The 56,680-nt window shown below is 70.7% G+C and carries 51 protein-coding genes and 1 pseudogene (2 of these 52 cut by a window edge); 19 read left to right on the top strand and 33 right to left on the bottom strand.

Annotation, left to right across the window (positions count from 1 at the left end; genetic code table 11):
- The 3 genes in view from ABZX61_RS02365 to ABZX61_RS02355 are tightly spaced (each overlapping or abutting the next) and all read right to left on the bottom strand, a layout consistent with a single transcriptional unit that may run on beyond the window.
- Nucleotides 1-543: the 5' portion of an ABC transporter permease gene (locus ABZX61_RS02365; RefSeq protein WP_355190838.1), read on the bottom strand. The gene continues 234 nt to the left of window position 1, outside the view; the window shows 543 of its 777 coding nt (coding positions 1-543); its start codon is at nt 541-543; its stop codon lies beyond the left edge, outside the window.
- Nucleotides 540-2,093 carry an ABC transporter permease subunit gene (locus ABZX61_RS02360; RefSeq protein WP_355190836.1) on the bottom strand — a complete coding sequence of 518 codons (1,554 nt, stop codon included), beginning with the start codon at nt 2,091-2,093 and terminating at the stop codon, nt 540-542. The genes ABZX61_RS02365 and ABZX61_RS02360 overlap by 4 nt, the downstream gene beginning before the upstream one ends.
- Nucleotides 2,090-3,007, bottom strand: coding sequence for an ATP-binding cassette domain-containing protein (locus ABZX61_RS02355; protein ID WP_355190834.1), 918 nt, complete (start codon nt 3,005-3,007; stop codon nt 2,090-2,092). Before ABZX61_RS02355 ends, ABZX61_RS02360 begins: the two co-directional genes overlap by 4 nt.
- A 134-nt stretch (nt 3,008-3,141) precedes the next feature.
- Here ABZX61_RS02355 and ABZX61_RS02350 point away from each other — a divergent pair, with 134 nt between their 5' ends.
- Both ABZX61_RS02350 and ABZX61_RS02345 read left to right on the top strand, forming a co-directional pair.
- Nucleotides 3,142-4,461: a sensor histidine kinase gene (locus ABZX61_RS02350; RefSeq protein ID WP_355190832.1), complete on the top strand. Its 1,320-nt coding sequence runs from the start codon at nt 3,142-3,144 to the stop codon at nt 4,459-4,461.
- Nucleotides 4,458-5,123 (top strand): response regulator transcription factor, encoded by a 666-nt coding sequence (locus tag ABZX61_RS02345; protein ID WP_350728439.1) that lies wholly within the window; start codon nt 4,458-4,460, stop codon nt 5,121-5,123. Before ABZX61_RS02350 ends, ABZX61_RS02345 begins: the two co-directional genes overlap by 4 nt.
- Nucleotides 5,124-5,126: 3 nt before the next feature.
- On the opposite strand, the gene rhaS is transcribed toward ABZX61_RS02345, so the two are convergent.
- The 5 genes from rhaS to ABZX61_RS02320 all read right to left on the bottom strand — a co-directional run bounded on the left by rhaS (nt 5,127) and on the right by ABZX61_RS02320 (nt 10,923).
- Nucleotides 5,127-6,212 (bottom strand): rhamnose ABC transporter substrate-binding protein, encoded by a 1,086-nt coding sequence (gene rhaS / locus ABZX61_RS02340; RefSeq protein ID WP_355190830.1) that lies wholly within the window; start codon nt 6,210-6,212, stop codon nt 5,127-5,129.
- The gene (locus ABZX61_RS02335; protein ID WP_355190828.1) at nt 6,209-7,192 is read right to left on the bottom strand and encodes an ABC transporter permease; all 984 of its coding nucleotides are present in this window, start codon (nt 7,190-7,192) and stop codon (nt 6,209-6,211) included. The genes rhaS and ABZX61_RS02335 overlap by 4 nt, the downstream gene beginning before the upstream one ends.
- Nucleotides 7,182-8,336, bottom strand: coding sequence for an ABC transporter permease (locus ABZX61_RS02330; protein ID WP_355190826.1), 1,155 nt, complete (start codon nt 8,334-8,336; stop codon nt 7,182-7,184). The genes ABZX61_RS02335 and ABZX61_RS02330 overlap by 11 nt, the downstream gene beginning before the upstream one ends.
- The gene (locus ABZX61_RS02325) at nt 8,333-9,829 is read right to left on the bottom strand and encodes a sugar ABC transporter ATP-binding protein (protein ID WP_355190824.1); all 1,497 of its coding nucleotides are present in this window, start codon (nt 9,827-9,829) and stop codon (nt 8,333-8,335) included. The genes ABZX61_RS02330 and ABZX61_RS02325 overlap by 4 nt, the downstream gene beginning before the upstream one ends.
- A 152-nt stretch (nt 9,830-9,981) precedes the next feature.
- Complete coding sequence (locus ABZX61_RS02320) at nt 9,982-10,923, bottom strand: AraC family transcriptional regulator (RefSeq protein WP_355190822.1); 942 nt, start codon at nt 10,921-10,923, stop codon at nt 9,982-9,984.
- An 88-nt stretch (nt 10,924-11,011) separates the two neighbouring features.
- Between ABZX61_RS02320 and ABZX61_RS02315 the strand changes: the two genes are divergently transcribed.
- Entirely contained in the window at nt 11,012-12,676 is a 1,665-nt protein-coding gene (locus tag ABZX61_RS02315) for a zinc-binding dehydrogenase (RefSeq protein WP_355190820.1), read from the top strand.
- Here ABZX61_RS02315 and ABZX61_RS02310 read toward each other — a convergent pair.
- The 3 genes from ABZX61_RS02310 to ABZX61_RS02300 are packed head-to-tail and all read right to left on the bottom strand — an operon-like array spanning nt 12,657 to nt 16,468.
- On the bottom strand, nt 12,657-14,624 hold the full coding sequence (locus tag ABZX61_RS02310; RefSeq protein ID WP_350728432.1) for an acetoacetate--CoA ligase: 1,968 nt from the start codon (nt 14,622-14,624) through the stop codon (nt 12,657-12,659). The two genes, ABZX61_RS02315 and ABZX61_RS02310, sit on opposite strands and share 20 nt — an antisense overlap.
- A gap of 57 nt (nt 14,625-14,681) precedes the next feature.
- A complete protein-coding gene (locus tag ABZX61_RS02305) occupies nt 14,682-15,539 on the bottom strand; it encodes a serine hydrolase (protein WP_350728431.1) in 858 nt (285 codons plus the stop codon).
- Nucleotides 15,536-16,468, bottom strand: coding sequence for a LysR family transcriptional regulator (locus ABZX61_RS02300; RefSeq protein ID WP_355190818.1), 933 nt, complete (start codon nt 16,466-16,468; stop codon nt 15,536-15,538). The genes ABZX61_RS02305 and ABZX61_RS02300 overlap by 4 nt, the downstream gene beginning before the upstream one ends.
- Before the next feature lie 108 nt (nt 16,469-16,576).
- Here ABZX61_RS02300 and ABZX61_RS02295 point away from each other — a divergent pair, with 108 nt between their 5' ends.
- Entirely contained in the window at nt 16,577-18,145 is a 1,569-nt protein-coding gene (locus ABZX61_RS02295) for a penicillin-binding transpeptidase domain-containing protein (RefSeq protein ID WP_355190817.1), read from the top strand.
- Between the two features lie 2 nt (nt 18,146-18,147).
- On the opposite strand, the gene ABZX61_RS02290 is transcribed toward ABZX61_RS02295, so the two are convergent.
- The 5 genes from ABZX61_RS02290 to ABZX61_RS02270 form a co-directional block, all read right to left on the bottom strand.
- Entirely contained in the window at nt 18,148-18,852 is a 705-nt protein-coding gene (locus tag ABZX61_RS02290; RefSeq protein WP_350728428.1) for a haloacid dehalogenase-like hydrolase, read from the bottom strand.
- Nucleotides 18,853-18,984: 132 nt separating this feature from the next.
- On the bottom strand, nt 18,985-19,611 hold the full coding sequence (locus ABZX61_RS02285; protein WP_355190815.1) for an HAD hydrolase-like protein: 627 nt from the start codon (nt 19,609-19,611) through the stop codon (nt 18,985-18,987).
- A gap of 91 nt (nt 19,612-19,702) precedes the next feature.
- On the bottom strand, nt 19,703-20,149 hold the full coding sequence (locus ABZX61_RS02280) for a DUF2690 domain-containing protein (protein WP_355190813.1): 447 nt from the start codon (nt 20,147-20,149) through the stop codon (nt 19,703-19,705).
- A 99-nt stretch (nt 20,150-20,248) separates the two neighbouring features.
- Nucleotides 20,249-20,758, bottom strand: a complete 510-nt coding sequence (locus ABZX61_RS02275) for a hypothetical protein (RefSeq protein ID WP_350728425.1) — start codon at nt 20,756-20,758, stop codon at nt 20,249-20,251.
- Between the two features lie 101 nt (nt 20,759-20,859).
- On the bottom strand, nt 20,860-21,534 hold the full coding sequence (locus tag ABZX61_RS02270) for an HAD family phosphatase (RefSeq protein ID WP_355190811.1): 675 nt from the start codon (nt 21,532-21,534) through the stop codon (nt 20,860-20,862).
- A gap of 91 nt (nt 21,535-21,625) precedes the next feature.
- On the opposite strand from ABZX61_RS02270, the gene ABZX61_RS02265 reads away from it, so the two are divergent.
- A complete protein-coding gene (locus ABZX61_RS02265) occupies nt 21,626-22,420 on the top strand; it encodes a FoF1 ATP synthase subunit a (RefSeq protein WP_350728423.1) in 795 nt (264 codons plus the stop codon).
- On the opposite strand, the gene nagZ is transcribed toward ABZX61_RS02265, so the two are convergent.
- The 6 genes and pseudogenes from nagZ to ABZX61_RS02235 all read right to left on the bottom strand — a co-directional run bounded on the left by nagZ (nt 22,421) and on the right by ABZX61_RS02235 (nt 27,586).
- Entirely contained in the window at nt 22,421-23,731 is a 1,311-nt protein-coding gene (gene nagZ, locus ABZX61_RS02260; protein ID WP_355190809.1) for a beta-N-acetylhexosaminidase, read from the bottom strand.
- A 72-nt stretch (nt 23,732-23,803) separates the two neighbouring features.
- Entirely contained in the window at nt 23,804-25,471 is a 1,668-nt protein-coding gene (ptsP, locus tag ABZX61_RS02255; protein WP_355190807.1) for a phosphoenolpyruvate--protein phosphotransferase, read from the bottom strand.
- On the bottom strand, nt 25,468-25,728 hold the full coding sequence (locus ABZX61_RS02250) for an HPr family phosphocarrier protein (protein WP_355190806.1): 261 nt from the start codon (nt 25,726-25,728) through the stop codon (nt 25,468-25,470). The genes ptsP and ABZX61_RS02250 overlap by 4 nt, the downstream gene beginning before the upstream one ends.
- A gap of 94 nt (nt 25,729-25,822) precedes the next feature.
- Nucleotides 25,823-26,269, bottom strand: coding sequence for a PTS glucose transporter subunit IIA (locus ABZX61_RS02245; RefSeq protein WP_355190804.1), 447 nt, complete (start codon nt 26,267-26,269; stop codon nt 25,823-25,825).
- A 10-nt stretch (nt 26,270-26,279) separates the two neighbouring features.
- A pseudogene (locus ABZX61_RS02240) lies at nt 26,280-26,519 on the bottom strand (PTS glucose/sucrose transporter subunit IIB); the annotation flags it as partial.
- Nucleotides 26,520-26,551: 32 nt separating this feature from the next.
- A complete protein-coding gene (locus ABZX61_RS02235; protein ID WP_355190802.1) occupies nt 26,552-27,586 on the bottom strand; it encodes an SIS domain-containing protein in 1,035 nt (344 codons plus the stop codon).
- A 125-nt stretch (nt 27,587-27,711) separates the two neighbouring features.
- Here ABZX61_RS02235 and ABZX61_RS02230 point away from each other — a divergent pair, with 125 nt between their 5' ends.
- The 3 genes from ABZX61_RS02230 (at nt 27,712) to ABZX61_RS02220 (ending at nt 30,860) form a co-directional block, all read left to right on the top strand.
- Nucleotides 27,712-28,452, top strand: a complete 741-nt coding sequence (locus ABZX61_RS02230; protein ID WP_350728418.1) for a GntR family transcriptional regulator — start codon at nt 27,712-27,714, stop codon at nt 28,450-28,452.
- Nucleotides 28,453-28,480: 28 nt separating this feature from the next.
- Nucleotides 28,481-29,794 carry a PTS transporter subunit EIIC gene (locus tag ABZX61_RS02225; RefSeq protein WP_355190800.1) on the top strand — a complete coding sequence of 438 codons (1,314 nt, stop codon included), beginning with the start codon at nt 28,481-28,483 and terminating at the stop codon, nt 29,792-29,794.
- Between the two features lie 613 nt (nt 29,795-30,407).
- Complete coding sequence (locus ABZX61_RS02220; RefSeq protein ID WP_350728416.1) at nt 30,408-30,860, top strand: Rv3235 family protein; 453 nt, start codon at nt 30,408-30,410, stop codon at nt 30,858-30,860.
- A gap of 67 nt (nt 30,861-30,927) precedes the next feature.
- On the opposite strand, the gene secA is transcribed toward ABZX61_RS02220, so the two are convergent.
- Nucleotides 30,928-33,717 (bottom strand): preprotein translocase subunit SecA, encoded by a 2,790-nt coding sequence (secA, locus tag ABZX61_RS02215; protein WP_355190798.1) that lies wholly within the window; start codon nt 33,715-33,717, stop codon nt 30,928-30,930.
- Between the two features lie 223 nt (nt 33,718-33,940).
- Between secA and ABZX61_RS02210 the strand changes: the two genes are divergently transcribed.
- Nucleotides 33,941-34,201, top strand: coding sequence for an HGxxPAAW family protein (locus ABZX61_RS02210; protein WP_350728414.1), 261 nt, complete (start codon nt 33,941-33,943; stop codon nt 34,199-34,201).
- A 940-nt stretch (nt 34,202-35,141) separates the two neighbouring features.
- Nucleotides 35,142-36,341 carry a crosslink repair DNA glycosylase YcaQ family protein gene (locus ABZX61_RS02205; protein ID WP_350728413.1) on the top strand — a complete coding sequence of 400 codons (1,200 nt, stop codon included), beginning with the start codon at nt 35,142-35,144 and terminating at the stop codon, nt 36,339-36,341.
- A 359-nt stretch (nt 36,342-36,700) separates the two neighbouring features.
- Here the strand turns inward: ABZX61_RS02205 and ABZX61_RS02200 are convergent, their stop codons facing one another.
- The 6 genes from ABZX61_RS02200 to mtrA all read right to left on the bottom strand — a co-directional run bounded on the left by ABZX61_RS02200 (nt 36,701) and on the right by mtrA (nt 43,763).
- Complete coding sequence (locus tag ABZX61_RS02200) at nt 36,701-37,399, bottom strand: response regulator transcription factor (RefSeq protein WP_350728412.1); 699 nt, start codon at nt 37,397-37,399, stop codon at nt 36,701-36,703.
- Between the two features lie 172 nt (nt 37,400-37,571).
- Nucleotides 37,572-38,228 carry a ribosome-associated translation inhibitor RaiA gene (raiA, locus tag ABZX61_RS02195; RefSeq protein ID WP_350728411.1) on the bottom strand — a complete coding sequence of 219 codons (657 nt, stop codon included), beginning with the start codon at nt 38,226-38,228 and terminating at the stop codon, nt 37,572-37,574.
- A gap of 628 nt (nt 38,229-38,856) precedes the next feature.
- The gene (locus ABZX61_RS02190) at nt 38,857-39,540 is read right to left on the bottom strand and encodes a ComF family protein (protein WP_355190795.1); all 684 of its coding nucleotides are present in this window, start codon (nt 39,538-39,540) and stop codon (nt 38,857-38,859) included.
- 76 nt (nt 39,541-39,616) lie between these two features.
- Nucleotides 39,617-41,356: an LpqB family beta-propeller domain-containing protein gene (locus ABZX61_RS02185; RefSeq protein ID WP_355190793.1), complete on the bottom strand. Its 1,740-nt coding sequence runs from the start codon at nt 41,354-41,356 to the stop codon at nt 39,617-39,619.
- Nucleotides 41,346-42,965: an MtrAB system histidine kinase MtrB gene (gene mtrB, locus ABZX61_RS02180; RefSeq protein ID WP_355190791.1), complete on the bottom strand. Its 1,620-nt coding sequence runs from the start codon at nt 42,963-42,965 to the stop codon at nt 41,346-41,348. The genes ABZX61_RS02185 and mtrB overlap by 11 nt, the downstream gene beginning before the upstream one ends.
- A 120-nt stretch (nt 42,966-43,085) precedes the next feature.
- Nucleotides 43,086-43,763 carry an MtrAB system response regulator MtrA gene (gene mtrA, locus ABZX61_RS02175; protein WP_043620615.1) on the bottom strand — a complete coding sequence of 226 codons (678 nt, stop codon included), beginning with the start codon at nt 43,761-43,763 and terminating at the stop codon, nt 43,086-43,088.
- Nucleotides 43,764-44,035: 272 nt separating this feature from the next.
- Between mtrA and ABZX61_RS02170 the strand changes: the two genes are divergently transcribed.
- Genes ABZX61_RS02170 through ABZX61_RS02150 form a run of 5 tightly spaced genes read left to right on the top strand, consistent with a single transcriptional unit; the run spans nt 44,036 to nt 49,496 of the window.
- Nucleotides 44,036-45,298 carry a glycerophosphoryl diester phosphodiesterase membrane domain-containing protein gene (locus ABZX61_RS02170; protein ID WP_355190789.1) on the top strand — a complete coding sequence of 421 codons (1,263 nt, stop codon included), beginning with the start codon at nt 44,036-44,038 and terminating at the stop codon, nt 45,296-45,298.
- A complete protein-coding gene (locus tag ABZX61_RS02165; RefSeq protein WP_350728406.1) occupies nt 45,295-45,978 on the top strand; it encodes a DUF4129 domain-containing protein in 684 nt (227 codons plus the stop codon). Before ABZX61_RS02170 ends, ABZX61_RS02165 begins: the two co-directional genes overlap by 4 nt.
- Nucleotides 45,975-47,153, top strand: a complete 1,179-nt coding sequence (locus ABZX61_RS02160; protein ID WP_355190787.1) for a DUF4350 domain-containing protein — start codon at nt 45,975-45,977, stop codon at nt 47,151-47,153. Before ABZX61_RS02165 ends, ABZX61_RS02160 begins: the two co-directional genes overlap by 4 nt.
- Nucleotides 47,143-48,123 carry a MoxR family ATPase gene (locus ABZX61_RS02155; protein WP_350728404.1) on the top strand — a complete coding sequence of 327 codons (981 nt, stop codon included), beginning with the start codon at nt 47,143-47,145 and terminating at the stop codon, nt 48,121-48,123. Before ABZX61_RS02160 ends, ABZX61_RS02155 begins: the two co-directional genes overlap by 11 nt.
- The gene (locus tag ABZX61_RS02150; RefSeq protein ID WP_350728403.1) at nt 48,123-49,496 is read left to right on the top strand and encodes a DUF58 domain-containing protein; all 1,374 of its coding nucleotides are present in this window, start codon (nt 48,123-48,125) and stop codon (nt 49,494-49,496) included. The genes ABZX61_RS02155 and ABZX61_RS02150 overlap by 1 nt, the downstream gene beginning before the upstream one ends.
- Nucleotides 49,497-49,512: 16 nt before the next feature.
- Here the strand turns inward: ABZX61_RS02150 and ABZX61_RS02145 are convergent, their stop codons facing one another.
- Nucleotides 49,513-50,505 carry a stage II sporulation protein M gene (locus tag ABZX61_RS02145; protein ID WP_350728402.1) on the bottom strand — a complete coding sequence of 331 codons (993 nt, stop codon included), beginning with the start codon at nt 50,503-50,505 and terminating at the stop codon, nt 49,513-49,515.
- Between the two features lie 51 nt (nt 50,506-50,556).
- On the opposite strand from ABZX61_RS02145, the gene ABZX61_RS02140 reads away from it, so the two are divergent.
- Complete coding sequence (locus tag ABZX61_RS02140) at nt 50,557-51,489, top strand: RDD family protein (RefSeq protein WP_355190785.1); 933 nt, start codon at nt 50,557-50,559, stop codon at nt 51,487-51,489.
- 25 nt (nt 51,490-51,514) lie between these two features.
- Here ABZX61_RS02140 and ABZX61_RS02135 read toward each other — a convergent pair whose 3' ends face one another.
- Nucleotides 51,515-52,888 carry a hypothetical protein gene (locus tag ABZX61_RS02135; protein WP_355190783.1) on the bottom strand — a complete coding sequence of 458 codons (1,374 nt, stop codon included), beginning with the start codon at nt 52,886-52,888 and terminating at the stop codon, nt 51,515-51,517.
- Between the two features lie 76 nt (nt 52,889-52,964).
- Entirely contained in the window at nt 52,965-54,245 is a 1,281-nt protein-coding gene (locus ABZX61_RS02130) for a hypothetical protein (protein WP_355190781.1), read from the bottom strand.
- Nucleotides 54,246-54,522: 277 nt separating this feature from the next.
- Between ABZX61_RS02130 and ABZX61_RS02125 the strand changes: the two genes are divergently transcribed.
- The 3 genes from ABZX61_RS02125 (at nt 54,523) to ABZX61_RS02115 (ending at nt 56,313) form a co-directional block, all read left to right on the top strand.
- The gene (locus ABZX61_RS02125; RefSeq protein WP_355190779.1) at nt 54,523-55,158 is read left to right on the top strand and encodes a DUF305 domain-containing protein; all 636 of its coding nucleotides are present in this window, start codon (nt 54,523-54,525) and stop codon (nt 55,156-55,158) included.
- Nucleotides 55,159-55,588: 430 nt separating this feature from the next.
- Nucleotides 55,589-55,942 (top strand): hypothetical protein, encoded by a 354-nt coding sequence (locus tag ABZX61_RS02120; RefSeq protein WP_355190777.1) that lies wholly within the window; start codon nt 55,589-55,591, stop codon nt 55,940-55,942.
- A 17-nt stretch (nt 55,943-55,959) separates the two neighbouring features.
- Nucleotides 55,960-56,313, top strand: coding sequence for a YbaB/EbfC family nucleoid-associated protein (locus ABZX61_RS02115; RefSeq protein WP_355190775.1), 354 nt, complete (start codon nt 55,960-55,962; stop codon nt 56,311-56,313).
- Between the two features lie 18 nt (nt 56,314-56,331).
- On the opposite strand, the gene ABZX61_RS02110 is transcribed toward ABZX61_RS02115, so the two are convergent.
- A protein-coding gene (locus ABZX61_RS02110) for a hypothetical protein (protein ID WP_355190773.1) crosses the window boundary here: on the bottom strand, nt 56,332-56,680 show its 3' end. It continues 560 nt past the right edge of the window; the window shows 349 of its 909 coding nt (coding positions 561-909); the start codon falls outside the window, past its right edge — the gene reads right to left on this strand; it ends in the stop codon at nt 56,332-56,334.

Below are 56,680 nucleotides of genomic sequence, written 5' to 3'. Positions count from 1 at the left end.
CCCGGCGGCCGCGGCCGAGTCGCGTACGGCGGTGGCCAGGCCGAGGCTGAGCAGCGCGATCAGCACCAGGTAGAGGACCGAGCCCACGGCGGCGCGCAGGGTCGGCCCGTCGGCCAGGGACAGCGGCGGGTAGCCGTGCGCGGCCGTGAAGCCGCTGCCCGGCAACAGGAGCCGCCCCGCCAGCACGGACCCGAGCACCGCGAGGGTCCCCGCGCCCAGCGTGAGCCCGCCGACCACCACCGCCTTGGCGGCCAGGGCGGTGGCCCGGCGCGGCATCGCGGTGAGGCTGGTGCGGATCATGCCGGTGCTGTACTCGCCGCAGACCGCCACCACGGCCAGCAGCGCCACCATCGCCTGGCCCAGCTGGACCCCGACGAGGCTGATCCTGGCCGCGTCCTGCCCGCACCCCGCCGTCGCGCAGGACACGACGGCCGCCGCGAGGGCGCTCAGGGCCACGGTCAGCACGACGGCCCCGGCCAGCAGCCACCCGGGCCCCGCCACCGTCCGCAGCTTGGTCCACTCGGCGTGTATCTCGCGCCTCATACGTCCCTCCGGCGCAACCGGTGGGCGGCCAGGGCCAGGGCGAGCGCGGCGTACGCGCACAGGACCGCGAACCCCGCCCAGGGCGGCAGCGGGAAGAAGCCCTCCGCCGGGGCGAACCGGGCGGTCATCTGCTCGTACGTGACCGTGCTCTGCTGGATCGCGAAGCCCGCCGCCGGAGTGAGCCGCAGCAGCCACCGCGCCACCTCGTCGGGCAGCAGCGACGCGGTCGCCAGCAGGTACGGGACGACGATCGCCACGATGGCCGCGATGACGGCCACCGCGCTGCGCCGGAACAGCGACCCGAGAGCGAGCGCGAAGACCGCCACCACGGCGAGCAGCGCGGCGGTCCCGGCGATCACTCGCAGCCCGGTGAGCGGCGTCAGCGGCGCGAGGACGTTGCCGTTGCCCGCCAGGAGAGCCCGTCCGACCGGCACCATGACGGCGGCGGCGACCAGCCCGAAGACGAAGACGGCCACGGAGATCACGACGGCCTTGGCCGCCAGCGCCCGGCCGCGCCGCGGGGCGGCCAGCAGGGTGGTGCGGATGAGCCCGCGCCGGTACTCCGCGGTGACGAACGACACCGCGACCACGATGACGACGACCAGCCCCGCCAGCACCCCGGTCAGGACGCGCTCGGCGGGCATGCCCTCCAGAGCCGGCGCGATGTCGCCGACCCCCGTGATCCTGAACGTGTCACCGGAGCGCACGAGCCCGCCCGGATGGTGCGGGGTGCCGTCGACCTCGAGCGTGACGCCGATGTCGTCGCGGGTCCACGAACCCCCGGAGGCCACGCCCCGCACGCTGACCTGGTCCATGTCGGCGGTGACCTCGGCGAAGCGGGAGGCCGTCGCGGCCCCGCCGATCACGTTGGAGGTCACGGTCAGGTCGCCGGGAGAGGCCGCGAACAGCCCGACGCGGACCCTCCCGGTCGCCATCCGGGCGGTGCCCACCCTGGTCCACCGCGAGCCGTCGACCGACTCCTCACCGACGATCGTCTCGCCGGTCCGGGTCAGCCGCAGCCACCGCGGAGCCCCGCCGGGCCGCCCCGCCACGTCCTCGGTGAAGTCGTGCTGCATCCGCACCCCGTGGCTGCCGGTGACCATCACCGCCGCGTACGCGGCTCCCTGGCGGACGCTCTGCTTGATCATGACCCCGGCCTTGGCCCACGGCGTGACGCCGGGGACGACGTTCCGGACGCCGGGGGTCACGTCGGGCTTGCGGAGCTGCCCGGTCAGGTTGTTCACGCGTACGGTGATGCTGCCGTCGCCGTCGAGCTGCTGGTGCACGAAGTAGAACCGGTCCTCCACGGCCTCGCCGCCGGGCCCGGTCGGCGGCGCGGGACAGGGCACCTCGATCGGGCCGTTCATGCAGGAGGAGCGGCTGCCGGTCGCGAAGAGCACCCCGAGCAGGACGATGAGCAGCGTCGTCAGCGTCAGGCCCGCCATCCAGCCGCGTAGCGTGCGGAGCTTGGTCCACTCGGCCCGCAGCAGCTGCACGAAGCCGTCGCGCCCGGCCCGCAGGCCCGAGCGGTAGGGGGTCACGGTGGTCATCGCGCCGCCCCCTTGAACTCGACCGCGTCCCTGGTCAGATCCAGGTACGCCTCCTCCAGCGACGCCCGGTGGGCCGCCACCTCGGAGAACGGCACCGCCCGCGAGGCGAGCAGCCGCACGATGTGCTCGGACGCCAGCCCGGAGACGACCAGCGTGTCGCGATCGGTGACGGTCACGGTGCCCCCGGCCGCGGCCAGCACCGACATCGCCTCCGGACGCGCCTGCGTACGCAGCGTGACCCGGTCCCGTGAGGCGGTCGCGATCAGGTCGGCCACGCTGGTGTCCGCGACGACCCGGCCCCTGCCCACCACCACGAGATGGCCGGCGGTGTCCTGGAGCTCGCTCATCAGGTGACTGGACACCAGCACGGCACGCCCCTCCGCGGCCAGCGACCGCAGGAAGCCCCGGATCCACACGATGCCCTCGGGGTCGAGGCCGTTGAACGGCTCGTCCAGCATGAGCACCGGCGGGTCGCCGAGCAGCGCCGCGGCGATGCCGAGGCGCTGGCGCATGCCCAGCGAGTAGCCGCCCGCCCGGCGCCGGGCCGCGGGCGTCAGCCCGACCTGCTCGATCACCTCGTCCACCCGCCTGGCGCCCAGCCCCTGGGAGTGGGCCAGCCACAGGAGGTGGTTGCGCGCGGTGCGGCCCGGCTGCAGCGCGGCCGCGTCGAGCAACGCGCCGACGTGGCTCAGCGGGCTGCGCAGGCTCGCGTACGGGCGCCCGCCGACCAGGGCGTGGCCCTCGTCGGCCGCGTCCAGCCCGAGCACCACCCGCATGGTGGTGGACTTGCCCGCGCCGTTCGGCCCGACGAACCCGGTGACCTGGCCGGGCAGCACGGTGAACGTCATCCCGTCCAGCGCCCGGGTCTGGCCGAACCGCTTGCGCAGGCCGCTGACTTCGATGGTTGCTTCCACGGCAGGCAGACTAGGCAGCGGGCCCGGCCCGGGTCGTCACGCGGCGGAGCGATCTGCGGCATCGCTGGCGCCAGCTACGCCTCGTCCCTCTTACGAGGGATGCCACAATTGCCCGCGCCCGGGACAATGACCTGGTGGAACGAGTGCAGGACCGGAGGTGGAGCCGTATCGTCGCGGTGCCGCTCGCGTGGGCGCGCCGGATCGGGGCGGCCGTGCCGTACGGTCCCGCCGCGGCCCGGCACCTGCCGGTCGTGCTCGGGGTGGCCCTGGCGGTGCTCGCGGTGGCCGAGTCGGTCGTGCAGTCCGGGAGCGCGCCCGCGCTCTCGGAGACCGTGAGCGCGCCGGTGGGCGGTCAGCCCGTGAGCCACGACGCGCTGTCGCCGGCCGGTGACGACACGGCCCCGCTGCTCCTCATGGTGTTCCCCCTGCTCGCGCTGGCCACCACGCTGCCGCTCCCCCTCCTGTGGGCCCAGCCGTCCGTGGCGGCGCTCCTGGCGACCGGGGCGGGCGCGCTGTCGGTCCTGGCCTTCCACACGCTGACCGTGGCGGGCGCGGCGGCGCAGCTGATCGCCGGCTACCGGGCCGGCCGCCACGGTGCGCCGGCGGCGGCCGTGCTCCTCGCGGTGCCGTACCCGGTGCTGGCGGTGGCGATCGGGCCGGGCGAGCGCGTGCGGGCGCTCACGCTGCTGCTCGCCTGCCTGGCCCCGGCGCTGGCGCTGGCCGGGATCGTCGTACGGGCCCGCCGCAGGGCCCGGGCCGACACCGCCGCCCGGCAGGTCATGGCCGACAGCCTGATCGAGCACACCGCCCGAGGCGAGCGCGCCCGCATCGCCCGCGAGCTGCACGACGTGGTCGCCCACCACATCTCCATGGTCGCCGTCCAGGCCGAGACCGCCCGGCTGGCCGTCCCCGGCATGCCGGAGGCGGGCGCGGAGCGGCTGCTGGCCATCGGCGACACCGCGCGGGCGGCGCTGACCGAGATGCGGCGGCTGCTCGGCGTGCTGCGCGAGGACGCCGAGGCCGATTCGGCCCGGCATCCCCAGCCCGGGCTGCGCCTGCACGAGCTCAACGAGCTGCTCGACGAGTCGCGCGAGGCGTCAGGCACGACCACCCGGCTCGTCCTGCGGGGCTCGCCGGTGGAGCTCGATCCCGGCGTGGAGCTGGCCGCGTACCGGATCATCCAGGAGGCGCTCACCAACGCGCGCCGCCACGCGCCCGGGGCCGCCGTGGACGTGGAGCTCGACTACACCGGCCCCGGCCTGCGCCTGCTCGTCCGCGACAACGGCCCGGGGCCGGTGGACACGGAAAAGGGAGGACCCAATGGTGGGCACGGCCTGTCCGGGATGCGCGAGCGGGCCGCGGCCGTCGGCGGCGAGCTCCGCACGGGCCCCGCCCAGGGCGGCGGGTTCCTCGTGGAGGCCCGCCTGCCCGGACGGGACGAGGAGGGCGGATGAGCGGGCCCGCCAGGCTCAGGATCGTGATCGCCGACGACCACCTGGTGGTGCGGACGGGGTTCGCCGAGTTGCTCGACACCCAGCCGGACTTCGAGGTCGCGGGCACCGCCGCCGACGGGGCCGAGGCGGTGCGGGTCTGCCGCGAGCTGTCCCCCGACGTGGTGCTCATGGACGTGCGCATGCCGGTCATGGACGGCATCGAGGCCACCAGGCGCCTCAACGGCGGGCCGAGGGTGCTCATCCTGACCACGTTCGACCTGGACGAGTACGTCTACGACGCCCTGCGCGCCGGAGCCAGCGGCTTCCTGCTCAAGGACGTCACCGCCGAGCGCCTCTTCGACGCCGTACGCGTGATCGCCGCCGGCGAGGCGCTGCTGGCCCCGGCCGTCACCCGCCGCCTCATCAGCGAGTTCGCCCGCATGGGCGGCCCGAGACCGGCGGCGGAGACGCTGTCCGCGCTGACCCCGCGCGAGACGCAGGTCCTGCGGCTGGTCGCCGAGGGCCTGTCCAACCCCGAGATCGCGGCCAGGCTGGTGGTCACCGAGGAGACGGTCAAGACGCACGTGAGCCGGGTGCTGAACAAGCTCGGCCTGCGCGACAGGACCCAGGCCGTCGTCATGGCGTACGAGACGGGCCTGGTCGTGCCGCGCGGCCGGGCGTGAGCGTCAGAAGTCGAACTTGTCGATGTTGTCCTTGTTGAACACGGTCGGCTTGCCCAGCAGCACCTCGCCCTTGGCCCCGATCGTGTACTCGCCGAGCTTGCCGGCCTTGAACTTCTCCCCTTCGGCCCCGGTGATCTGCCCGGACGCCAGCGCCGCCGCCGCGTACGAGGCCAGGTAGCCCAGGTCGGCCGGGTTCCACAGCTCGAACGCCTCGATGGTGCCGTCCTTGACGAACTTCCTGAGCTGGTTGGGGGTGCCGAGCCCGGTCAGCTTGACCTTGCCCTTGGACGGCGAGTCCGACAGGTAGCGGGCCGCCGCGGCGATGCCCACGGTCGTGGGCGAGATGATGCCCGCCAGGTCCGGGTACGAGCGCAGCAGCCCCTGCGTCTCGGTGAACGACTTCTGGTCGTCGTCGTTGCCGTAGGCGACCTTGACCAGCTCCATGTCCTTGTACTCGGGCTTCTTGAGCTCGTCCTTCATGAAGTCGATCCAGGTGTTCTGGTTCGTCGCGTTGGGGGTGGCGGAGAGCACGGCGATCTTGCCCTTGTGCCCGATCTGCTCGGCCAGCAACTGCACCTCGGTCCGGCCCAGGTCCTCGGGGCTGGCCTGGTTGACGAACACGTCGCGGCCCTCGGGGGCGGTGTCGGAGTCGTAGCTGACGACCTTCACCCCGGCGGCCCTGGCCTGCTTGAGCGCGGGCACGACGGCGTTCGGGTCGTTCGCGGAGATGACGATGGCGTCCTGCTTCTGCTGCATCAGCGTGTTGATGTAGGAGACCTGCGAGGACGCGCTGGCGTCGGACGGCCCGACCTCCTTGCCCTCGCCGCCGAACTCCTTGGCGGCCGCGATCCCGCCGCCGTCGGCGATCGTGAAGTACGGGTTGTTGACCTGCTTGGGCAGGAACGCGATCTTCAGTCCCTGCTTGAGCGGGGCGTTCGGATCGACGGCCGGGGCCGAGGACGCGGCGGCCGTGGCGGAGGCGGAGGACTGTTGTGCCACGTCGCTCTTGGTGGTGCCGCCGCAGGCGGCCGTCAGCAGGACGAGTCCGGCGAGGAGCGCCGTCGGCCGCCAAGGGGTGCGCGTTGTCATGAAACGGACTTCCCTTCCACTTGTGGTGAGGTGCGCCGCCGCCATACCGCCCCCAGGTTCGGCGCCAGCACGGATGCGACGAGCAGCAGGCCCGTCACGAAGTTCAGGACCTCGTTGGCCACGTCGGCGAGGATGAGCGCGTTGCGCACGACGCCGAGCAGCAGCACCGCCATGAGGACTCCGGGCAGCGTGCCGCGCCCGCCGAAGATCGACACGCCGCCGAGCAGCACGGCGGCCACCACGGCCAGTTCGAGCCCGACTCCGTTGTCCGCCCTGGCGCTGGCGTAGCGGAACGTGTAGACGAGGGAGGCCAGCGACGCCATCACCCCGGAGGCCACGAACAGCCAGAACTTGATCCGCTTGACCCGGACGCCCGCGAAGTAGGCGGCCTCCACGTTCGAGCCGAGCGCGACGATCGAGCGGCCCAGCCCGGTCGCGTGCAGCAGCGTGGCCGCCACCACCGCCAGCACCCCGACCAGCACGGACGCCAGCGGGATCGGGCCGACGGACGCGGTGGCCAGGCTCGTGTACGCGGGCGGCAGGTCGGCCACCGCCTGGTCGCCCAGCATGACGTACGCCAGGCCGCGGAACAGCGCGAACGTCCCGATGGTGACCGCCAGCGAGGGCAGGCCGAGGCGGGTGACGAGCAGCCCGTTGAACGCGCCGCACAGGGCGCCCACCAGCAGGCAGATGGGCATGATCGCCTCGATCGGCAGCCCCGCGTTCCACAACTGGCCGAGCACCGCGCACGACAGGCCCAGCGTGGAGGCCACCGACAGGTCGATCTCGGCCGCCACGATGACCAGCGTCATGGTCAGGGCCATGAGGGCGATCTCGGTGGTGTCGAGGAGCAGGAAGGAGACGTTGGACCCGTTCGCGAACCCGTCCACGCCGAGCGAGGCCCAGACGGTCACGCCGACGAGCAGCACGAGGATGAGCCCCTCCCAGCGGCGCGCCATCCGAGCGAGATCAGCTGCCATCGGCGGTCCTCCCGGGAGCGGGCTCGGCACGGTAAGCGGGGTCTGCGGGGTCGTCCGGGTCTGGGCGGTCGGCGGGGTCTGGGCGGTCGGCGGGATCCACGGGATCCGCGGGGTCGTGGAATCTGCGGCGGCGCAGGGCCGCGGCGACGCGGAGCGCGAGCACGCGGTCGAGGACGATGGCGGCCAGCAGCAGGGCGCCGTTGATGGCGGTCTGGGCGAGCGCGTCCACCCGGAGCACGGCCAGCGCGCTGGTGATGCCGGTCAGCAGGAGTGCCCCGAGCGCCGCCCCGTACACCGTGCCGCTGCCGCCGACGATGGCCACCCCGCCCACCACGACGGCGGCGATCACGTCGAGCTCCTTGCCGGTCGCCACGGTGGCGTCCACGGTGCCGAAGCGGGCCGCCCACATGACCCCGGCCAGCCCCGCCAGCGCCCCGTTGGCCACGAACGCCGCGACGATCCTGCGCCGCACCCGGATCCCGGCCAGCACGGCCGCCTCGGGGTTGGAGCCGATGGCGTACAGCTCGCGGCCGGCGCGCAGGTTGCCCAGCATCCACCCGACCGCCAGCAGCACGACCAGGGCGACCAGCGCGAGCAGCGGCACGCCGAGCACCGAGCGCGTCCCCAGGGACAGGAAGCCGTCGGGCATGTCGGCCGCGTTCACCTGGCGTCCGCCGGCCCAGGCGAAGTCGATGCCGCGGAAGGCGTACAGGGTGCCGAGGGTGGCCACCAGCGCGGGCACCTTGGCCGCCCCGACGAGCAGCCCGTTGACCGCCCCGCACAGGGCGCCGAGCACCACGCAGCCCGCGATCACGACCGGGATCGGCACGCCCGGGTGGTCGGCCAGGATCAGCGCGCCTCCGAACGCCGACAGCCCCACCACGGAGCTGACGGACAGGTCCACGTTCCTGGTGATGACCACGAGCGTCTGGCCGACGGCGAGCATGGCGACGATGGCGGAGTTCAGCAGGATGTCGCGCAGGCTGGCATAGGTGAGGAAGGACGGGTTGACGGCGCCGGTGACGCCGAAGAGGAGGCCCAGCGCGACCACGATGCCGAGCTCGCGCACCCGCGCGACGCGGTCCACGAGCCGCCGCCCGCCGTTGCGCCGCACGGCCTCGGTCCTGGTGGCGGTGGCGGTCACGCGCGGCTCCTTCCGGTGGCGGCGGCCATCACGCTCTCCTCGGTGGCGTCCGCGCGCGGGATCTCCGCGGCCAGCCGCCCCTCGTGCATGACCAGCACCCTGTCGGCCATCCCCAGCACCTCGGGCAGCTCGGACGAGATCATCAGCACCGCCACCCCGCTCCCGGCCAGCTCCGACAGCAGCCGGTGCACCTCGGCCTTGGTGGCCACGTCGATCCCCCGGGTCGGCTCGTCCACGATGAGCACCGACGGCCGGCGTGCCAGCCACTTGGCCAGCACGACCTTCTGCTGGTTGCCGCCGGACAGCACGTTCACGGCGTCCGTCAGCCGCGCGAACTTCAGCCGCAGCCGCACCGCCCAGTCCCTGGCCCGCTCCCGCTCGGCCGCCCGGGAGACCAACGGCCCCCGCCGCACGTCGGCCAGGCCGGCGAGCCCGATGTTGCGCTCGATGGACAGGTCCATGACGAGCCCCTGCTGCCGCCGGTCCTCGGGCACCAGGGCCAGCCCCGCCGCCATGGCCGCCGTGGGGCTGGCGGGCCGCAGCCGCCTGCCGTCCACCTCGACGCTCCCCGCGTCCCAGCGGTCGATGCCGAACACGGCCCTGGCCACCTCGCTGCGCCCGGCCCCGACGAGCCCCGCCAGCGCGACGATCTCGCCCCGCCGCACCTCGAAGGAGACGTCGGTGAAGACGCCCTCGCGGGTGAGCCGGCGCACCTTGAGCGCGACCTCGCCGGCCTCCGTCTCCTGCTTGGGGAACAGGGCCTCCAGCTCCCTGCCGACCATGCGGCGTACCAGGTCGTCGGGGGTGATGTCGGCGACCAGGTCCTCGGCCACGTACGCGCCGTCACGCAGGGTGGTGACCCGCCGGCACAACTCGAAGATCTCCTCCAGCCGGTGCGAGATGAACAGCAGCGCGCAGCCCTGCGCGCGCAGCGTCCGGGCCACGCCGAACAGCCGGGCGACCTCCGTGCCGGACAGGGCTGCGGTGGGCTCGTCCATGACGAGCACCCGCGCCTGCCGCGACAGCGCCTTGGCGATCTCCACGAGCTGCTGGTCGGCGATCGACAGGCCGCGGGCCGGCTGGTCGGGGTCGAGGGGCACGCCGAGCCGCTCGAACAGCTCGGCGGCCCCGGCGCGCATGGCCCGCCGGTCGATGCCGAGGCGGCCGCGGGGCTGGCGGCCCATGAAGATGTTCTCCATGACCGACAGGTCGGGAAAGAGGGTCGGCTCCTGGTAGATGACGGCGACCCCGGCCCGCTGCGCGTCCGCGGGCCCGCCGAACTCCACCGGCTCGCCGTCCAGCAGGATCCGGCCCGAGTCCGGCCGGTGCACGCCGGACAGGATTTTCACGATCGTCGACTTGCCCGCGCCGTTCTCCCCCGCGAGCGCGTGCACCTCGCCGGGGAAGAGCTCAAGAGAGACCTCGCGTACGGCGCGCACCGCACCGAACGCCTTGCTGACCTGGGAAAGGGATAGAACGGGAGTCTCATTCATTGCCGCACTCCCGGAAAAATCGTTTTAAGCGGTGGGAGGACGGTAAATCAGCGAGTGGCGAAGCGTCAATGCCTGGCTATTACCAGATTTCCAAGCACCCGAAGTCGTTCGGAAATTGTTACGTTTTAACCTATTTGCGCAAGGGCAAGAAGTCAGGCCGGACAGATCTCGCGGCGATATCTGCCGGGCGCCACGCCGTACTCCCGTTTGAAGGCGTTGGCGAAGGCGAACTCCGAGGTGTAGCCGACCTTGGCGGCGATCTGGCCCAGCGGGGCGTCCGACGCGCGCATGAGGTGGGCCGCCGTGGCCAGCCGCCACCAGGTGAGGTACGCCAGCGGCGGCCGGCCGATCAGCTCGCCGAAGCGGCGCGAGAAGGCCGACCTCGACAGCCCCGCCCGCGCGCCCAGCTCCTGGACCGTCCACGGATGGGCGGGATCCCGGTGGACGGCGTCCAGCGCGGCGCTGATGCCGGGATCCGCGAGCGCCTGCGCCCACCCGCCGACCGAGCACTGGCCGTGCTCCCCCTCGAACCAGGCCCGCAGGATGTAGAGCAGCAGGAGGTCCAGGAGGGACGACACCACCGTGTCGGCGCCCAGCCGCGGGCGCTGGATCTCGGCGCCCAGGGCCTCGACGGCGGCGCGCAGCTCGGTGTGGAGGCCGACGCCGGCCGGGAGGTGGATCAGGTCGGGAAGATCGCGCAGGATCGGGTGAGCCCGGCCCGGATCGAGCCGGTAGCCGCCGCACAGCAGCACCGTCGCCACGGGCCCGTCAACGAGCCCGTCGACGGTGGCGGAGGCGAACAGGCCGGGACCGTCGTCCAGCGGGTCGCAGTCGGGCTCGGCGAGCGGGGTGGACGGCGAGTCCGCCATGGCGTAGCCGTGGCCGTGAGGGAAGAAGACCACGTCACCCACCGACAGCGCGATCGGGTCACCATCCGGCCGGATCAACCAGCCCGACCCCCGCAGGACGACCTGGAACCCGGCGGAGCCGGGAACCGTCGGGAACCGCTGGCCCCAGGGGGCACGCCATTCGACGCGAGCCGATCGGGGGCTGCCGGTGCGCATGAGGGCGATCACATCGCTGAGCACGTCCACAGAGTGAGCTTACGGGAGGACGATCGCGTATGAAATCCGGCTCGATGACGCATTGGTTGTCTCGCGGACGGCCCATACGGTGGCCTGCATGAGAACAGTGCTGGTGACGGGCGCGACCGGGACGGTCGGCAGGCTGGTGGCGGCGCGGTTGACGGAGGCGGGGGCCGAGGTCAGGCCCTTCGGCCGGGCCCAGGGCGACCTGGCGAACCCCGGGTCGCTGCCGCTCGACGGGGTGGAGTCGGTGTTCCTGGTGTGGCCGTTCGCCACGGCGGAAGGGGCGCGGGCGGTGATCGACGCGATCGCGCGCCGGGCGCGGCGGGTGGTCTACCTCTCCTCCGCCGCGGTACGCGACCACGAACGCGAGGTCGAGCGGCTGATCGAGAAGTCGGGCCTGGAGTGGACGGTGCTGCGCCCGCACGCCTTCGCGGCCAACGCGCTGCGGTGGGCGGCGCGGGTGCGGGCGGGGGTGGTGCGCGGCTCGTACGGCCAGGCCGCCATGCCCATGCTGGACGAGCGGGACCTCGCGGCGGTGGCGGCACGGGCGCTGCTGGAGGAGGGACACCATGGCGCCGTCCACGACCTGACCGGCCCGGAGTCGATCAACCAGGCCGACCAGGTCCGCATCATCTCCCAGATCACGAAATTTCCGGCGCGCTGGGAGGAGGTCCCGCCCGACCGGACCCGTACGGAGCTCCTGGCCATGGGCTGGCCCCCGCAGGCGGTGGACGGCGTGCTCCAGGCCCAGGCGGACCTGGTCCGCCACCCGGCCCCCGTCACGCCGGCGGTCGAGGAGGTCACGAAGACCGCACCCCGCACGTTCGGCGCCTGGGTGGCCGACCACGCCGAGGAGTTCCGCGTTCCCGGCGAACCACCCGAGACCATGCGTGCCGCCCGCATCCACGAATACGGGGACGAGATCCGCTTCGACCGGATCCCCACGCCGCGCCCGGGCCCGGGACAGGTCCTCCTCGAAGTGGCCGCCACCTCCTTCAACCCGTCGGAGGTCGGCCTGCGCGCGGGCCTGCTGCGCGAGGTGCTCCCGGTGAGCCTGCCGTTCACGCTCGGCGCGGACGTCTCGGGCACGGTCGTCGCGCTCGGCGAGGGCGTTACGGGCCTGGCCCCGGGTGACCGCGTGTTCGGCCTGGTGGACGGCGCCGCCGCCGGATACGCGGCCGTGCCCGCGAGCGTCCTGGCCAGAGCGCCGCGGAGCATCCCGCTCGCCCACGCGGCCGCCGTCCCGGTGGCCGGGCTCACGGCCTGGCAGGCGATCCACGAGCACGCCCGCGTCGCCCGTGGCGAGCGGGTGCTGATCAACGGGGCGGGCGGCGGGGTCGGCATGTTCGCCGTCCAGCTCGCCAAGCTCGCGGGCGCGACCGTGTTCGCCACGGCGAGCCCGCGCCGCGCGGCGGCGGTCGAGCGGTACGGCGCCGACGAGGTGATCGACTACACGGCCACGCCGCTCCCCGGCGGCATGGACGTCGTGCTGAACCTGGCCGCGCTCCCCCAGGAGGACGCCGCCGCCCTGGCCGGACTCGGGCGCAGGACGATCACGATCGCCACCCCGATCGAGGGCGGCACCCACTTCGTGGCCCGCAACGACCCGGCTCAGCTGGCCGAGCTGGCCGAGCTCGTCGACCGGGGCGAGCTCACGGTCGAGGCCGCCGAGTATCGTCCTCTGACCGAGCTGGAGGAGGTCCACCGCGCGGCCGGGCAGGGCCGGACGCGCGGCAAGATCATTCTGCTGCCGGACTGAAGTGGCGCAGCACCTCGGGGTTGGCCATGGCGTCGGGATTGGCCGCCTGCTCGACGGGCGTGCCCAGCAGGATCTTGCGTACGGGCACCTCCAGCTTCTTGCCGGAGAGCGTACGGGGGATGCCGGGGACGGCGTGGATCTCGTTGGGCACGTGGCGGGGTGACAGCTCCTTGCGCAGGGCGTCGCAGAGGGTCCGCTGGAGCGACTCGGTCAGCGTCGCACCCTCGGCGAGCGTCACGTACAGCAGCAGCCGCCCCTCCTGCCCGAGCTGCCCGGTGTCGATCACGAGGCTGTCGGCGATCTCGTCGAACCGCTCGACGACCCGGTAGAACTCGCTGGTGCCCATCCGGACGCCGCCCCGGTTGAGGGTCGAGTCGGAGCGGCCGTAGATCACGCAGCTCCCGTCCTCGTTGATCTTGATCCAGTCGCCGTGCCGCCACACCCCGGGGTAGACGTCGAAGTAGCTCTCGAAGTAGCGCCGGCCGTCGGGGTCGTTCCAGAACATCACCGGCATCGACGGCATGGGCGCGGTCAGCACGAGTTCGCCCACCTCGCCGACGACCGGCTTGCCCGCGGGGTCGTACGACTCGACCTTCGCCCCCAGCGACCGGCACGGGATGATCCCCGCCCTGATCGGGTGGAGCATGGTCGCCCCGACGAACCCCGTGCACACGTCCGTGCCTCCGGAGAACGACCCCACAGGAACCCCGGGCAGCTCCGAGGCCACCCACGAGAACCCCTCCGGCGGCAGCGGCGACCCGGTCGAGCCGACGCCGCGCAGCCGCTCCAGCCCCTGGGGGTGGATCCCGGCCTTCAGCGAGGCCATGATGTACGGCGCCCCGACCCCGAAGTAGGTCACCTTCTCGGAGTCGGCGATCCGCCACAGCGCGGCCGGCGACGGATAGGTGGCCGCGCCGTCGTACAGCACCGGCGTGGCCCCCACCAGCAGGGCGCCGATGAGGTAGTTCCACATCATCCAGCCCGTGGTGGTGTACCAGAAGAACACATCGCCTTCGCCGATGTCCTGCTGGAAGGTGAGGGACTTGAGGTGCTCCAGCACCACGCCGCCGTGCCCGTGCACGATCGGCTTGGGCAGCCCGGTCGTGCCGCTGGAGTAGAGGATCCACAGCGGGTGGCCGAACGGCACCCGCTCGAACTCCAACGGCCCCTCCTCGGCCCGCAGCCCCTCCCAGCCGATCACCTCGCCGTGCGGCACCTCCCGGGTGTGCGCCTCGGCGGGCCCGGCCTGCTGGGGCGCGCTGCCCTCGTCGAGTGCCGCCAGGTAGGGGATCCACACGGTCGCGCGCAGCGTGGGGAGCTGGGCGGCGATCTCGTTGACGGCGTCGGAGCGGTCGTAGGTCTTGCCGTTGTAGTGGTAGCCGTCGACCGCGATGAGCACCTTGGGCTCGATCTGCTTGAACCTGTCGACGATGCTCGGCACCCCGAAGTCGGGCGAGCCGGCCGACCAGATCGCGCCCAGGGAGGCGGTCGCCAGGAAGGCGATCAGGGCCTGCGGGATGCTCGGCAGGTAGGCGGCCACCCGGTCGCCGCGCCGCACGCCGAGGCGGGCCAGCCCCGCCCGGACGCGGGCGACCTCCTCGCGCAGCTCGTCCCAGGTCAGCTCCTGGCGGGCGCCGTCCTCGGACACGAACACCACGGCGGTGCCCTCGGTGCGGCGCAGCGCGTTCTCGGCGTAGTTGAGCGTGCTCCCCTCGAACCACGTGACGTCCGGCATCGTCCCGGAGAGCACCGGCCCGTCGCCCCGGTCGCCGACCACGTCGAAGTAGTCCCAGATCGACGTCCAGAACTCGCCCGGGTGCTCGACGGACCACCGCCACGCGTCCTCATAGGGTCCCGGCCGTCCCAGCCACTCCAGGTAGCGGGTCAGCCCGGCCTTCGCGACGACCTCTTCGCTCGGCTCCCAGAGAAGCTCGCCCTCAGCAACCATGTGCCCATCCTGTCGCCCGTCGGGGGGAAAGTCATACCCAGACCCCCACATAACTTGCTATCTCCGTAGGTGGTCCACCGCCATACGCGCCGCCGTGCCGATCACCGCGTCGGCGCGCGGCTGGTTGAGCGCGGTGCTGAACGAACGCGTGCACACGGCCACGGCGTAGCGCCGGCCGTCCGGATACTCGACGACCCCCGACTCGCTGCGCAGCGTGGGCAGCGTGCCGGTCTTGCCGCTGACCGCGACGTCGTCGTACGGGAAGCCGGAGGCCAGCCGGTGCGGCCACACCTGCATGTTGAGCACGCCGCGCATCCAGGCGCACGACTCCTGCGAGGCCGCCTCGTCCCGCCAGATCATCCCGAACAGCGCGGCCAGCTCGCGTGGGGTGGACCGGTTCGCCCGCGCGGGGTCGAGCACGCTCAGCCGCGCGATGTCCTCCGGATCCACGAACGGCCACGCGTGCCCGGCGTCGACGGCCATGCTGCCGAGGAGCTCCCGGGCGCTCTGCGTCACCCGCGTCCCGTCGAGCCCGAACCCGGCCAGCATGGTGTTGATCGCCTCGCACCCGACCCGGCCCAGCAGCACGTCGGCCGAGGTGTTGTCGCTCACCGCGATCATCAGGTACGCCAGGTCGCGCAGCGAGATCGTCACGTCGTCGAGCATCGCCGAGAGCCCCGTCGGCCCCGAGACCCTGTCCTCGGCCGTGACGGTCACGCGTTCGGAGAGGTCCAGCAGCCCGGCGTCGGCCTGCCCGCAGAGCGCCACCAGCAGCGGCACCTTGAACATCGACGCCGTGGGCACCGGCTCGTCCGGCCCGTGCCCCACCTCGCGCCCCGAGTCGATGTCGGCCGCGTACAGCCAGCCCCGCACCCCCGCCGCACGGAACAGCGCCTCGAAGTCGGGCGTGCTCATGCGAGCATCCCCGGCCTGCGGCTGATCCGCCGCACGGACACCGCGCCCTCGTCCGTCATCCCGGCGCTCTCCTTCAGCGTGCGTACGGCGACGGCCGAGAAGTCGTCGACCAGTTCGTCGATCGGGGCGGCCACCGCCTGGCGCCAGGCGGTGGAGACCCGGCACGTGATCGGCGAGCCTAGCAGCGGCCGCCAGACCAGCCCCGGGAGCTCCACCTTCGGCCCGAACGCCACCGCCGCGCCCGCCAGCACCAGCCCGAGCCCGGCGCCCTCGTGCACCTGTACGGGGACGTAGCCGTGGCGGCGGCACTCCGAGAGCATCTCCGCGTACAGCCCCGGCTCGCCCTCCTGGGGCGGCATCAGCAGCTCCCGGCCCGCCAGGTCGGCCAGGTGCACCTCGCCGACTCCGGTGAGCGGGTCGCCCTCGGCCAGCAGCACACCTTGCGGCTGCGCCAGCACCTGGCCGAACCGCAGTCCGGGCGCGGCGACCGGATGGCGGACGAGGCCGACGTCGATCGTCCCCTCGGCCAGCGCCGTCACCTGGTCGGCGGTCCAGATCTCGGCGGGCGCGAGGCGTACCGCGGGATTGGTCTCGCGGAAGCCCGCGACCAGGGCGGCGATGGCGGCGGCGGCCAGGTCGGGCGGGAGGCCGACCTTGAGCACCGTGCCCTCGCCCTGCCTGGCCAGCTCGTGCAGCCGGTCCACCCGGGCCACGATCTCGCGGGCCTCGCCCAGGAGCAGCCGGCCCGCCTCGGTGAGCCGCACCTGGCGGGCCGAGCGGTCGAACAGCCGCACGCCGAGCTCCTCCTCCAGGCGCTTGATGCGCTGGCTGAGCGGCGGCTGCGCCATGCCGAGCCGGATGGCGGCGTTGCCGAAGTGGAGTTCCTCCGCGACGACGGTGAAGTAGCGAAGGTGCCGGACGAGGTCCACGACCAGCCACTATATCCAGATTTATATCTGTAAGGCGCTCATATCAGTATTGGACACCATTGCCGTCCCTCTGGTGTCCTCTGCTCCATGGCACCACAAACGGGGACAATGTACGCACGGCGCCGCCGGTGGCCGTGGATCGTTCCGGGGCTCCTGATCCCGGTCGTGGCGGCGGGAGGCGTCATCTGGGCGCTGCGCACGGAGGGCTCGCCGGAGGAGACGGCCGACAAGTATCTTTCGGCCTGGTCCGCCCAGGACTATGCGGGGATGCGCGCTCTGGTGGCCGACCCGCCCGCCGACTTCGAGACCTGGCACCGACGCTTCCGCACCGACCTCAAGCTCACCGAGGCGTCCTTCAACCGCCCCAGGCCGACCGGCGTCTTCGCCTCCTCCCCGGGGGACGAGGTCGGCTTCCAGGCCAAGCTGCTCGGACAGCAGGACTGGACCTACGACGGCGAGCTCAAGCTCGTGGAGCGCGACCGCGGGTGGAAGGTCGCCTGGACGCCGGCCACCATCCACCCGCTGCTCAAGAAGGGTCGCTCGCTGCGGGTGATCTCCCAGCAGGGCGACCCGCTGCGGGTCCTGGCCGCCGACGGCACCGCGATCAACACGCCGTCCGCGCCCGGCTCGGTGCAGCAGCTCGTGGAGGGGATCAGGCAGACGTTCCCCGACCGCTTCAAGAAGCCCGCCCGCTCCCGGATCGATCTGTACGAGGGGGACAAACCCACCCAGACGGTCGTCCGCGCCAGTGGATATCGCCCGCTCCAGACCACCATCGACCTGAAGGTCCACCGCGCCGGGGCCAAGGCCCTGGAGGACGTGTCGGAACCGGCGTCCCTGGTGGCGCTGCGCGCCTCGACCGGCGAGATCCTCGCGGTGGTGAACAAGCCGGGGGGCTTCAACCGGGCCCTGCTCGGCAAGTATCCGCCCGGCTCGACGTTCAAGGTGGTGACGGCCTCCGCGCTGGTCGCGGACGGGGTCGAGCCGTCCCGCCAGGTCACCTGCCCCGCCGAGAAGAACATCGGCGGCTTCCCGTTCCACAATGCCGACTTCGAGGACTTCGGCACGCTGTCGTTCCAGGACGCGTTCGCGCATTCGTGCAACACGACGTTCGGGGAGATGAGCGTGGGCCGGCTGAACGGCGGCCGGCTGGCGCAGGTCGCCCGCAGCTTCGGCTTCGGGACCCCGATCACCCCCGGCGTGCCCGCGGTCCGCGCCGAGTTCCCGGACACGAAGGACGACACGGACCTCGCCTCCGCCGCCATCGGCCAGGGCCGCGTCCTGGCCAGCCCGCTCAACATGGCCTCGGTCGCGGCCGCCATCGCCTCCGGCGCCTGGATCTCCCCCACCCTCGTCAAGGAGGAGCTGATCCCGGACGCCCAGCCCACCAACCCCCGGCCGCTGGAGGACGGCGTGGTGGCGGCCCTGCGCAAGCTGATGCCGGCCGTGGTGACGGACGGCACCGCCCACGCCGTCCAGTTCCCCAAGGGCACGGCCGGTAAGACGGGCACCGCGGAGTTCGGGTCCGGCAAGGAGCCGCCGACCCACTCGTGGTTCATCGGCTACCGCGGCGACCTGGCCTTCGCGGTCATCGCCGAGGGCGCGGGCACCGGCGCCGACGTGGCCGCCCCGGCCGCCGCCCGCTTCCTCGACAACCTCGGCAGCAACGGCACGTGATGCTACGCGGTGCGGCCGACCGGCGAGGTGAGGCCCGCCACGGCGGCGACGACCTCGGAGGCGTTGGAGAGGTCGGGCAGCACCACGTCGGCCCCCGCCTCGCGCAGCTCGGCCGCCATGGACCGGCCCGAGGCGACCCCGATCATCGCCGCGCCGCCGATCTTGGCGGCCTGGACGTCCCGCGTGGAGTCCCCGATCACCACGGTGTTCGCCGCGGTGAACGGCGTGCCCAGGCGCTCCTTGGCCCGGGACTGCGCCACCTGCAGCAGCGTCGCCTTGGGGTAGACCTCCTCGCCGTACCCGCCCAGCGTGAAGTCGATGTGCTTGTCCAGCCCGAACGCCTTGAGCTTGTGCACGGCGTTGCTCCTGATGGTCCCGGTCAGCACCGTCTGGATCACGCCGTCGAGCCTGGACACCGACTTCAGCGCGTCCTTGGCCCCCGGCAGCGCCCGTCCCTCCTTGGCCAGCCGCCCGCGCCGGTCGGCGAAGGCCACGGCCAGCGCCGACAGGAACTTGGGCAGATGGTCGTCCTCGGCCAGGATGCCGTTGACGGCGAGCGTCTCGAAGACGATCTCGGAGTCCGGGCGCCCCAGCGGGGGCACGAGTTTGACCAGCGGTCGCCCGGTGACGACGCGGAACGCCTCCGCGTAGGCGTCTCTGGTCACGATGGCGACGTCGACCAGCGTGAGGTCGATGTTCCACAGCACAAGGCGGTTGATGGCAGCCTCCTGGGGGGTGACCCTGCATAGGGTACGGCGGGCGCCGCCGTTCGTGTTCACATACGGTACGGCCGGCGCGATACGCGGGGCCGACGCCTTGGCGATTCGGGCATGAAGGTTTTACGCGAAATTCAGCGCGTCCGACAGCGTGTCGACCACGGGAAAGCCGATGCTCGCCAGCTCGGCGCGGGTCGTCATCCCGCCCGTGTACAGCACCGCCCTGGCCCCCACGTGGCGCGCGGCGAGCCCGTCGTCCACGCTGTCGCCGATCACCAGGACCCCGGCGGGATCGATCCCGAGGGCCGTGATGTGTGCCGTCATGTGCGCGGCCTTCTCGCCGCCTGTGGTGCCCAGCAGCCCGTCGACGCGGGTGAAGTGCCGGGTGATGCCGAACGAGTCGACCTTGGGCACGAGGTGCGCGTGCGGCGCCATCGAGCAGAGCGACTGGGTGCCCGTCCAGTTCGCGAGGACCAGCTCTGCGTCGGCGGCCAGCGCGCAGGCGTCGCTCAGCCGGAAGTAGTGCTCGTGGAACCCGTCGTCGAGCAGCTCCCACTCCCCCTCGGTCAGGGGGCGGCCGAGCATGCGCTCGTAGGCGACCCAGATGGGCCGGGTGTAGACCGCGCGGAAACCGTCGGCGGTCATCTCAGGAAGCTCGTACGGCTTGAAGACCTCGTTGGTGGCCCCCACCACGGCGTCGATGTCGTGGAAGAGCGTGCCGTTCCAATCCCAGATGATGTGCTTTGTCATGTTGCGACAAGCTTAGACGGCACGTGTGACGTTTCGATGAACGCCCAGAACAGGGGCCGCGACCATCCGGCCACGGCCCCTGGAGGGAGAGCTAGCCGCAGGCCTTCGCGGTGGTGCCGGCGCCGTTCTGACCCCCACGGCCGCCGTTCCACTGGATCGAGGCGCCGCCCCAGGCGCACATGTTGTTGGCCCAGACCATGTTGCCCCAGTGCCGGCCCTTGTTGCCCGCCTTGAAGCGGAACTGGTCATAGCGGCCGTCCGCCGCGTAGACGCTGATGGTGCCGGTCGCCGAGGAGGCCGTGCGGATCTCGACCCAGTTGGTCTTGCACTTGCCGGACCACCAGAGCTTGATCGTTCCGACGTTGCCGTCGAGGCGGCTCTTGATGGGGGCGGTCTTGACCACCTTGGCCGAGTTCCAGCAGCCCGACTTGGACGGGTCCTTGTGGTCGCCCGGCTTGGCCTGGGCGTGCGCGGGCGCGCCCGCCAGGAGGACCGCCGTGACGGCTCCCAGGACAGTAGCGGCAACTCGAAGCTTCACTTGGACCGACTCCTTGCGTAAACAACACTTGCTAGATCGCGACACTAGCGAGGCCCGGCTCCAAACGGTCAAGGAAGTGTGATCGATGTAACGTCGTTGTTATGATCGCAGAAGGTCGGAAATCTCCTGCGTGGCGTACCACATGAGCTCGTGCGCCTCGGCCCCGTCCACGGTGAATCTCGCGTCGTCGTCGCCCCCGTCCGCGGCCGGCAGCGCGGCGACGGCGGCCTCGATGTCGGTGATCGCCTCGTGGTCGTCGATGTGCACCGCGGCCACCTTGGCCAGCGGGATCGGGTCGGCGAGGCGTACTCTCGCCCGTTCCTCCAGATCGACTCCTGCGGCGACCGAGCGCTCCGGCACCTCGGCGGCGACCACCACGCGCCGGAACGCGGTCTCGGCGCCGTCGGCGCGGTCGGCGGCCAGCATCCGCAGCGACGCGCGGGCCGCCTCGGTGAGTGCCACGTATTCGAGCTCCTCGGTGTCGCCCGAGGCGTACCACTCGGTCAGCGCGGGGGTCACCGCGTAGCCGGTCAGCGGGGCCGGACCCAGCTCTCCCGCCTCGACCGCCTGGGCCAGTGCCGGGAGAGTGCACGGCAGATAGACGCGCATGACGAACCTTTCGTGCTTTCTTTCTGGCCGAGCTCAGCTCGGCGTGCCGAGATGGAGGTCCGCACTCGGCGGCGGCCACATCTCAGCGTGCAAGGGCTCTATCATGCCCGTCGCAGCGTGAGACGGAGGAGAGACTCGAGTTCCTCGATGGTCGAGTTGGCATCTTTGTGATGGATGCCGGCGATGCCGAGCGCGCGGGCGGCCAGGATGTTGGCCTCGATGTCGTCGATGAACACGCACTCCTCGCAGGCCAGGCCGATCAGCTCGACCGCGTGGTGGTAGATGCGCGGCTCGGGCTTGCGCATGCCGACCTCGCCGGAGATCACGACCGCGTCGAAGAGCTCGTCCCAGTCGGCGCGGGGATACTCGTTTGACCAAGAGTTAGATACCAAACACGTTTTGACACCATTTTTCCGTACGTCGCGGAGCATGTCGTACATTGCGTCAACGCGTTCGAATCCCGCGAACATCCGCTCCAGCAGCCCTTCGGCCACGGGCGGCACCCCGTCGACGGTCAGCAGCCGGGCGGCGAGGTCGCGCTCGAAGGCGGAGCCGTCGATCTCGCCCCTTTCCAGCGCGTGGACGACGCTTTCGCCGACACCGTCGCCGTAAGCGTGGTCGACCATCTTCCGCATCACGTGGCGGTAGTGGTCGCCGTCGATCCTGTCCGCCGCGATCCAGCGCGCGATGGAGTCGGTAAGGCTGGTCGTCAGCACCCCGCCCCAGTCGATGAGCACACCCGTAAGCACCGTTCCAGAATAGAACGTCACCGGCACTTATAAACCGTTAAAACCCTATAAAAAGGTCGCCCGATATATCCGGTTAAGGTGTGCTTCCAGCGATAGTCGCTACCCAGAAAGGACCGCCGTGCGGACGACGATCCTGATCACCTCCCCCGACCGATGGACCGCCCCGGGACTGGAACTCTTCGAGTTCGCGCCGATCTTTCCCGGCGGCCCGGAATGGTTCACCAAACCGGTCCTCATCGCCCTGCTCAGCTCGGTCATCGCCATCGCCCTGTGCTGGGCCGCGTTCGCCAAGCCGAAGATCATCCCACGCGGCTGGCAGAGCATCGGCGAGTACGCGTACCTGTTCGTACGCGACCAGATCGCCCGGCCCAGCCTCGGCGCCGACTCCGACCGATGGATGGGCTTCCTCCTCACGACCTTCCTGACCGTGCTCATCTGGAACCTGATGGGCATCGTCCCGCTCATCCAGTTCCCCGTCGCCGCGCACATCGCCTTCCCCCTGGTGCTGGCGCTCATCGTGTACGGCATCAAGGTCTACCTCGGCGTCCGGCACCACGGCGTGCGCGGCTACCTGCGGGGCATCGTGCACCTCCCGGGCCTGCCCGGCTGGGCGTACGGCCTCTATGCCCCGCTGATCCTGGCCGAGGTGTTCATCACGTCGCTGTTCACCCACTTCGTGCGGTTGTTCGCGAACATGTTCGCCGGCCACATCCTCGTGGCCTTCTTCAGCTCGGTGGGCTTCTGGTTCCTGTTCGAGCGGCTCACCCCGCTGGGCGCGGGGCTCGGCGTCCTCGGCGTGCTGATGACGATCGTGATGACCGCGTTCGAGATGTTCATCCAGTTCCTACAGGCGTTCCTGTTCGCCATGCTGGCCGGGATGTTCATCGCCAGCGGCCTGCGCGGCGCGCACTAGCTAGCGCGTGACCTGGGCGGCCAGCTTGCGGTGCGCCGTGGAGCGCAGCACGCCGGCCGCCCTCTCCGCGTCGGCGGCGGGGGCCTCGGTCAGGTAGCCCTTGGCCTGCTTGAGCGTGAGCAGCCTGGTGACGGACTGGTCGAGCCGGTCCTTGGAGATCCGGCCCGACCGCACCGCCGCCACCACCGCCTGGTAGGCCTTCGGCAGGTCGTTCGGCATGAGCAGCAGGTCGGCCCCGGCCAGCACGGCCCGCACCGCGATCTCCCCGTCGTTGTACTTCTTGCGCACGCCCTCCATGTTGAGCGCGTCGGTGGAGATCACGCCCTTGAAGCCGAGCTTCTGCCGCAGCAGGCCGGTCAGGATGGGCTTGGACAGCGTGGCCGGGTCGCCCGACGGGTCGAGCTTGGGGAAGACGAGGTGGGCGCTCATCACGGCGTCCACGCCCGCCTCGATCGCCGCCCTGAACGGCGGCGCGTCGATCTTCTCCCACTGAGCCTTCGTGTGCTTGATCACCGGCAGCCCCGTGTGGCTGTCGACGTCGGTGTCGCCGTGGCCGGGGAAGTGCTTGGCGGTGGCGGCCACCTTCGCCTCGCCGAACCCCTTGACCGCCGCCGCGACCATCTTCGCCACCCGCGCCGGGTCGTTGCCGTAGGCCCGGGGGCCGATGACCGGGTTCTTGGGGTTCACGTTCACGTCGGCGACGGGGGCGAAGTCGAGGTTGACGCCGAGCGCGCGCAGCTCCTCACCGGTGGCCCTGGCCACGGCCCGCGCCCGGTCGGGGTCCTTGGTGGCGCCGATCCGGGCGGCTCCGGGGAAGTCGGTCATGAGCGCGGACATCCTGGCCACCAGGCCGTTCTCCTGGTCGGTGCCGATCAGGAGCGGGACGTCCGCGGACGCGCGCTGCAGGCCGTTGGTGAGGCCGACGACCTGGCCGACGCCCTTGATGTTGTGCGGGAAGAGGATCACGCCGCCGAGATGGTACTTCGCGATCACCTTGGCCGGGGTCTGGGCGCCGTACCTGGCCTGGTTCTCACCCGACACCGTGTCGGCCGCGGTGCCGTACAGGACGGGCATGAAGAGCTGGCCGACCTTCTCCTCGACGCTCATCTTCGCCAGGACGCGCTCGACGGCGCCCTGCCGCGCCTGCGGCGGGCTCTGCGGCGTCGTCTGCGGAGGCGTCGTTTGCGGGGTCTGCGCGGGCGGTGCGGCCTTGCCTCCTCCGGTCGGGGTCGCACCCGCCGGGCTGCCGCCTGCGCCGCAGGCTGTCAGAGCGATCGCGAGGAGGCCTGCCGTACCGATCCGTCGAAGCATGCCTCCAAAGGTATCCATGAGACAACCCACACCAGACCGTCCCTTTACCAAGACGGCCGGATGTGGACCCGGTTACAGCCCCAGCCGGGTGAGCCCGGACAGGTGCACACGGGCCGCCGCACGCGCCTGCGCCGCCGTCGTCTGCGCCCGCGCGGCCTCGGCGGCCCGCTCGCACTGCTCGAGCGTGTGCGCGGCCAGCACGGCGCGTACGGCGGGCAGCGCCGCGGCGCCCATCGACAGCGAGGAGACCCCGAGCCCGACGAGCACGCAGGCCAGCGCCGGGTCGGCGGCCGACTCGCCGCAGACGCCGCACGGCTTGCCCGCTCTCGCGGCGGCGGCCGCGGTCATGGCCACCAGGTCCAGCAGCGCGGGCAGCCACGGGTCGTGCAGCGCGCTCACGGCGCCGACCTGGCGGTCCGCGGCGTAGGCGTACTGGGCGAGGTCGTTGGTGCCGATCGAGACGAAGTCCACCCGGGTGAGCAGCTCGCGGGCGCGCAGCGCGGCCGACGGGACCTCGACCATCGCGCCCACGTTCGTCAGGCCCCTGGCCCGGCACTCCTGCGCGAACCATGCGGCCTCCTCGGCCGTGGCCACCATCGGCGCCATCACCTGGAGCCGTTCGGAGGCGACGGCCGCGAGCGCGCCGAGCTGCGCCGCCATGACGTCGGGGAATCTCCTGAACCTGCGCAGCCCCCGCTCACCGAGCGCCGGGTTCGGCTCGGCGGGCCCGGGCAGGAACGCCAGCGGCTTGTCCGCGCCCACGTCCAGGGTTCGCACGACCACCTTGCCGCCGGGGAACGCCTCAAGCGCCGCGCGGTAGGCCCGCCGCTGCTCCCCCGTGGACGGCGGCTCGGTCCTGTCGAGGAAGAGGAACTCGGTGCGGTAGAGCCCGATCCCCTCGGCCCCGGCGTTGACGGCGTCGTCGAGGTCCGCGGGGCCGCCGATGTTGGCGAGCAGCGGAACCGGGTGCCCGTCGGCGGTCCTGCCCGGTCCCTTCGCCGCGGCGATCGCCGCCTGCCGCGCGGCGTCCGCGCCGACCGCCTCGGCCACGTCGGACTCGGCCGGCTCGACGCGTACGTCTCCCGACGTGCCGTCGGCCATCACCCGGACGCCTGGCGGGATCTCCAGCGCGCCCGGGCAGGCCACGACGGCGGGCACGCCCATCGCCCTGGCCATGATCGCGGTGTGGCTGGTGGGGCCGCCCTCCTGGGTGACGAACGCGGCGACGTCCTCCTTGCGCAGCATCGCCGTGTCGGCGGGCGCGAGGTCCCTGGCGACCAGCACGTACGGCTCCTCGGGCGCGACCGGGAGCCCCTGCATGGCGTGCCCGTAGAGCAGCGCGATCACGCGGTCCCTGATGTCGTCGAGGTCGGCGGCCCGCTCGCCCAGGTAGCCCCCGGACCCGGCCAGTACGTCCCGATATTTCGTGAAAGCTTCAAAAACCGCCCTCGGGGCGGCCAGGCCGCGGTCGATCAACGTTCGCATCTTGACGACCAGCCCGGGATCCTCGGCCATCAGCGCCTGGGCCTTGAGGATCTCCTCGGCCTCGCCGCCCGCCTGGTTCCCCCGGGCCTCCAACTCTCCCGCGACCTGTGTGAGCGCGGCCATCGCGCGCTCCTTCTCCTGATCCGCCTCACCGGTGTAGGTGGCGCCCTCGGGGGGTTCGGGCACGGAGACGGTCAGCACGTACGCGGGGCCGTGCCCGATGCCCGGGCTGACCCCGACCCCCCGCAGGTTCATGGCGCCGCGGCGATCGCGGCCAGCTCGTCGAGGACCTCTTCCGACCCCTCGCCCTCCGCGCTGATCACGACGGTCTCGCCCTGCCTGACGTCCAGGGCCATGATCGCGAGAATGCTCTTGCCGTTGACCTGCTGGCTGCCGTGGGACTTCGTCACCGTGATGTCCATGGGGGCCTTCTTCGCCCGCTGGACGAACGTCGCGGCGGGCCGGGCGTGCAGCCCCACTTCCGCCCCCACGGTGACCTTGCGCTCACCCATTACTCCTCCTTCTGGTGCCGGTCCAGACCAGCCGGACCCTCGTGCGATAGCGCGTGTACATTCTGCCGTCTCGGCGAACACGCTCGTTCCGGAGCTATTCCCATCGGAAGAGCTCGTCCCCCGCGTGAACCGCCCCCTCCGCGACCTCGGTCACGGATCCGGAGAGGGCGTCGAGCGCGACGACCGGGCAGACCGGCGAGCGGCCGCCCGCCTCGACGACCGCCGGATCCCAGGCCACGACGGGCTGACCGGCGCTCACGCGGTCGCCCTCGGCGGCCAGGAGCTCGAACCCCTGGCCTTTGAGCTGGACCGTGTCGATGCCCAGGTGCACCAGGACGCCTCTGCCGTCGTCTCCGACGATGACGTACGCGTGCGGATGCAGTTTCATGATTTTTCCAGCTATGGGGGCTATGGCCTTGCCCGGCCCGCGCAGCGGGTCGATCGCGGCCCCCGGCCCGACCAGCCCGGCGGAGAACACCGGGTCGGGCACGGCGGCCAACCCCACAGCTGCCCCCTCAACCGGGGCGAGAACAGTCGTCATGGTCTCGCCCTTAGCCGATGATGTCCTCGATGTCGCTGGCGATGGTGTCCGCCTCCGGCCCGACGACGACCTGGACCACGTTCCCCGCGGCCATCACGCCGTGCGCGCCCGCCGCCCTGAGGGCGGCCTGATCGACCTTGGACGCGTCGTGCACCTCCGTGCGCAACCGGGTGATGCAGGGCTCGATCTCGATGATGTTGTCGGCCCCGCCCAAACCGGCGATGATCGCGTTCGCGTCAGCCGCCATCCGGCCCTCCCTAGAGCTCTTGTGACCAGGCTATTTCAGTCGGTCTGGGTGACCTTGTTCAGCCCGCGCGGCGCGTCGGGGTCGATACCGAGCCTGCGGGCCAGCGCCTCGGTGAGCAGCTGACCGGGCACGATCAACCCCATCGGAGCCACCCATTCGGGCAGGTGGGGGCCGTTCAGCGCGGCGGTGCCCGCCCGTGCGAGCGCGTCGCCGCCACCGATCGTGTACGCCGCCGCGCCCGCGGCCACCACCCGCTCGGCCAGCGCGACCGTACCGGACAGGGTCGGGCTGTTCTCGGCGGCGACCAGCAGCGCGGGCGTGTCGGCGTCGACCACGGCGATGGGGCCGTGCAGCAGGTCGGCGTAGGACAGGCCCATGGCGTGCAGGTAGCAGGCCTCCTTGAGCTTCAGCGCCGTCTCCAGGGCCGTCGAGAACGCCAGCCCGCGCCCGGACACGACCACGCCCGGCTTGTCCAGCAGGCCCTCGACCACGGCCTCCAGGTCGCCCGGCTCGGTGATCAGCTTCTCCACCGCCTCGGGCACCCGCCGCAGGTCCTCCGCGTCCACGTCGGCGCCCAGGCCCAGCGCGAGCACCGCCAGGGCCGCGAGCTGCGTCGTGTACGTCTTGGTCGCGGGAACGGCCTTCTCCTCGCCGGCGACCGTGCACAGGGCCACGTCGGCGGCCTGCGCGAGGGGGCTCTGCTCGCCGCCGTTCGTGATGCCGACAGTCCTGGCCCCGCAGTCCTTGGCCCAGGCCAGCGTCTCGACGATCTCCTCGGTGCGCCCCGACTGCGAGATCGCGACGGCCAGCACCCCGTCCAGGTCCAGCTTGCGCTTGTACGTCGTGGCGATCGAGGGCGCGGCCAGCGCGGCCAGGCGGCCCGCGTGTGATTCGACCAGGTATCGCCCATAAACTGCAGCATTGTCAGAGGTACCGCGCGCGATGAACAGCAGCTGGCGAGTCTGCTCGCCCACTGCTCTCACCTCGTCGACCCTCGGCAGCAGGGAGTCCAGGGTGGCCCGCAGCGCGGCCGGCTGCTCGGCGATCTCGCTGCGCATCTTCGTGGTCATCTCGGGCTCTTTCCTTGATCGACTGCGACGCGGACTTGACCGTCTTTCGCGACATGTGGTCTAGTCCGGACTAGACCAGTACGAACCATAACCCATTGCCAAGGTCGCGATCGAGGGGAGGATCCGTGGCGCACATCGATCCGGACAGCCCGGTGCCCAAGTATTTCCAGCTCCGCGAGATCCTGTTGGACCTCATCGACAGCGACGAGCTGAGCATCGGGGCGGCCATCCCGTCCGAGCGCGAGCTCTGCCAGCGCTTCGGCCTGTCCAGGATGACCGTACGGCAGGCCGTCGACCACCTCGTGTCCGAGGGTCGCCTGCACCGGGTGCCGGGCAAGGGGACGTTCGTCGCCCGGCCCAAGATCGAGCTGGCGCTGCAGCTGACGTCGTTCACCGACGACATGAGGGCGCGGGGCATGATCCCGGGCTCGCGCGACCTCGATCGCCGGATCGTGCGGGCCAGCGCGCACCTCGCCAAGGAGCTGGGGATCCAGCCGGGCGAGGAGGTGCACTTCATCGAGCGGCTGCGGATGGCCGACGGGGAGCCGCTGTCCATCGAACGGGCGCACATCCCGGTCAAGCTCGCCCCCGACCTGGGTTCCCACGACCTGTCGGATAAATCACTTTATGAGCTGCTGGAGAGCCGCTACGGCCTGGTCATGGACGCCGGCGAGCTCACCATCGACGGCGGCATCGCCGATCCGAGCGACGCGGACCTGCTGAAGCTCCCGCGCGGCGGCGCCGTACTGCTGCTGCAGCGCAGGTCGTTCGCCGGCGGCGTCTGTGCGGAGCTGGGCGTGTCCACGTATCGTGCGGATCGCTACCAGTTGCGCACCATCCTGGAAATGCCCGTAAGACGGGGCTGAGGCCTCACCCGGCTCGGAGGAACGCCCGGTGAACGAGACCACCGCCGCCCGGCCTTCGCCGTTCGCTCGCGTGATGACCGTGCTCCAGCGGCTGGGCCGCTCCCTCATGCTGCCCATCGCCGCCCTGCCCGCCGCCGCCCTGCTGCTGCGCTTCGGCCAGCCCGACATGCTCGGCTCCAACGGCGCCGAGCCGGGCGGCCTGGCGGACGTGGCCGGGTTCGCCTGGATGAACCAGGTCGCCGAGGTGCTGGCCGCGGCCGGCGCGGCGCTGTTCGAGAACCTGCCGTTGCTGTTCGCCGTGGGAGTGGCGATCGGCTTCGCCCGCAAGGCCGACGGCTCCACCGCCCTGGCCGCCGTGGTCGGCTACCTGGTCTTCGACCGGGTGACCAAGGTGATGTTCTTCGGCTCCGACATCCGCGACACCGTCCTCATCAAGGAGGCCCAGGCCCAGGGCATCAAGGAGATCATCAACTACGGCATGCAGAACCCGACCAAGGTCCTCGGCGGCATCGTCATGGGCCTGGTCGCCGCCCTCCTCTGGCAGCGCTTCCACCGCATCAAGCTGCCGTCCTGGCTGGCCTTCTTCGGCGGTCGCCGATTCGTCCCCATCATCACCTCCATCGTGGCCCTGCTCCTCGGCGTGGTCTTCGGCTGGCTCTGGCCGGTGATCGGCGAGTGGATCCGCCACGCCGGCGAGGCCCTGGCCGCCATCGGCCCGATCGGCACCGGCATCTACGGCCTCATCAACCGCCTGCTCATCCCCCTCGGCCTGCACCACTTCGTCAACTCCGTCGTCTGGTACGTGGTGCCGCAGTGCGAGGTGGGCGGCCGGGTGCTGGGCGGGGACTGGAACTGCTACTTCGGCGGCGCCCCGCACGCCGGCCAGTTCATGGCCGGCTTCTTCCCCATCATGATGTTCGCCCTGCCCGCCGCCGCCCTCGCCATGTGGCGCGCCGCCCCACCCCACCGCCGCGCCACGGTGGGCGGCATCATGCTCTCGGCCGCCCTGGCGTCGTTCGTCACGGGGATCACGGAGCCGATCGAGTTCGCCTTCATCTTCGTGGCCCCCCTGCTCCTGGTGGTGCACGCCATCCTGACCGGCCTGGCCATGGCCCTGACCACCTTGATCGGCGGACAACTGGGATTCGGCTTCTCCGCCGGCCTGCTCGACATGCTCCTGAACGCCAGCAAGTCGAACACCCAGAATTTGCCCGGGATCCTGATCTTGGGGGTGATTTACGGCGTCGTCTACTACGCCGTCTTCACCTTCCTCATCCGCAAACTCAACATCCTCACACCGGGCCGCGAACCCGAACCCGACCTCGACTCAGGCGAAACCTAACCGCCACCCCCTCACCCCCGCCCCAAGCCGCTCCACCCACCCACGGAGACGCCCCACGGCCGCGCCCGGCGCCAACAACGGCGAGACGGCGGCACCCAGCACAGCCCAGCCTGGACGCCATAAACGGGACGCCCAGGCAGCCCACAACCACCGCGCCACGGACGACACGCCCTTCCAGCCCCCGACCACCGCCCGGCCAAACGCCCCGCGAGCGCGAGCCCCACGAGCCCCAGGCCACCCCGCCGCAGCGCCACACCGCCGCCCCACGTGCCTCGCCCCGCCCAGCCCTCCAAAGCGCCGCGTCGGTGAGACGCCCCGCGGCCGCGTCCGGCGCCCATCAACGGCGGAGCCCACTCCGCGTCCCCGAAAAAGGGACGGCCACCACCCCACTACGCGCATGCCCAAAAGGGTTTGGGGCGCCCGCAACCCAGCCAATCATGTCCGGAATAGCCGCCCACCCCCACTCCAAGGGGATCCAACTTCCAAAAATCTTCTCCATCAAAGACGGACAAACCCAGCCACCCCCAGGAGAAGTTGGCGGCATTTGTATTCCTAGCCCAGACCGAAAACTCCTTATAACGATTCTTTCTTCGTCCAAGAATTTGGAGGATGCGTGTCAACAACCCCCCGCATCGGCGTCACCCCCACCCCCGAACCCCCCTACGACGAAGAGCAGCCGACATCGGAAATCGCACCCCCGGAAATCCACGGCACCCTGGCCCTGGACCCCCACCCCCTCGTATGGGGCCCGCCGGGATCCATCCCCGATGAGCGCAAGCTGCGCCACCTCGGCCAGGCGCTGGCAGAGGTGCTCGCGGGCCGCCGCCCGCCGGAGACCGTGGCCGACAAGCTCACAGCTCGCGCCTACCGGGAGCTGGTCCAGGCAGGCAAGATGATCAGGACCAGCCGCCCCCCGTTCGCCGGCAGCGTGCACGTCAAGGAGCCCAGGGACGGCGCCGTGGAGATGTGCATGCTGGTGCACTGTGGCGACCGCAACCGCGTCCTGGCGATACGGCTCGAACGGAGAGGCGCCCAATGGCTCTGCACCGACTTTGAAACAGCATAAAAAAGGCGCAGAAAAGACGCAGAAAAAGAGAGACCCCCACACGAGGTGGGGGTCTCAAAAAGAAGCGTCAGGCGGCGTTCTTGGGATCGCCGTGGCAGCGCTTGTACTTCTTGCCCGACCCGCACGGGCAGGGCGCGTTGCGCTCCACGTTTCCGTACGCGGCCCGCTCCGCCGAAGTGGTGCGGACGCGGGTGTGCTCGACCTCGCCCTGCTCGCCGGGCGCGGAGTATTCGAGCTCGGCCGGACGCTCAGGCCCGCGCAGCCCGCGCGCGATGATCGAGCGGGTCTCCGCGATGGCCGCGTCCTCCTCCTCGACGATCGGGTTTTCCTGCACCTCCACCTCGAGGTTGAACAGGAACCCGACCGAGTCCTCCTTGATGCCCTCGAGCATCGCGGCGAACATCTCGAAGCCCTCGCGGGCGTACTCGATCTTGGGGTCCTTCTGCGCGTAGGCCCGCATGCCGATGCCCTCGCGCAGGTAGTCCATCTCGTACAGGTGCTCGCGCCACTTCCGGTCGAGGACCGAGAGGATCACGCGGCGCTCCAGGTCGCGCGTGGTCTCGGGGCCGAACTCCTCCTCGCGCCTGGCGTACGCCTCGAGCGCGTCGGCCTTGACCTTCTCGGAGATGAACTCGGCGGACAGCTCTTCGCGCGAGCCGGCCTCCTCGACGAGGTCCTCGATCTTGATCGAGATCGGGTAGAGCTCCCCGAACGCCTTCCACAGCTTGTCGAGGTCCCACTCCTCGGCGAAGCCCTCGGACGTGGCGCCCTGCACGTAGCCGTCGATCACCTCGCCGACGAAGCCGCGCACCTGCTCGTGCAGGTCGGCCCCCTCCAGCACGCGGTGGCGCTCGGCGTAGATGACCTTGCGCTGGCGGTCCATGACCTCGTCGTACTTCAGAACTTCCTTGCGGATCTCGAAGTTCTGCTGCTCGACCTGGTGCTGGGCGGAGGCGATGGCCTTGGAGACGATGCCCGACTCGATCGGCTGGTCGTCGGGGATCTGCAGCCTGGTCATGATCATCTCGACCCTGGCCGAGTTGAACAGGCGCATGAGGTCGTCGCCGAGCGACAGGTAGAACCGCGACTCACCGGGGTCGCCCTGACGGCCGGAGCGGCCGCGGAGCTGGTTGTCGATGCGGCGCGACTCGTGGCGCTCGGTGCCGAGAACGTAGAGGCCGCCGAGCGAGGTGACCTCGTCGTGCTCGGCCTTGACCGCCGCCCTGGCCTTCTCCAGCGCCTCGGGGTAGGCCTTCTCGTACTCCTCCGGCGTCTCGACCGGGTCGAGGCCGCGCTGGCGCAGCTCGAGGTCGGCGCGGAACTCGGAGTTGCCGCCGAGCATGATGTCGGTGCCTCGACCGGCCATGTTGGTGGCGACGGTGACCGCGCCCTTGCGCCCGGCCTCGGCGATGATCGACGCCTCACGCGCGTGGTTCTTCGCGTTGAGCACCTCGTGCTGCACGCCGCGGCGCTTGAGCGCCTTGGACAGCCGCTCGGACTTCTCCACCGAGGTCGTGCCGACGAGCACCGGCTGGCCGGCCTCGTAGCGCTCCTTGATGTCCTGGACCACCGCGTCGAACTTGGCGTCCTCGGTCTTGTAGACCACGTCCGCCTGGTCCTTGCGGACCATCGGCCGGTTGGTCGGGATCGGGACGACACCCAGCTTGTACGTCTGGTGGAACTCGTTGGCTTCGGTCGCGGCCGTACCGGTCATTCCGCTCAGCTTGGTGTAGAGGCGGAAGTAGTTCTGCAGGGTGACCGTGGCGAGAGTCTGGTTCTCGTCCTTGATCTTCACGCTCTCTTTGGCCTCGATGGCCTGGTGCATGCCCTCGTTGTAGCGGCGCCCGTGCAGGATGCGGCCGGTGAACTCGTCGACGATCAGGACCTCGCCGTCGGCGACGATGTAGTCCTTGTCCTTCTTGAACAGCTCCTTGGCCTTGAGCGCGTTGTTCAGGAAGCCGACGAGGTGGGTGTGCTCGGGCTTGTAGAGGTTGTCGATGCCGAGCCAGTCCTCGACCTTCTCGACACCGGCCTCCAGGATGCCGACGGTGCGCTTCTTCTCGTCGACGATGTAGTCGCCGGTGCTCTCCTCGCCCGGGTTCTTCGCCTCGACGCCCCTGCGCAGGCGGGGCACGATCTTGGCGAACTCCTGGTACCACTTGCCCGACTGCTCGCCGGGGCCGGAGATGATCAGCGGCGTACGGGCCTCGTCGATCAGGATGGAGTCGACCTCGTCGACGATCGCGAAGTTGTGGCCGCGCTGCGCGCACTCCTCGAGCGACCACGCCATGTTGTCGCGCAGGTAGTCGAAGCCGAACTCGTTGTTGGTGCCGTACGTGATGTCGGCCTCGTACTGCTTGCGCCGCTCGTCGGGCTGCTGGCCGGCGATGATGCAGCCGACCTCGAGGCCGAGGAACCGGTGGATGCGGCCCATGGTCTCGGCGTCACGCTTGGCCAGGTAGTCGTTGACCGTGATGACGTGGACGCCCTTGCCGGAGATGGCGTTGAGGTACGCCGGAAGCGTACAGGTGAGGGTCTTGCCCTCACCGGTCTTCATCTCCGAGATGTTGCCCAGATGGAGGTTGGCGCCGCCCATGATCTGCACGTCGTAGGGCCGCTGGCCGAGCACGCGGCGGGCCGCCTCGCGCACGGTCGCGAACGCCTCGGGAAGCAGATCGTCGAGCGTTTCACCGTCTGCATGGCGCTGCTTGAACTCATCCGTCAGCGCACGCAACTCCGCGTCGGACAGGCTCGTGAAGTCGTCCTCGATGGAGTTGACCTGGTCTGCGATCCGCTTGAGCTTGCGCAGGATCTTACCTTCGCCGGCACGTAGGATCTTGTCGAGAATGGCTGCCACTTTATGTAAAGCTCCTCGCAGGTCTACCCCGGCGGCGCCGCCAGGAGGAGAGGCCGAGACAAACTTCCCCGTTGCCATCGTAGGCGGTTCCGCAACCAGACACAGCCACCGTGACGACGAGGGCGCAACACCCATCTGGGAGAATGGGTCAAGGCAGAGGGTATGCCGGTTGAGAGCCGGCTCGCACCAATAAGCGCGATAACCGGCAAAGGAAGGATTAATCATGGTTGAGGGGAAGAAGTCGGAGCATACGGAGAATCTCGGCAGCCACGCCGGGCGCGCGTCATCGTGGCTGGCAGTGACGGTGATGCTGGTGGGCACGGTGGTGGCCGGCTTCGGCCTCACGGCCGCCAACTGGACGCTCGTCTGGATCGGCGCCGGAGTGTTCGTCGTGGGCGGCGTCCTGGCCCTTGTCTTCGATATCTTCACCGACGTCGTGATCGACGCGCCCCGCGTGGGCATGCACGCTGAAGATCACCGCTGACGCACGCTTCACCGGGCGGGCACCCACCCACGGGTGCCCCGCCAGCTCCCATCTCCCACGCTCTGTGCGCCGCCGGTGACCGGTTCTCCCACACTCGATGGCGCCGGCCGCGGCCTTTCGTAATAGGCGGGCACAATCCCCGTAACGACGAGCCCGTCGCGCGTGTCGGGCGGGGATGAGGGGTTGCGTACGCGGCGTACGAGCCATAGGCCGGACAGGCGGCGCTGGAGGACCCCTGGGTCTGCTACAGGCGCCGTCGCCTGCCGCCCGGCCGCTCTCAGGTGGCATCGGCGGGCACGATCCGTATCGGCGCAAGACGGCTGGCGTTGACGGCGGGCAGACCGGACGCGGTGACACCGTGACGCCAACCGGACGCGGTGACACAACCGGACGCGCTGACACAACCGGACGCGGTGACACAACCGGACGCGGTGGCGCAGACCGGACGCGGTGGCGCAGACCGGACGCCGTGACGCCGACGGTCGAGGACCGGGCGATATTGACGAGCGGCCCGCCGGGCGAGGATGGCGGCGAGCCGGGGCGCCTGGCGTGGGCCGGCGGTAGTCCGGGCATTGGCTGGCGGCAGTCCGGACGTTGGCTGACGGCGGGCCAGGTGTGGGCGGTGCCAGCTAGCGGGCGATGGGCGACCTCCACTGCCGACGGGCACGGGTAACGTCGACCAGGCGTCAGGCGGGCGCAGGAAACATCGGCGCAGGACACATCAGCGCGGGACACATCGGCGCAGGACGCATCCGCGCGGGAGGCATCCGCGCGGGAGGCATCGGCGGGGGCGGTCGGTGTTGGTGGGGCCGGTGGCGTTGGCGGTGGGTGGGCCGGGCGCGGATGGCAGGTGGTGTGCCCAAAGGGTGGGCGGGCGGGGATGTTTTGTCGGTGGCCGTCGCTACATTGCTCGCATGCATCGCCATAAGCAATCGCAGCCATGACCGGCACCATCGACCTGACCCTCGACGAGGCGCGCCGGATCATCCTCCGCTCACAGGGCATGATCGGCGCCGACGCGCGTAAGGGCGGGGCGCACGCGATGCTGCGCAGGCTGGGCGCCGTGCAGCTCGACACGATCTCAGTGCTCGCCCGCTCCCACGAGCTGGTCGCCTACGCTCGCCTGGGCGCGGTGGGACGGGCCAGCATCGAACGGGCCTACTGGCACAACCCCGCCCAGAGCTTCGAATACTGGTGCCACGCCGCCTGCATCCTGCCCGTCGAGCACTGGCCCCTCTACTCGTTCCGGCGCCGGGCGTACCGTAAGCGGCGCTACCGCTGGCACGAGGTGCCCGACGGGGTGGACAAGCTGCTCGAGCAGGTACGCGAGCAGGGCCCGCTGACGACCTCGGACGTCGGCGGGGCCAAGAACGGCGGCCCGTGGTGGGACTGGTCCGACTCCAAGATCGGCCTGGAGTGGCTGCTCGACATCGGCGAGCTGGTCTGCAGCCGCCGTGTCGGCTGGCGGCGCGTCTACGACCTGGCCGAGCGCGTGGTCCCAGCGGAGCTCCTGGCCGACGACCTCTCCGACGAGGAGTGCGTCGTACGCCTGGCCGCCGTGGCGGGCCGGTCCCTGGGCGTGGCCAACAGGACCGACCTCATCGACTTCCTGCGCCTGAAGGGCGAGTACGCCGCCATGCTCGACGCGGCCCTGCGCAGCGGCGCGGCGGGCCTGGTCCCCGTGACGGTCTCGGGCTGGCCGGGCAAGAAGGGCTCCCCCAACGCCTGGGCGGACCCGGCGGCGCTGGAGTCCGAGCCGCGCGGGCGCCATCGCACGACGCTGCTGTCGCCGTTCGACTCCCTCATCTGGCACCGCGGCCGTACCGAGCGCGTCTTCGGCTTCCAGTACACGCTCGAGCTGTACGTCCCCAAGCACAAACGGGTCCACGGCTACTTCACGATGCCCGTGCTGGCGGGCGGCCGGCTGATCGGCCGCGTCGACCCGGCCCGTGAGGGCAGCACGCTGGTGATCCGGCAGCTCCACCTGGAGCCGGGCCTGTCGCCCGCCAGGTGGGCCGACGCCCTGGCGGACGCCCTGTGGTCTGCGGCGGAGTGGGTGGGCTGCGATTCCGTACGGGTCGAGCACGCCGATCCGCCCGAGCTCGTCCCGATCCTGAACGCCGCCGCCACCGCCCGATAGCACCCCAGCACGACGGCGCCAGGCGGGCGAGCGCGGGCGCGGGCGGCGATGGCTGTGCCTGTCCCTTGACCGCCCAGGTGGGAACGGGGGCGGCACGGCCGCCGGGGCGTGGGTGAATGCCCGCCTCTGCCCGCCCGGATGGGAATCGAGGGGACGGGATCTCGCGGACGGCGGTGGTTGCCCTGTCCCCTGCCTGGCCGCCCAGACGAGGAACCGGGGGACGCGGCCTCCGGGGCGTGGGGACTGACTGTCCCTGCCAGCCCAGATGGGAACGGGGGACCCGGCTTCGCGGGCGGCGATGGCTGCCTGCCCCTGAGCCGTCCAGGTGAGAGCCGGGGTGAGGCTCCCCGCATGGACGGCTAGGTGATCTCCAGCATGCGTTCCCGCACCGCGTACACCACGGCCTCCATCCTCGAGTGCAGTTGCAGCTTGTCGAGGATGTTGCGTACGTGGTTCTTCACGGTGTTCTCGGAGATGAACAGCTGCTTGGCGATCTCGCGGTTGTTCATCCCCTTGGCCACCAGCCGCAGGACCTCCATCTCGCGATCGGTCAGGCGGGGGACGGGGAGCTGGGGAGGGCGCTCGGACTCCTTGCGGCTCATGTTCTGGAATTCGCTGATGAGCTTGGCGGCCATCGCCGGGTTGATTAAGGACTGGCCCTCGTGCACGCCGCGCACCGCGGCCGGCACGTCGTTGATCTGGACGTCCTTGAGCAGATAGCCGGTGGCGCCTGCCTTGATGGCCTCGAAGAGGTCTTCTTCCTCGTCGCTCACCGTCAGCATGATGACGCGCGTGCTCGGGACCGAGGCCTTGATGCCCTTCGTGGCCTCGATCCCGTCCTGCCGTGGCATACGCACGTCCATGAGCGCGATGTCGGGCATGAGGCGGTTGGCCAACTCGACCGCCTCCTGCCCGTCACTCGCTTCGCCGACCACCTCGATGTCGGGCTCAGCGGCCAGCGCGAGAGCCAGGCTCCGCCGGATCAGCTCGTGATCGTCAACGATCAACACGCGGATCGGCTCGGTCGCTGGGGTACGGACCTCGCCAGACTCGGTCACGAGGCCTCCTTGATCCGCCTCGCGACAGCCTTCGCTTCGCTTCGCTCGCTCATCTGAACCTGACTGAGCTCGCTCACGTCTCCTCCTCGTCGGGGGGCCAGAGCCGTTGAACCGCAATGATGGCACGGGAGCCGCGGTTCTCGGGTGGTCGAGAAGATCTTTTAGCGCGCGATCATGGCTCTACGAGCCGCAACACGCCGTAGTTGTAGCCGCGTCTGTTGTAGACCACGCACGGCTGGCCGCTCTCCTTGTCACGGAACAGGTAGAAGTCGTGCCCGACCAGCTCCATCTCGAGGAGGGCCTGGTCGATGGTCATGGGTTCCGCTTTGTGGAACTTCTCTCGGACGACGAGTGGCCCTTCGCCGTCCATCTCGATCGGGACGATGTCGTCGTAGCGCTGGTCGCGCTGAACCTGCTCGTCCTCTTCGGCCTCGGCGGGGGCGGTGGCCTCCCGCGGGGTCAGGTCCGCGACGTCGGGGAGTGCCGCGGTGATCTCCGCCACAGAGGGCGGGCAGTGGTTGCCGTGGTGGACCTTGCGCCGGTCGGCCAGCCGCCTGAGGCGGCCTTCCAGCTTGTCGAGGGCCATGTCGAGGGCTGCGAATCGGTCGTCGGCCGAGGCTTCGGCGCGGATGGCCGGTCCTCGAGAGTGAATGGTGAGCTCGACGCGCTCGCGCTGGTCAGCGAGGCGCGGATTGCGTTCTTTCGACACCTCCACATCAACTCGGATGAGTTTGTTGTCCAGACGTTCGATCCTGGCCAGCTTGGTCGTCACTTGGTCACGGAACCGATCACTCACACCTGTGTGCCGGCCCTTGACGATGATGTCCATGCAACAGCCCCCCTTCGGTCTAGCGACTGAGCAAGAGCGCCCGACGACGTGCCTGTCGGACGGGGTCTGCTGTCTGCCTTTCTGTCACCGTTACCCTCTTCCGACTCTGCGTCACCGGGAACTCGGTTGGCACCCGTCCGGCCGACCTGGTCTTCGACCCCACATCCGCCTGCTGAGGATTTCGCAGCTCTGTTGCCACTACTGCCCTTCTCTTCTGGCGAGGGACATCTGGACCCTCGGGAAGGCAGGACTTATCCCTAAGCCGCACCGTGATCGGTCGACAAAGAGTCGCCTTACGTGGACCGTTTTGCCTGCGGCTGGCATCGGCTAGCAGAGTCGGGGACCCCGACCCTGCGCAACCACGGACCCGAACGGGTGCCATGTCAGAACGCTATCCGCATCCTGCGCGAATGTCAGCCGGAGGATCGGCCAAAGGATCACGTACCGTGATTTTCCCGAGGTCCTCATGCTCTCCCAAATGCCCTATTTAACCGATCGGCAACCCTTATGAGGGTGGAGCTCCCGCCCACTGAGCAGCCCTGCCGCCCCCTTGGGGGAAGTGACATGTGGCCTTGTGGTGAGGATAGCGATGTGGATCTTTCTTTACTCACCGTAACCGTAATCCTTTTCAAGATCTTCGGCGTGTCGCGGCCACGGTCGCGGCCAGCGGCACTCGCACCCCCGCCGAGCTCAGCGCCCTGGCGGCCTCCACGAGGGTGGCCCCGGTCGTGACGATGTCGTCCAGGAGCACCGCACAGGCCGCTGGAGGGCCTTTCGCGGCCCGCCGCACCTGGAGTGCCCCCGCGAGGTTGGAGCTCCTCTCGGCGGAACTCAGCCCCGCCTGGTCGGCCACCCGCCGCGCCTGGCCCAGCGCCGGCCAGGCCTCGGCCCGCAGGCCCCACGCCCGCAGCCGGCCGGCGGCCAGCACCGCCAGCCGCCCGACCGGGTCGTGGCCCCGGTGCCGTCGCGTCTGCCGCGCGCTCGGCACCGGCACCACCGCGAACCGCCCGCCGGCCCAGGGTGCCTTCGCGCCGTTGACCGCCGTCACGACGGTGAACGCCACGGCCTCCGCCAGCACCTCCGCCAACGCCACCGCGCCCCGCTCCTTGTACGCCACGACCGCCCTGCGCACCGCGCCCTCGTACGGTGCCGCCGACCAGCAGTCGGGCAGGCCGTCCGGCACGGGCTCGGGCAACCGCCTGGCGGGCGCGCCGACGAGCTCGGCCTGACAGCCGGCGCACCACCGCGCACCACCGGCGGCGCACCCGGCGCAGGACTGCGGGAGGACGAGGTCGAGCACGGCGGTCAGCACGCGTGCCAGGATGCCGCCCGCGACCGACAATTTCCGTCCGGGCCGACGAGCGGCCGGCCCAGGGAGAGACGAGCGGCTAACCCAGGGGGAAGAGCGGCGTGCTGGCGCCGGATTCGATCTTGGGGGTCCAGGACTGCCGGTCCTGGCCGAGCTCCATGATCTGGTTGCCCTTGGCCGTCTTCGCCTCCGCCAGCACGCGGTCGTTCACCGCGGCCACCGCCGCGAGCGGCTCCTTCAGCGGCACTCCCTCGATCTCCCCGTCCCCCACGTTGATCTCGTTGAGCACCTGCCCCGCCTGGCCCTCCACCAGCACCAGCAGGTGCTCGTCATCCTCCCAGGCCACGTCGAGGATCTTGTTTCCCCCCTCGGTGGTGGTCAGGGCCTGGAAGTTGCCCAGCATCATCCCCGCCGCCCCGCCCGTGAGCGCGCCGATCTGGACCGTGTTCTGACCGGTGGTGACCGCCACCCGCACGCCGTCCCTGGCGATCCTGAGCCGGGTGACGTCCAGCCCGGTCAGCTTGGGCGCGGAGATCCGCTGGGGTCCCTTCCCGCTGAGCGGGTCATACCGGAGCAGGGCGGCGTTCGTCTGGTCGTAGGTCCACAGTGACCCGTCGCGGTGCCACGTGGGCGGGGTCAGGGTGCCCTGGATGACCTCCTGCCAGCGCCCCGACTGCGTCAGCGCCGCCACCGAGATGCCGGTGGAGGTCTGGGCGGCGACGTACCCACCGTCCTTGGACAGGGCGAAGCCGTGGAAGCCGTCGCGCTCCTGCCCCGCCGGACCCGGCACGCTGCCCGCGGGCCCGTCCTTGCTCATGTAGTGGACCGCGCCCTTGCTGATGTAGTACGCGGCGTCGCTGGTGGCGTCCAGCCAGTCGTCGTCGGAGTCGGGCCGGTCGATGGAGTAGGACTCCCCGTTCACCTGGATCTCGATGACGCGGCCCTTGGCGATCTCGTTCTTGTTCAGGCTGTACCTGATCTGGGCCCGCAGGGAGTCCTCGGCGCCCAGGTCAAGGGTGTCGAGGGGGCCGGAGAGGTTGATCACCACGCGGTCCTCGCCGGACCTGATCGACTCGACCTTGGTGTCGAGCGGAAAGCTCGTCGTCACCGCCCCCTGCAGGGCCGAGGTGGGGCTCTTGAGCAGGCGCTGCAGGATGGTCTGCGCGTACGTCTCCGTCGGCTTCAGCCGCAGTCGCACGCGGTCCACGACCAGCGTGTTCGGGCTGTTGCCGTTCAGATAGTAGAGGTTCGTGGCCCGGTACGCGCGGCTCACGTCGGAGTCGGTGAGCAGCAGCCCGTTGGGCAGGCTCTTGACCAGGTAACCGCCGCCTTCGGCCTTCACGAGCTCGAAGGAGTCCACCCAGGGACCGGCGGTGGGGGCGTACGAGTCGTCCTCCTTGATACGCGCCACCCACCGGCCCTTGACCGTGACCTTCTCCACCGGCTCCGTCTCCTCGCGCTCGGTGGGAGGCACGACCTCGAACGCGTCGTCGACCACTGTCACCGGCCCCGAGGCGCTCCACTTCGCCCGCGCCTCCTGGGTCAGGTACTGGGGCAGGATGGTCGGGTCGTCGGCGTAGGCCGCCATGGCCGCCTGCAGACCCCTGATCGTCTGCTCCTCGTTCCAGGTCTTGTCGGGCGGGAAGGCGATCATGCGGTGGAACGGCTTGCTCAGCGGGTCGCCGCTGCCGGCCTCGTTGACGGTGACGGGACCGGTCACGGGGATCACGGTGCAGCCGGAGCCCGCGCAGACCACCGCGACCCCGATCACGAACACCGCGCCGAGCCGCCACACCCGTTCACGCCGCCTAGTCGTCATGGTCGGCCCCGTCCGCCGAGGCCGGCAGCAGCACCGGCGTCATGGCCGTACGCCACGTACGCCGCATCTCGATCTCCGGCGGCACCAGCGACAGCGGCGAGCCCTTCAGATCGGCCCCGGCCGTCCTCGGCAGCGTCAGCCTGAACTGCGAGCCCTCCCCCGGCTGTCCCCACGCCTGCAGCCAGCCGCCGTGCAGCGTGGCGTCCTCGCGCGAGATCGCCAGCCCCAGCCCGGTGCCGCCGATCGTCCGCGCCCGCGACGGGTCGGCCCGCCAGAACCGGTCGAACACCATCGTGTCCTCGCCGCCCTTCAGCCCGATCCCGTGGTCGCGCACCGCGACCGCGACCGCGTCCCGGTCGGCGCCGACGGTGACCACGATGTCCCTGCCCTCGCCGTGCTCGATGGCGTTGAACAGCAGGTTGCGCAGGATCCGCTCGACCCTGCGGTTGTCGATCTCGGCCATGCACGGCTCGTTCGGCAGCCGGAGCTCGAAGCGGGTCGCGTGCCGCTCGGCCAGCGCCTCGGAGTCGGCGATGGCCCGCAGCACCACGTCGCGCACGTCCACGGGGTCGAGGTCGAGCGTCGCGGCGCCGGCGTCGTAGCGGCTGATCTCCAGCAGGTCTGCCAGCATCGACTCGAACCGTTCGAGCTGGGCCTGCATGAGCTCCGCCGAGCGGGAGGCCATCGGGTCGAAGTCCTCGCGGGCGTCGTAGAGCAGGTCGGCGGCCATGCGCACGGTCGTCAGCGGCGTGCGCAGCTCGTGGGAGACGTCGGAGACGAACTGCCGCTGGACCTGCGAGAGCTCCTCCAGCTGGTGGATCTTCAGCGCCAGGTTGGCGGCCATCTCGTTGAACGAGTTCGCCAGGCGGGCCAGGTCGTCCTCGCCGCGAACCTTGAGCCGTTCGTCCAGTTTGCCGGAGGCCAGGCGCTCGGCGGCCTGGCGCGCCAGCCGTACGGGAGTGACGACCTGGCGGGCGACCAGGTACGCGATGGCGGCGAGCAGCAGCACGAGCCCGAGGCCGACCACGACGATGGCCAGCCTGACGTTGGACAGCAGCTCCTCTTCATCCGTGAACGGGAAGAAGTGGTAGACCTCGTAGTTCTGGCCGCTGGAGGGCACGTGCACGGTGCCGCCGACCACGTACGTGAGCCTGGGCTGGCTCTCGCCGGCGAACTTGATCTTCTCGATGGACCCGACGGTCTTCTTCTGCACGTTGTGCCGCAGGCTCTCCGGCACGTTGGACGGCACGACGCCCCCGGACGCCCGCGACTGGCCGGGGATCGCCTGGTTGAGTATCAGCACGTCGTAGCGCTTCTTGGAGCCGTTCTCACCCGATCCGGTGACGATGTCCATGACGTCGTCGAGCGGGTTGGCCGAGCCCTTCTTGCCGCTGTCGGCCGGCTTGGTCGGGTCGTCGGTCTCGGGCGCCAGCGCGTCGGCGATCTGGAGGCGGTCGGCGAAGGCCTCGCTGGCGGAGGAGCGCTGGCTGCTCTGCACGACCGACCGGTTGATCTGCTCGGACAGGAACGTGCCCAGCACGACCACCACGATCACGGAGATCACCAGCGTGCTGGTGACCACCTGGAGCTGGAGCGAGCGCCGCCACACGCTCCGTGTCCTGCCTGCCGCACGGCGCACCCGCCGGCGAACGCCGCCCAGAATCTGGCGGAATGTCCGTCGGCGGAAACGCTTCTTCTTCGCCGGGGGCACGGCAGGTCGGGACGTGGACTAGGCGGGGCCGGCTTTGTAGCCGACGCCGCGGACCGTCACCACGATCTCGGGGTGCTCGGGGTCCTTCTCGATCTTGGCCCTGAGCCGCTGCACGTGCACGTTGACCAGCCGCGTGTCGGCCGCGTGCCGGTAGCCCCAGACCTGCTCGAGCAGGACCTCGCGGGTGAACACCTGGCGCGGCTTGCGGGCCAGCGCGACCAGCAGGTCGAACTCCAGCGGCGTGAGGTTGATCGTCTCCTCGCCCCGCTTGACCGAGTGCCCGGCCACGTCGATGGTGATGTCGCCGATCTGGAGGATCTCGGGGGTCGGCTCATCGGTGCGGCGGAGCCGCGCCCGCACCCGGGCCACGAGCTCCTTCGGCTTGAACGGCTTGACGATGTAGTCGTCGGCCCCCGACTCCAGCCCGAGAACGACGTCGATCGTGTCGCTCTTGGCCGTGAGCATGACGATCGGAACCCCCGACTCAGCCCTGATCCTGCGTGCGACGTCGATGCCGTCCGCTCCCGGCAGCATCAGGTCGAGCAGGACCAGATCCGGGCGTGTATCCCGGAACGCATCGAGGGCCTTGTCGCCGTCGGAGACAAAAGACGGCTCGAAGCCTTCCCCTCGCAGGACGATCCCCAGCATCTCGGCGAGAGCGGCGTCGTCATCGACGACCAGCACGCGACCTTTCATGGCCCCTCATTCGTTCTACGCATTGTGGGACATACCCGCACGATCGCTGAAGGTTACCCTTGGTGAGCCCATGAGTGTGACATGAGCCATGCAAAAGGCGAATTTTAGGTCCGCCCCCCGCGACCGCAATCTCAAGTCTGCGGTAACAGAGCAACTTTCTGCCATCCCCTGGGCGTGAACCTCGACCGGATTCTCCGTCGAATACGGCAAGGATGAGACGGCGAATGCGCTCAGCGACACCAATGCCCCGTTCAGCATGCCAGGATTGGGATATGTCAGACGGTCACGGTCCCCCGCCCGAGACGCCATCAGGCTGGTCGGCCGAACAGCCCCCGCCCTACAGCGCCCCGCCGGCCTCCCCGTGGACCGCGCCAGGCGCGCCACAGCAGATGCCCTACGGGCAGCCGTACGGGGAGCCCCTTCAGCAACAACAGCCACTGGGACCCGGGCCCCAAACACCCTATCCGCCCTATCCGCATCCTCAGCCCGGTTACGGCTACGCGCCGCCACCACCGGCGCTGAGGCCGGGCATCATCCCGCTGCGCCCCCTGGGCCTCGGTGACATCCTCGACGGCACGATCAAGCTGATCCGGTCCAACCCGAAGGCCGTGCTCGGCCTGTCGGCCGTCGCCGCCCTGCTCGCCTCCGTGCCCGTGGCCGTCGGCCAGGCGTTCGTGCTCGACACCATGAGCGGCGCGTTCACCGACCCCGAGAGCGCGTACACCTCCTCCGACCAGCTCACCAGCGTGTACGGCGTCGCCGCCCAGTACGGCGGCACGCTCGTCTCGTACATGGTCCAGTTCGTCGTGGTCACGCTGCTGACCGGCGTGCTGACCAGGATCCTCGGCCGGGCCGTCTTCGGCGGCACCATCACCGCCGGGGAGGCGTGGCGGCTCGTCAAGGGCAGGGCGCCCGCGCTGTTCGGCGTCGTGGCGCTGATGGCCGTCATCATGCTGGTGCCGCTGGTCGTGATGGTGCTGCTCATCGTGGTGGTCGCGTTGAACGTCTCCTCCGGCGCGGCAGGCGTGGTCCTCGGGCTGACCTTCCTGTTCATGATCGCCTACCTCGGCTACTACCTGTTCTTCACGACCCGCTTCGCCTTCGCCTCGCCCATCGTGGTGCTGGAGGGCAGGGGGGCGATCGAGGCCATGCGGCGCTCGTGGCACCTGGTGACCGGCGACTTCTGGCGCGTCTTCGGCATCCTGCTGCTCACGTCCCTGCTGGTCGGGCTCGTGGCGGGCGTCCTGTCGGTGCCCTTCACGCTGGCGGGCACGCTGTTCGGCATGTTCGGCGCGGGCTCGGTGGCCACCACCGTCGTGTCGGCCGTGCTCATCGCGCTCGGCGGCACGCTCGGATCGATGCTCACCTATCCGTTCCAGGCCGGGGTCGCCGGCCTGCTCTACGCCGACCGGCGCATGCGCAGCGAGGCGTTCGACCTCGTGCTGCAGACGGCGGCCATCGAGCAGCAGCGCCAGGGATGGGTGCACTCCTCCGCGGACGAGCTCTGGCACCCCTCCAACTCCGCCAGGCCGTGAGCCCGATCGACAGGGAGGAGGCCGCGCGCCGGGCCGCGGAGGAGCTCCTCAAGCCTGCATACGAGAAGGAGTCCCTGCTCGACCTGATCTACCGGCGGGTCATGCAGTTCCTCGGCGACCTGGTGGACACGGCCGCGGGCGGTGGCGCCGCCGGAGGGGTCATCGCCTCCGTGATCATCGTGCTGGTCATCCTCGCGCTGATCGTGCTGATCTCGTGGCAGCTCCGCAAGGCCAGCCGCAAGAACGCGCTCACCGTGGGCGGGCTGTTCGGGGAGCGGGTGATGACGGCGGCCGAGCACCGGGCGGCGGCCGCCGGGCTGGCCGCCGAGCAGCGCTGGACCGAGGCCGTCCAGGAACGGCTCCGCGCCATCGCCCGTGACCTGGAGGAACGCGCGCTCGTCGACGGCATGCCGGGGCGCACGGCCGACGAGCTGACCAGTGAGGCGGCGCTCTCGCTGCCCGGCTTCGCCACGAGGCTGGCGGCGGCCGCCCGGTCGTTCGACGACGTGACGTATGGCGGTGTGGCGGGCACGCGGGAGGCGTACGAGGAGATGGCCGACCTGGACGAGCAGCTCCGCCAGGCCCGCCCGGTCCCGGTCGGGGCCGGCGCGGCGGCCACGGCCTGGACTCCGGTCGGCGCGGCCCCGGGCGAGCGGCCCGGGACGGGCGGGAGCGCATGAGCGTCCGCACGCGCCCCGCCGACGGCGCGTCCTACTCGACCTCGCCCACCGCGCGCTCCACCTGGCGCGGCAGCCGGATCATCGTCCTGCTCGGCCTCATCATCGTGCTCATCGCGGTCGCGGGCGTCCTGTTCGGCCCGGAGCGGGGCCCGTCGCGGGCCCTGGATCCCGACGACACCACGCTGGCGGGCTCCAAGGCGCTGGCCGAGGTGCTCAGGTCACGGGGCGTCACGGTGGACCGGGTCGACTCCGTGGAAGCCGCCGCCGCCAAGGCCACGACCGGCAACCGGCTGCTACTGATCACCGACATGTCGTACTTCGACGAATACAGCCTGACCCGGATCCAGGGCGACCGGCTGATCGTCGGCGACCTCCCCGGTCTCGACGCGCTCGCCCCCGGCGTGCGCAGCGAGCCGGCCCCGGCGCGCACGCGCTCGCGCGAGCCCGAGTGCTCGCTCCCCGCCGCCCGGGCCGCCGGCAGCGCCTACCTGGGCGGCGCCGTCTTCCGCGGCCCCACCGGGGCCACCGGCTGCTACCCGGCCGGCGACGGATACACGCTGGTCAGCTTCCCGCAGGCGGGCGGCGTGACCACGGTCGTCGGCGACGGCGGCTTCATGACCAACCAGCGCCTGGCCGAGGACGGCAACGCCGCGCTCGCGCTCAACCTGATCGGCACCGGCAGGCCCGTGACCTGGCTGGTCCGCCCCGCGACCCCGCCACCCGTCGCCGAGCTGCCGGGCGAGCGGGGCAAGTCGATGTACGACCTCATGCCCGAGAGCATCCGCTGGACCGTCTACATGTCCCTCATCGCCCTGGCTCTCACGGCGTTCTGGCGGGGCAGGCGGCTGGGCCCCGTGGTGACGGAGAAGCTGCCGGTCATCGTGCGCGCGGCCGAGACCGTCGAGGGCCGCGGCAGGCTCTACCGGGCCAGGCGCGCGCGGCAGCGGGCCGCGGAGTCGCTGCGCGAGGGCACGATCGACCGGCTCACGCCCAGGCTGGGGCTCGGATCGGGGGCCGGGCCGAACGAGGTCGTCGCGGCGCTCGCCGCCCGCACCGGCCAGGACGCCCACCAGGTCGGCGCGGCGCTCTACGGGCCACCGCCGGTGGACGACGCCGGGCTCGTCGGGTTGGCCGGATATTTGGACTTCATCGAAAGGCAGGTCAGTGAACTCTGAGGAGACGTTCCGCGTCCCGAGCTCGGGCGACTCGGCCAGGGAGGCGCTGGGCGCGCTGCGCGCCGAGGTGTCCAAGGCCGTGGTCGGCCAGGACGCGGTGGTGACGGGGCTGGTCATCGCGCTGCTGTGCAGGGGGCACGTGCTGCTCGAAGGCGTGCCGGGCGTGGCCAAGACGTTGATGGTGCGCACGTTGTCGGCCGCCATGTCCCTTGACTTCAAACGGGTGCAGTTCACGCCGGACCTGATGCCTGGTGACGTGACCGGCTCGCTGATCTACGACGCGAAGACCGCGGAGTTCGAGTTCCGCGAGGGGCCGGTGTTCACGAACCTGCTGCTCGCCGACGAGATCAACCGCACCCCGCCGAAGACCCAGGCGGCGCTGCTGGAGGCGATGGAGGAGCGGCAGGTCAGCGTCGAGGGCGCGGCGCGGCCGCTGCCCGACCCGTTCGTGGTGTGCGCGACGCAGAACCCCGTCGAGTACGAGGGCACCTACCAGCTCCCCGAGGCCCAGCTCGACCGGTTCCTGCTCAAGCTGACCGTGCCGCTGCCGCCGCGCGAGCAGGAGATCTCCGTGCTCGAACGGCACGCCCGCGGCTTCGACCCGCGCGACCTGAGCGAGGTCAAGCCCGTCGCCACGGCCGACGACATGGCGGCCGGGCGGGAGGCGGTCTCGAAGGTGCACGTGGCGCCCGAGGTGCTCGGCTACATCGTGGACGTGGCCCGCGCCACCAGAAACTCGCCGTCGCTGCAGCTCGGCGTCTCGCCACGTGGCGCCACGGCGCTGCTGGCGGCCTCGCGGGCGTGGGCGTGGCTGTCCGGGCGCCCGTACGTGACTCCTGACGACGTCAAGGCGCTGGCCAGGCCCGCGCTGCGGCACCGGATCCAGCTCCGGCCCGAGGCCGAGCTGGAGGGCGCGACCGCCGACGGCCTGCTCGACGGCATCCTGGCCTCCGTACCGGTCCCGCGCTGATGGCTCTCACGGGACGTGCCGGGCTGGTCGCGGCGATCGGGATCGTCGTGGTGCTGCTGGCGCCGCAGCCCGGGGCCGCGCTGGCCGGGGTCTGCCTGCTGCTGGCCGCCGCGATCGTGGTCGACCTGGTGTTCGCCGGCGCGGTGCGCCCGCTGAGGTTCCACCGTTCCGGCGACACGCTCGTACGGCTCGGCCAGCGGGCCACGGTCGAGCTGATCGTCGAGAACCCGGGCCCCCGCCGGGTGCGCGGCGCGCTCAGGGACGCCTGGCCGCCGTCGGCGGGCGCCACGCCGCGCGTCGCCGACCTGAACGTACCCAAGGGCGAGCGCCGCAAGATCGTCGTGACGCTCGCCCCGACCAGGCGCGGCGACCGCTCGTCCGTGGCGGTCACGGTGCGCTCGGTCGGGCCGCTGGGCCTGGCCGCCCGCCAGGGCAGCCACCAGGCGCCGTGGTCGGTACGCGTGCTGCCGCCGTTCCTGTCGCGCAAGCACCTGCCGTCCCGGCTGGCCCGGCTCCGCGAGCTGGACGGCCAGCACCCGGCGCTGGTGCGCGGGCAGGGGACGGAGTTCGACTCGCTGCGGGAGTACGTGGTGGGCGACGACGTGCGTTCCATCGACTGGCGGGCCACGGCGCGCCGCCACGACGTGGTCGTGCGCACCTGGCGCCCGGAACGCGACCGCCGCGTGCTGATCGTGCTCGACACCGGCCGCACCTCGGCGGGCCGGGTGGGCGACGCGCCCATCCCCATGGCCGGGGCCACCGCGGGCGGCGCCGGGCTGCTCGTACGGCCGGATCCGCGGCCGGCGCCCGGCTGGCCGCGGCTCGACTGGTCGATGGACGCCGCGCTGCTGCTGGCCGCGCTGGCCGCCAGGGCCGGTGACCAGGTCGACTTCCTCGCCTACGACCGGGCGGTGCGCGCCTGGGTGAGCGGGGCGTCACGCACCGAGCTGCTGTCGTCGCTGGTCAACGTGATGGCGCCGATCGAGGCGGAGCTGATCGAGGCCGACTCGCAGGGCATGGTCGCGGCCGTCCTGTCGCGGGCCAAGCGGCGCTGCCTGGTCGTGCTCCTCACCGACCTCAACGGGGCGGCTCTGGACGAGGGGCTCATGCCGGTGCTCTCCCAGCTCTCCTCGCGCCACCTGGTGCTGGTGGCCGGGGTGTCGGACCCCCGGGTGGCGGCCATGGCCGGGCGCCGGGCGTCGGCCGAGGAGGTGTACGACGCGGCGGCGGCCGAGCACGCCCAGCTCGAGCGCCGGCGCATCACGGCCCGGCTGCGGCGGCACGGGGTGGAGGTCGTGGACGCGCCCCCGGAGGACATCGCCCCTGCGCTCGCGGACGCGTACCTGGCGCTGAAGGCGGCCGGGCGGCTGTAGGGCCTGGACCAGGGGGTCAGGCCGTCGGGGCGACGTCCGGGGCTCGTTCGAGGTCGCCGGTCTCGTTCTGGCGCAGGGCACGGCGGCCGAAGGCGATCACGTACAGCAGGAAGCCCACCTCCGCGAGCGCGCCGATGCTCACGCGCGCCCACGTCGGCAGCCCGGACGGCGTGACGAACGCCTCGATCAGACCCGACACGAACAGCACCACGACCAGCCCCAGCGCCACGCTCATCACCGCCCGGCCCTGCTCGGCCAGGGCCTCCGTCCGCCGGCGCGGCCCCGGGTCGATGACCGTCCAGCCCAGGCGCATCCCGACCGCCGCCGCCAGGAACACGGCGGTCAGCTCCAGCAGCCCGTGCGGCGTGATCAGGCCGAAGAAGATGTCCAGCTTGTCGCGGGAGGCCATGAGACCGCCGGAGACGCCGACGTTCGCGGCGTTCGAGTAGAGCACGTACGGGATCGGCAGGCCGAGCAGCACCGAGTAGATGATCGTCTGCGCCGCGACCCACGCGTTGTTCACCCACACCTGGCTGGCGAAGGAGGCGGCCGGGTGCTCGGAGTAGTAGTCGGCGAAGTCGTGGTCGACGAGCTGGGCGATCTCGTCCGGCGAGCCGATCGTCGCCTGGACGTCGGGGTTGGCCGCCACCCACGCGCCCATCACCCACGCGACCGCGATGAACGCCACCGTGCTCCCCAGCCACCACCACCGCGCCCGGTAGGCCACCACGGGGAACGACACCGTGAAGAACCTCACCAGCTCCCGCCAGGCGGGCGTGTGCGCCCCGGTCACCGCCGACCTGGCCCGCGCCACCAGCGCCGACAGCCGGCCGGTCAGCATCGCGTCCCCGGACGAGGAGCGCACGATGGACAGATGGGTGGACACGCGTTGATAGAGGTCCACCAGCTCGTCCACCTCGGCACCCGTCAGCGACGAACGGCGCTTGACCAGATGATCGAGCCGGTCCCACACGGGGCGGTGAGCTGTGACGAACGCATCGATGTCCACCCGAACATTCTGGCCGCTCAAACACCAGTACATAGCCGTTAGGCTCCACATATGTCTGAGGTTGTGACCGGCGACGCGGTCGTCGTCGAAGTGCGGATCGCCCAGATGCCCTCGCGCGCGCTGGCGATCGTCATCGACATGGCCGTGCAGTTCACGGTGCTGATCGCCGCCTATGCGATCTTAGGCGCGTTCTCGGTCATCTCGGACTCGGCCATGTTCGGGGCCGCGATGATCGTGTTCGTGGTGCTGGTGCTGGTCGGCTACCCCGTGATCTTCGAGTCGCTGACCCGGGGACGCAGCCTCGGCAAGCTCGCGCTCGGGCTCCGGGTGGTCAGCGACGACGGCAGTCCCGAGCGCTTCAGGCAGGCGCTGTTCCGCGGCCTGGCCGGGGTCGTGGAGTTCTGGATGCTCTCCGGGGCGCCCGCGCTGATCGCGTCGCTGGTCTCGCAGCGGGGCAAGCGGCTCGGCGACGTCTTCGCCGGCACCATCGTGATCTCCGACCGGGCTCCGCGCGACTCCGGGCAGCTCATCGTGATGCCGCCGCCGCTGGCGGCCTGGGCGGCGACGCTGGAGCTCTCCCAGCTCCCCGACGAGGTGGCGCAGGCGGCCCGGCAGTACCTGTCGCGGTGGCACGACCTGTCGCCGCAGGTCCAGCATGAGATGGGGGTGCGGATCGCGACCCAGACGGCGTCCTTCGTCTCGCCCGCGGCGCCCGCCGGGGTGCCGCCGCACGCGTACCTGAGCGCCGTCCTGGCCGAGCGCCGCAGGAGGGAGCAGGTACGTTTCGCGCAACGCGCCGCCAACGGCCGCCCGCCCCAGGCCCCCTACGCGCAGCCGGCGCCGTACCAGCCCCAGCCGCCCTACGCACAGCCAGGCCCGTACCAGCCTCAGCCCCCGGCGTCCTACCAGCCGCAGCCTCAGCCCCGGCCCCCCGCGCCGGAGCCGCCAAGGGCGACTCCGGGCGGGTTCGCGCCGCCTCAGTGAGAGCGGCGCACAGGGACGGAATCGGTCACCAGTTGCGGTACGACTCCTGCGTCTGCACGTTCAACCGGTCGGTGCGGACGTGCCTGGCGCTGTTCGTGAGCGGGTCGGTGACCTTGACGACGTCGAGGCCCTCGTGGAAGTCGGCCGCGTAGATGTAGCCGTTGTAGTAGTACGCGGACCAGATGCCGCCGCCACCGCCGGCCGAGCGCGGGCCGCGCTCGAAGTAGCCGATCTCCCTCGGGTTGGCCGAGTCGGTGAAGTCCCACACCGACAGCCCGCCCATGTACCAGGCCTGGACCATGATGTCCCGGCCCTTGACGGGGATCAGCGAGCCGTTGTGCGCGACGCAGTTCTCGCTGTCGGCCTGGTAGCGCGGGATCTTGAAGTAGCTCTTGAACGTGAACTGCCCGTTCGAGATGTCGTAGATCGCGTCCGCGCCGCGGTTCGGCCCGGTGGCCTCGTTGCAGGTGGCCCCGCCGCCGCCGCCGAGCTCGTCGGTGAAGACGACCTTCTTGGCGTCGTTGCTGAAGGTGGCCGAGTGCCAGAACGCGAAGTTCGGGTCCGTGGTCCTGGCCGTGACCTTCGGGTTCAGCCGGTCCGAGATGTCGAACAGCACGCCGTCACCCATGCACGCGCCCGCCGCGATGTCCTTCTCGGCGTAGGCGGTGATGTCGTGGCAGCCGCTGGTCGGCAGGAGCAGGCCGGGCTGGGTCTCGTTGCCGCCGTCGGGGAAGACCACCGGGGTGGCCGCGACCGCCGCCGCCGTCGGGTTCCTGAGCGGCACCTTGATGATCGAGAGCTTGTCGTGCGGCGGCAGGCAGTCGGGGAACGTGGCGTTCGGGTTGTAGGACGAGACGTAGATGTAGACGTTCTTGTTCCGGTCGCGGCCCTTGCCCGGCACCAGGGTCAGGGTGTGGGAGCCGCAGTTGGTCTCGACCGACTTGATGTACTTCGGGTTGGCCTTGTCGGAGACGTCGAAGATCCGGACGCCTTCCCAGGCCTCCTTGTGGTCGGCGGTCAGCGCCGTGCTGTTGCACGAGTCGTCGCTGCGCGAGGAGTCCACGGCGGTGAACAGCAGGTCGCCGTAGACGCTGACGTCCATCTGGGAGCCGGGGCAGACGACCGAGCTGACCGGCTTGGCCTTCTTGGGGTTGCTGATGTCGTAGATCGAGAAGCCGCCGTAGTTGCCGACGTAGGCGTAGTCGCCCTGGAAGGTGATGTCGGTGTTGATGGTGCCGGCGATCGGGGCGGGCTTGGGGATGTTCAGCACGTGGGTCACGTTGGGGCTGGTGACCACGGCGTCGGGCGGTGGGATGTCGGTGGCCAGGGCGGGAACGCTCGTCAGCGCTAACGCGACGGCGGCCGCGGCCATGACGAGGGCACGGCGCGGATTGAACACTCCGAGACTCCTTATCGCATATGTCTGGATAAGCGAAAACGGCGAGGACCCGGTCGGGGCCCTCGCCGCCTGGGGATCAGTGGCCGTATTCGGGATACGACGTCTGGGTCTGCGCGTTGAGTGAGCGCATCTTGACGCCGTTCGCCCGGTTCGTACGCCAGTCGTTGATCTTCAGCACGTCCAGGCCCAGGTTGAAGTCGGACCCGTAGATGTAGCCGTTGTAGTAGTACGCGGACCAGAAGCCGCCGCTGAGCGCCGGCGCGGTGTTGTCCGGGCCACGCTCGAAGAACGCGATCTCCTGCGGGTGGGCCGAGTCGGTGAAGTCCACCACCGAGATCCCGCCCTGGTACCACGCCTGCACCATGATGTCCCGGCCCTTGACCGGGATCAGCGAGCCGTTGTGGGCCACGCAGTTCTCGGTGTCGGCCTGGTGGCGCGAGATCTTGAAGTAGCTCCTGAACTGGAGCTGCCCGTTCACGATGTCGTAGTAGGCGTTGGCGCCCCGGTTCGGGCCGATGGCCTCGTTGCAGGTCGCCCTGGTCCCGCCGCCGAGCTCGTCGGTGAAGATGACCTTCGTGCCGTCGTTGTTGAACGTGGCCGAGTGCCAGAAGGCGAAGTTCGTCTCGTCACGCACGGTCGCGGTGACCTTGGGCTGCTCGGGGTTGCGGATGTCGAGCAGGATGCCGTCACCCATGCAGGCGCCGGCGGCGATGCCCTTCTCCGGGTAGGCCGTGATGTCGTGGCAGCCGGTGGTGGCGGACTTCCCTGCCGGGTAGGGCTGCTGGACGCCGCCGTAGCCGCCGTCAGGGAAGAGGTTCGGCGTGGCGATCACGGTCGCGGCCGTCGGGTCGCGCAGCGGCACCTTGATGATCGAGATCAGGTCATGGGGCGGCTGGCAGTCGGGGAACGAGGCGTTCGGACTGTAGGAGGAGACGTAGATGTAGACGTTCTCGCCCTTGCGGTCGGGCACCAGCGTGTTCGTGTGGGAGCCACAGTTGGTCTCGACCGACTTGATGTACTTCGGGTTGGCCTTGTCGGAGACGTCGAAGATGCGGATGCCCTCCCACGATTCCTTGACCGACGCGGGCTGCGAGGTGCTGTTGCACGAGTCGTCGTTGCGGGAGGAGTCGACGGAGCCGAAGAGCAGGTTGCCGTAGACGGACATGTCCATCTGGCCACCGGGGCAGACGACCGAGCTCACCAGCGAGGTCCGCTTCGGGCGCTTGATGTCGTAGATCGAGAAGCCGTAGTAGTTGCCGACGTACGCGTAGTCGCCTTGGAAGGCCATGTCCGTGTGGATGTCGGCCAGGGCCTCGGGCTTGGGCACGTTGGTGACGTGTTGGATGTTGGGACTCATGACGATCTCGCCAGGAGCCGGGATGTCCGCGGCCTGAGCCGGTAAGACTACGCCGGCCATCGCCACGACCGCCGTGACCAGGGTGAGGGCCCTGCGGAGGGAGAACACTAGGGATCCTCCTATAAAGAGAGCATAAATCTACGCCATCCTCGCGTTTCCCCCCTCGACTGGCCAAGCAGACAACTTGTCAAATTTTGTTCCTGTTCACTCTCTTTTAATTTGTCCACTTATGGCCTAGAGTGCGCATTCTCGTCCGAGTCCGTCAGGGAGGTTGTGGGTGCGCGCCGCGCTCATCGTCATCATGGGCACGGTGGTTGCCCTCTCCGGCTGCACCTCCTCCTCTCCGCCGCCGGCTCCACGGGCCGACTCGACCGCGCCCGTGCTCGCTCCCGGCCGCCCCGGGGAGCAGGCCAAGACGCTGTCGCCGAGCGAGGCCGCCACCGCCGTCCCCTCGGCCACGGCCAACGCGTCCGACATCAAGTACGTCCAGAACATGATCGTCCACCACCGCCAGGCCCTGGACATGTCGCTCCTCGCGCCCACCCGGGCCGAGTCGACCCAGCTGAAGAACCTGGCGGGCCGGATCAAGGACGCCCAGGGGCCGGAGATCCAGTTCATGACGACGTGGCTGCGGGAGCAGCAGCAGACGGTGCCCGAGCACCACGCCGCGCACGAGGGCATGCCTGGAATGGCCACGCCCGCCCAGATGGAGGCTCTGAAGGCGGCCAAGGGCAAGGACTTCGACCGGATGTTCCTGGAGCTCATGATCAACCACCACCTGGGGGCGATCAAGATGTCGGAGCAGGTGCTGACGAGCGGCTCGCACATCCGGGTCGAGGAGCTGGCCAGTGACGTCAGCGTGACCCAGGCCGCCGAGATCCGCCGCATGCAGCAGATGCAGTCCGCCCTTTAGAAGGCCGGAACTTCGAGGACGGGGGCCTCGTCCCGGCGCTAAAGTACACTATCCCTGCCGGTAGTGCAGGCAATGTGCCGAGGAGGATGTCACGTCCATGGCAGATTCAAACGCTCCATCCGCATCGCCCACGCCGTCGGCCACCCCCACGGGGTCACCCACACCGAGCCCCACAGGAGCACCCACTGGGACACCCACTGGGACCCCCACGTCCAGCCCCACGCCCACCCCAAGCTCCCCATCCCCGACGCCCAGCCAGAGTCCGACGTCGCCAAGCCCTTCCCCCACACCCACCCCCACACCCACCCCGACGCCCACGCCATCGCCGTCGCCAACCAAAGCGCCTGTGGCGTCGCCGACTCCCACGACTACCCCCACGTATCCCGTCCCCACCCCTTCGCCCAGCTCACCCGGCCTCGGCCGCCCGGGCATGCCGAACATCGATGTCCGCGGGAGCACCTTCACAGGGGCGGCCGGTGGCTTCGTCACCGAGCACGACGAGCTGGCCAGGGACGCCCGCCGCATTCTCGACGCCATCACCGCGCTGGGCGACTTCGCCGGCACGGACGAGACGGCGAACACCTTCAAACAGGGCTACTCCACCGGGTTGAAGAAGGCCGAGACGTACGTCAACGCGTTACGCGACGTCTATCCCGGGATCGCCGAACGGCTGGCCGGCATGAAGACCGGCTTCGACGTCGCACACTGGGCCAGCATCCAGTCCCTGCCGAAAGTGTCCGACCCGCCCAAGTACTCGAAGTCGGACGGAAAGCTCAACCCCTGACGTTGTTCGGAGACCCGATGACCGCACCAGACGACGGCGCCCCCTTCCTCGACGAGGAGATGCAGCGCCTGCTCGCCCAGTTCCAGGCCGACCTCCGGCCGCTGCAGGAGCTGCGCGAAAGCCTCGACAACCTCCGCGGCCGCGGCGAGGCTGCCAACGGCCAGGTGAAGGCCGAGGTGCTGCCGAGCGGCGCGCTCGGCGGCCTGCGCATCGACCCGCGGGCGATGCGACTCGGCGCGGACGCGCTGGCGGAGGCGGTGCTCGCCGCCGCGAACGACGCCGCCGCGGACCTGGCCAAGCAGATGGCCGGGATGATGACGGACGGCCTGACCCCGTTCGCCGACGAGGTCAGGCGTTTCAGCCGGGAATAGCTACGTGGTCACCAGCCGTCAGAATCCGCGCCAGCGCCTGAACTGGTCCTGGCCCGCGGCGACACCCAGCTTGGCGAGCATCTGCTCCCAGGTGGGCAACAGGCTGGCCGGATCGTCGATCACGTCGCCGGGCCGGTTGAGCACGTTCGCCGTGGTGGTGAAGATGGACGACCCGGTCAGGAAGACGATGGCGTTCTGCGCCGCCTTGTTCTTCGGCAGCAGGTTGGCGGCCTTACCGAAATTGGCGGGATCCACATGGTAGAAGACCATCGCCGCGGCGAAGTTCTTCACCATGTACTCGCCCCGGTCGCCCCACGACCCCATGTCCTCGCCGCGCCCCAGCTTGACCCCGTCGACGAGCAGCTGG

The organism is Nonomuraea sp. NPDC003709 (assembly GCF_040610775.1).
In the GTDB taxonomy this organism is placed as follows: domain Bacteria; phylum Actinomycetota; class Actinomycetes; order Streptosporangiales; family Streptosporangiaceae; genus Nonomuraea; species Nonomuraea angiospora_A.
Note: the sequence above shows the minus strand (reverse complement) of the source record. Positions and strands in the feature narration are given on the sequence as shown.

Bases quoted from the DNA above. Each gene is read 5' to 3' on its own strand.
- ABZX61_RS02295 (WP_355190817.1), top strand. From the start codon at position 16,577: ATGTACGCACGGCGCCGCCGGTGGCCGTGGATCGTTCCGGGGCTCCTG.
- ABZX61_RS02360 (WP_355190836.1), bottom strand. From the start codon at position 2,093: ATGACCACCGTGACCCCCTACCGCTCGGGCCTGCGGGCCGGGCGCGAC.
- ABZX61_RS02160 (WP_355190787.1), top strand. From the start codon at position 45,975: ATGAGCGTCCGCACGCGCCCCGCCGACGGCGCGTCCTACTCGACCTCG.
- ABZX61_RS02170 (WP_355190789.1), top strand. From the start codon at position 44,036: ATGTCAGACGGTCACGGTCCCCCGCCCGAGACGCCATCAGGCTGGTCG.
- ABZX61_RS02185 (WP_355190793.1), bottom strand. From the start codon at position 41,356: ATGACGACTAGGCGGCGTGAACGGGTGTGGCGGCTCGGCGCGGTGTTC.
- ABZX61_RS02245 (WP_355190804.1), bottom strand. From the start codon at position 26,269: ATGACGACTGTTCTCGCCCCGGTTGAGGGGGCAGCTGTGGGGTTGGCC.
- ABZX61_RS02235 (WP_355190802.1), bottom strand. From the start codon at position 27,586: ATGACCACGAAGATGCGCAGCGAGATCGCCGAGCAGCCGGCCGCGCTG.
- ABZX61_RS02325 (WP_355190824.1), bottom strand. From the start codon at position 9,829: ATGAATGAGACTCCCGTTCTATCCCTTTCCCAGGTCAGCAAGGCGTTC.
- ABZX61_RS02305 (WP_350728431.1), bottom strand. From the start codon at position 15,539: ATGAGCACGCCCGACTTCGAGGCGCTGTTCCGTGCGGCGGGGGTGCGG.
- nagZ (WP_355190809.1), bottom strand. From the start codon at position 23,731: ATGCTTCGACGGATCGGTACGGCAGGCCTCCTCGCGATCGCTCTGACA.
- ABZX61_RS02130 (WP_355190781.1), bottom strand. From the start codon at position 54,245: ATGAGTCCCAACATCCAACACGTCACCAACGTGCCCAAGCCCGAGGCC.
- ABZX61_RS02315 (WP_355190820.1), top strand. From the start codon at position 11,012: ATGAGAACAGTGCTGGTGACGGGCGCGACCGGGACGGTCGGCAGGCTG.
- rhaS (WP_355190830.1), bottom strand. From the start codon at position 6,212: ATGACAACGCGCACCCCTTGGCGGCCGACGGCGCTCCTCGCCGGACTC.
- ABZX61_RS02250 (WP_355190806.1), bottom strand. From the start codon at position 25,728: ATGGGTGAGCGCAAGGTCACCGTGGGGGCGGAAGTGGGGCTGCACGCC.
- ABZX61_RS02310 (WP_350728432.1), bottom strand. From the start codon at position 14,624: ATGGTTGCTGAGGGCGAGCTTCTCTGGGAGCCGAGCGAAGAGGTCGTC.
- ABZX61_RS02205 (WP_350728413.1), top strand. From the start codon at position 35,142: ATGACCGGCACCATCGACCTGACCCTCGACGAGGCGCGCCGGATCATC.
- ABZX61_RS02140 (WP_355190785.1), top strand. From the start codon at position 50,557: ATGTCTGAGGTTGTGACCGGCGACGCGGTCGTCGTCGAAGTGCGGATC.
- ABZX61_RS02150 (WP_350728403.1), top strand. From the start codon at position 48,123: ATGGCTCTCACGGGACGTGCCGGGCTGGTCGCGGCGATCGGGATCGTC.
- ABZX61_RS02335 (WP_355190828.1), bottom strand. From the start codon at position 7,192: ATGGCAGCTGATCTCGCTCGGATGGCGCGCCGCTGGGAGGGGCTCATC.
- mtrA (WP_043620615.1), bottom strand. From the start codon at position 43,763: ATGAAAGGTCGCGTGCTGGTCGTCGATGACGACGCCGCTCTCGCCGAG.
- ABZX61_RS02275 (WP_350728425.1), bottom strand. From the start codon at position 20,758: ATGCGCGTCTATCTGCCGTGCACTCTCCCGGCACTGGCCCAGGCGGTC.
- ABZX61_RS02285 (WP_355190815.1), bottom strand. From the start codon at position 19,611: ATGACAAAGCACATCATCTGGGATTGGAACGGCACGCTCTTCCACGAC.
- raiA (WP_350728411.1), bottom strand. From the start codon at position 38,228: ATGGACATCATCGTCAAGGGCCGGCACACAGGTGTGAGTGATCGGTTC.
- ABZX61_RS02345 (WP_350728439.1), top strand. From the start codon at position 4,458: ATGAGCGGGCCCGCCAGGCTCAGGATCGTGATCGCCGACGACCACCTG.
- ABZX61_RS02210 (WP_350728414.1), top strand. From the start codon at position 33,941: ATGGTTGAGGGGAAGAAGTCGGAGCATACGGAGAATCTCGGCAGCCAC.
- ABZX61_RS02115 (WP_355190775.1), top strand. From the start codon at position 55,960: ATGACCGCACCAGACGACGGCGCCCCCTTCCTCGACGAGGAGATGCAG.
- ptsP (WP_355190807.1), bottom strand. From the start codon at position 25,471: ATGAACCTGCGGGGGGTCGGGGTCAGCCCGGGCATCGGGCACGGCCCC.
- ABZX61_RS02120 (WP_355190777.1), top strand. From the start codon at position 55,589: ATGCCGAACATCGATGTCCGCGGGAGCACCTTCACAGGGGCGGCCGGT.